Origin of the sequence: Pantoea sp. Seng (genome assembly GCF_009829935.1) — a bacterium.
In the GTDB taxonomy this organism is placed as follows: Bacteria; Pseudomonadota; Gammaproteobacteria; order Enterobacterales; family Enterobacteriaceae; genus Pantoea; species Pantoea communis.
In genome coordinates, this window is the sequence record NZ_SZZV01000020.1 from 1 (window position 1) to 57,671 (window position 57,671).

The 57,671-nt window shown below is 53.9% G+C and carries 51 protein-coding genes and 1 pseudogene; 36 read left to right on the forward strand and 16 right to left on the reverse strand.

Features of this window, described 5'->3' with window-relative positions; genetic code table 11:
- The 11 genes and pseudogenes from FD737_RS18945 to FD737_RS18995 form a co-directional block, all read left to right on the forward strand.
- A pseudogene (locus FD737_RS18945) lies at positions 1-573 on the forward strand (penicillin-binding protein 1C); the annotation flags it as partial.
- 169 nt (positions 574-742) lie between these two features.
- A complete protein-coding gene (gene ndk, locus FD737_RS18950; protein ID WP_007884899.1) occupies positions 743-1,174 on the forward strand; it encodes a nucleoside-diphosphate kinase in 432 nt (143 codons plus the stop codon).
- Positions 1,175-1,361: 187 nt separating this feature from the next.
- Complete coding sequence (locus FD737_RS18955) at positions 1,362-2,531, forward strand: bifunctional tRNA (adenosine(37)-C2)-methyltransferase TrmG/ribosomal RNA large subunit methyltransferase RlmN (RefSeq protein WP_034825665.1); 1,170 nt, start codon at positions 1,362-1,364, stop codon at positions 2,529-2,531.
- A 76-nt stretch (positions 2,532-2,607) separates the two neighbouring features.
- Entirely contained in the window at positions 2,608-3,342 is a 735-nt protein-coding gene (pilW, locus tag FD737_RS18960) for a type IV pilus biogenesis/stability protein PilW (RefSeq protein WP_160834289.1), read from the forward strand.
- Entirely contained in the window at positions 3,332-4,348 is a 1,017-nt protein-coding gene (gene rodZ / locus FD737_RS18965) for a cytoskeleton protein RodZ (protein ID WP_038645413.1), read from the forward strand. Before pilW ends, rodZ begins: the two co-directional genes overlap by 11 nt.
- Positions 4,349-4,386: 38 nt before the next feature.
- Positions 4,387-5,508 (forward strand): flavodoxin-dependent (E)-4-hydroxy-3-methylbut-2-enyl-diphosphate synthase, encoded by a 1,122-nt coding sequence (gene ispG / locus FD737_RS18970; RefSeq protein ID WP_034825671.1) that lies wholly within the window; start codon positions 4,387-4,389, stop codon positions 5,506-5,508.
- A 106-nt stretch (positions 5,509-5,614) separates the two neighbouring features.
- On the forward strand, positions 5,615-6,889 hold the full coding sequence (gene hisS, locus FD737_RS18975; RefSeq protein ID WP_097118606.1) for a histidine--tRNA ligase: 1,275 nt from the start codon (positions 5,615-5,617) through the stop codon (positions 6,887-6,889).
- A gap of 39 nt (positions 6,890-6,928) precedes the next feature.
- Positions 6,929-7,546: a YfgM family protein gene (locus FD737_RS18980; protein ID WP_045814917.1), complete on the forward strand. Its 618-nt coding sequence runs from the start codon at positions 6,929-6,931 to the stop codon at positions 7,544-7,546.
- 19 nt (positions 7,547-7,565) lie between these two features.
- Positions 7,566-8,747 carry an outer membrane protein assembly factor BamB gene (gene bamB, locus FD737_RS18985; protein ID WP_097118605.1) on the forward strand — a complete coding sequence of 394 codons (1,182 nt, stop codon included), beginning with the start codon at positions 7,566-7,568 and terminating at the stop codon, positions 8,745-8,747.
- Positions 8,748-8,924: 177 nt separating this feature from the next.
- Positions 8,925-10,418, forward strand: coding sequence for a ribosome biogenesis GTPase Der (gene der / locus FD737_RS18990; RefSeq protein ID WP_160834290.1), 1,494 nt, complete (start codon positions 8,925-8,927; stop codon positions 10,416-10,418).
- A gap of 417 nt (positions 10,419-10,835) precedes the next feature.
- Positions 10,836-13,274, forward strand: a complete 2,439-nt coding sequence (locus tag FD737_RS18995; RefSeq protein WP_097118604.1) for a glucose/quinate/shikimate family membrane-bound PQQ-dependent dehydrogenase — start codon at positions 10,836-10,838, stop codon at positions 13,272-13,274.
- Between the two features lie 88 nt (positions 13,275-13,362).
- On the opposite strand, the gene FD737_RS19000 is transcribed toward FD737_RS18995, so the two are convergent.
- The 4 genes from FD737_RS19000 to xseA all read right to left on the reverse strand — a co-directional run bounded on the left by FD737_RS19000 (position 13,363) and on the right by xseA (position 16,408).
- The gene (locus FD737_RS19000) at positions 13,363-13,545 is read right to left on the reverse strand and encodes a general stress protein (RefSeq protein ID WP_045814915.1); all 183 of its coding nucleotides are present in this window, start codon (positions 13,543-13,545) and stop codon (positions 13,363-13,365) included.
- Positions 13,546-13,650: 105 nt separating this feature from the next.
- The gene (locus FD737_RS19005; RefSeq protein WP_034825682.1) at positions 13,651-13,977 is read right to left on the reverse strand and encodes a protealysin inhibitor emfourin; all 327 of its coding nucleotides are present in this window, start codon (positions 13,975-13,977) and stop codon (positions 13,651-13,653) included.
- Positions 13,974-14,987, reverse strand: a complete 1,014-nt coding sequence (locus tag FD737_RS19010; RefSeq protein ID WP_160834291.1) for a M4 family metallopeptidase — start codon at positions 14,985-14,987, stop codon at positions 13,974-13,976. The genes FD737_RS19005 and FD737_RS19010 overlap by 4 nt, the downstream gene beginning before the upstream one ends.
- A gap of 47 nt (positions 14,988-15,034) precedes the next feature.
- Positions 15,035-16,408: an exodeoxyribonuclease VII large subunit gene (xseA, locus tag FD737_RS19015; RefSeq protein ID WP_097118602.1), complete on the reverse strand. Its 1,374-nt coding sequence runs from the start codon at positions 16,406-16,408 to the stop codon at positions 15,035-15,037.
- 169 nt (positions 16,409-16,577) lie between these two features.
- Here xseA and guaB point away from each other — a divergent pair, with 169 nt between their 5' ends.
- From guaB to FD737_RS19035, 4 genes are all read left to right on the forward strand, one after another.
- Positions 16,578-18,044 (forward strand): IMP dehydrogenase, encoded by a 1,467-nt coding sequence (gene guaB / locus FD737_RS19020; RefSeq protein WP_034825688.1) that lies wholly within the window; start codon positions 16,578-16,580, stop codon positions 18,042-18,044.
- A gap of 72 nt (positions 18,045-18,116) precedes the next feature.
- The gene (guaA, locus tag FD737_RS19025) at positions 18,117-19,697 is read left to right on the forward strand and encodes a glutamine-hydrolyzing GMP synthase (protein WP_160834292.1); all 1,581 of its coding nucleotides are present in this window, start codon (positions 18,117-18,119) and stop codon (positions 19,695-19,697) included.
- A 231-nt stretch (positions 19,698-19,928) separates the two neighbouring features.
- Entirely contained in the window at positions 19,929-22,994 is a 3,066-nt protein-coding gene (locus tag FD737_RS19030; protein WP_160834293.1) for an NACHT domain-containing NTPase, read from the forward strand.
- A gap of 110 nt (positions 22,995-23,104) precedes the next feature.
- On the forward strand, positions 23,105-23,881 hold the full coding sequence (locus FD737_RS19035; RefSeq protein ID WP_160834294.1) for a DUF3750 domain-containing protein: 777 nt from the start codon (positions 23,105-23,107) through the stop codon (positions 23,879-23,881).
- A 253-nt stretch (positions 23,882-24,134) separates the two neighbouring features.
- Here the strand turns inward: FD737_RS19035 and FD737_RS19040 are convergent, their stop codons facing one another.
- Positions 24,135-24,314 carry a hypothetical protein gene (locus FD737_RS19040; protein ID WP_034825711.1) on the reverse strand — a complete coding sequence of 60 codons (180 nt, stop codon included), beginning with the start codon at positions 24,312-24,314 and terminating at the stop codon, positions 24,135-24,137.
- A 216-nt stretch (positions 24,315-24,530) separates the two neighbouring features.
- Between FD737_RS19040 and FD737_RS23970 the strand changes: the two genes are divergently transcribed.
- Together FD737_RS23970 and FD737_RS19045 are read left to right on the forward strand one after the other, a co-directional pair.
- The gene (locus tag FD737_RS23970; protein WP_071845604.1) at positions 24,531-24,779 is read left to right on the forward strand and encodes a hypothetical protein; all 249 of its coding nucleotides are present in this window, start codon (positions 24,531-24,533) and stop codon (positions 24,777-24,779) included.
- Positions 24,780-24,789: 10 nt separating this feature from the next.
- On the forward strand, positions 24,790-25,284 hold the full coding sequence (locus tag FD737_RS19045) for an AlpA family transcriptional regulator (RefSeq protein WP_160834295.1): 495 nt from the start codon (positions 24,790-24,792) through the stop codon (positions 25,282-25,284).
- A 1-nt stretch (position 25,285) separates the two neighbouring features.
- On the opposite strand, the gene mgtE is transcribed toward FD737_RS19045, so the two are convergent.
- From mgtE to ppk1, 5 genes are all read right to left on the reverse strand, one after another.
- The gene (gene mgtE / locus FD737_RS19050; RefSeq protein ID WP_160834296.1) at positions 25,286-26,719 is read right to left on the reverse strand and encodes a magnesium transporter; all 1,434 of its coding nucleotides are present in this window, start codon (positions 26,717-26,719) and stop codon (positions 25,286-25,288) included.
- A 126-nt stretch (positions 26,720-26,845) separates the two neighbouring features.
- Complete coding sequence (locus tag FD737_RS19055; RefSeq protein WP_034825717.1) at positions 26,846-27,034, reverse strand: YfgG family protein; 189 nt, start codon at positions 27,032-27,034, stop codon at positions 26,846-26,848.
- A 150-nt stretch (positions 27,035-27,184) separates the two neighbouring features.
- Positions 27,185-27,784, reverse strand: a complete 600-nt coding sequence (tehB, locus tag FD737_RS19060) for a tellurite resistance methyltransferase TehB (RefSeq protein WP_160834297.1) — start codon at positions 27,782-27,784, stop codon at positions 27,185-27,187.
- A 27-nt stretch (positions 27,785-27,811) separates the two neighbouring features.
- Positions 27,812-29,335 (reverse strand): exopolyphosphatase, encoded by a 1,524-nt coding sequence (ppx, locus tag FD737_RS19065; RefSeq protein WP_097118593.1) that lies wholly within the window; start codon positions 29,333-29,335, stop codon positions 27,812-27,814.
- 5 nt (positions 29,336-29,340) lie between these two features.
- Positions 29,341-31,401 carry a polyphosphate kinase 1 gene (ppk1, locus tag FD737_RS19070; protein WP_097118592.1) on the reverse strand — a complete coding sequence of 687 codons (2,061 nt, stop codon included), beginning with the start codon at positions 31,399-31,401 and terminating at the stop codon, positions 29,341-29,343.
- A gap of 182 nt (positions 31,402-31,583) precedes the next feature.
- Here ppk1 and FD737_RS19075 point away from each other — a divergent pair, with 182 nt between their 5' ends.
- The 3 genes from FD737_RS19075 to pstB are packed head-to-tail and all read left to right on the forward strand — an operon-like array spanning position 31,584 to position 36,052.
- A complete protein-coding gene (locus tag FD737_RS19075; protein WP_160834298.1) occupies positions 31,584-33,677 on the forward strand; it encodes an ABC transporter permease subunit in 2,094 nt (697 codons plus the stop codon).
- Complete coding sequence (gene pstA / locus FD737_RS19080) at positions 33,674-35,272, forward strand: phosphate ABC transporter permease PstA (RefSeq protein ID WP_160834299.1); 1,599 nt, start codon at positions 33,674-33,676, stop codon at positions 35,270-35,272. Before FD737_RS19075 ends, pstA begins: the two co-directional genes overlap by 4 nt.
- A 12-nt stretch (positions 35,273-35,284) precedes the next feature.
- Positions 35,285-36,052, forward strand: coding sequence for a phosphate ABC transporter ATP-binding protein PstB (gene pstB, locus FD737_RS19085; RefSeq protein ID WP_160834300.1), 768 nt, complete (start codon positions 35,285-35,287; stop codon positions 36,050-36,052).
- Between the two features lie 137 nt (positions 36,053-36,189).
- Here the strand turns inward: pstB and purN are convergent, their stop codons facing one another.
- Both purN and purM read right to left on the reverse strand, forming a co-directional pair.
- Positions 36,190-36,828, reverse strand: coding sequence for a phosphoribosylglycinamide formyltransferase (gene purN / locus FD737_RS19090; protein WP_160834301.1), 639 nt, complete (start codon positions 36,826-36,828; stop codon positions 36,190-36,192).
- Positions 36,825-37,865: a phosphoribosylformylglycinamidine cyclo-ligase gene (gene purM, locus FD737_RS19095; protein ID WP_034825969.1), complete on the reverse strand. Its 1,041-nt coding sequence runs from the start codon at positions 37,863-37,865 to the stop codon at positions 36,825-36,827. Before purM ends, purN begins: the two co-directional genes overlap by 4 nt.
- Before the next feature lie 239 nt (positions 37,866-38,104).
- Here purM and upp point away from each other — a divergent pair, with 239 nt between their 5' ends.
- The 3 genes from upp to hda all read left to right on the forward strand — a co-directional run bounded on the left by upp (position 38,105) and on the right by hda (position 41,052).
- Positions 38,105-38,731 (forward strand): uracil phosphoribosyltransferase, encoded by a 627-nt coding sequence (gene upp / locus FD737_RS19100; RefSeq protein ID WP_034825735.1) that lies wholly within the window; start codon positions 38,105-38,107, stop codon positions 38,729-38,731.
- Between the two features lie 242 nt (positions 38,732-38,973).
- Positions 38,974-40,257 carry a uracil permease gene (uraA, locus tag FD737_RS19105; protein WP_160834302.1) on the forward strand — a complete coding sequence of 428 codons (1,284 nt, stop codon included), beginning with the start codon at positions 38,974-38,976 and terminating at the stop codon, positions 40,255-40,257.
- Positions 40,258-40,350: 93 nt separating this feature from the next.
- Entirely contained in the window at positions 40,351-41,052 is a 702-nt protein-coding gene (hda, locus tag FD737_RS19110; RefSeq protein ID WP_202403671.1) for a DnaA inactivator Hda, read from the forward strand.
- Here hda and arsC read toward each other — a convergent pair.
- Positions 41,049-41,396: an arsenate reductase (glutaredoxin) gene (gene arsC, locus FD737_RS19115; RefSeq protein WP_160834303.1), complete on the reverse strand. Its 348-nt coding sequence runs from the start codon at positions 41,394-41,396 to the stop codon at positions 41,049-41,051. The genes hda and arsC overlap by 4 nt on opposite strands.
- A 5-nt stretch (positions 41,397-41,401) precedes the next feature.
- Entirely contained in the window at positions 41,402-42,865 is a 1,464-nt protein-coding gene (locus FD737_RS19120) for a M48 family metallopeptidase (RefSeq protein WP_058959114.1), read from the reverse strand.
- A 639-nt stretch (positions 42,866-43,504) separates the two neighbouring features.
- Between FD737_RS19120 and FD737_RS19125 the strand changes: the two genes are divergently transcribed.
- The 10 genes from FD737_RS19125 to FD737_RS19170 all read left to right on the forward strand — a co-directional run bounded on the left by FD737_RS19125 (position 43,505) and on the right by FD737_RS19170 (position 53,382).
- Positions 43,505-44,110, forward strand: a complete 606-nt coding sequence (locus FD737_RS19125) for a DsrE family protein (protein WP_058959113.1) — start codon at positions 43,505-43,507, stop codon at positions 44,108-44,110.
- A 34-nt stretch (positions 44,111-44,144) separates the two neighbouring features.
- Positions 44,145-44,753, forward strand: coding sequence for a DsrE family protein (locus tag FD737_RS19130; protein WP_058959112.1), 609 nt, complete (start codon positions 44,145-44,147; stop codon positions 44,751-44,753).
- Positions 44,754-44,879: 126 nt separating this feature from the next.
- Positions 44,880-45,896 (forward strand): substrate-binding domain-containing protein, encoded by a 1,017-nt coding sequence (locus FD737_RS19135; RefSeq protein ID WP_160834304.1) that lies wholly within the window; start codon positions 44,880-44,882, stop codon positions 45,894-45,896.
- Between the two features lie 5 nt (positions 45,897-45,901).
- Positions 45,902-46,924: an ABC transporter substrate-binding protein gene (locus tag FD737_RS19140; protein WP_160834305.1), complete on the forward strand. Its 1,023-nt coding sequence runs from the start codon at positions 45,902-45,904 to the stop codon at positions 46,922-46,924.
- Positions 46,925-46,926: 2 nt separating this feature from the next.
- Positions 46,927-47,784 (forward strand): ABC transporter permease, encoded by an 858-nt coding sequence (locus FD737_RS19145; RefSeq protein WP_058959109.1) that lies wholly within the window; start codon positions 46,927-46,929, stop codon positions 47,782-47,784.
- Positions 47,781-48,593, forward strand: a complete 813-nt coding sequence (locus FD737_RS19150) for an ABC transporter permease (protein ID WP_160834306.1) — start codon at positions 47,781-47,783, stop codon at positions 48,591-48,593. The genes FD737_RS19145 and FD737_RS19150 overlap by 4 nt, the downstream gene beginning before the upstream one ends.
- Complete coding sequence (locus FD737_RS19155; RefSeq protein ID WP_097118584.1) at positions 48,590-49,579, forward strand: ABC transporter ATP-binding protein; 990 nt, start codon at positions 48,590-48,592, stop codon at positions 49,577-49,579. The genes FD737_RS19150 and FD737_RS19155 overlap by 4 nt, the downstream gene beginning before the upstream one ends.
- Before the next feature lie 11 nt (positions 49,580-49,590).
- A complete protein-coding gene (locus FD737_RS19160) occupies positions 49,591-50,421 on the forward strand; it encodes a phosphodiesterase (RefSeq protein WP_160834307.1) in 831 nt (276 codons plus the stop codon).
- A gap of 165 nt (positions 50,422-50,586) precedes the next feature.
- On the forward strand, positions 50,587-52,179 hold the full coding sequence (locus tag FD737_RS19165) for a sensor domain-containing diguanylate cyclase (RefSeq protein ID WP_058959105.1): 1,593 nt from the start codon (positions 50,587-50,589) through the stop codon (positions 52,177-52,179).
- Positions 52,180-52,314: 135 nt separating this feature from the next.
- On the forward strand, positions 52,315-53,382 hold the full coding sequence (locus tag FD737_RS19170; RefSeq protein ID WP_034825758.1) for an AI-2E family transporter: 1,068 nt from the start codon (positions 52,315-52,317) through the stop codon (positions 53,380-53,382).
- 34 nt (positions 53,383-53,416) lie between these two features.
- Here FD737_RS19170 and bcp read toward each other — a convergent pair whose 3' ends face one another.
- Positions 53,417-53,884 (reverse strand): thioredoxin-dependent thiol peroxidase, encoded by a 468-nt coding sequence (bcp, locus tag FD737_RS19175; protein ID WP_034825761.1) that lies wholly within the window; start codon positions 53,882-53,884, stop codon positions 53,417-53,419.
- A gap of 140 nt (positions 53,885-54,024) precedes the next feature.
- On the reverse strand, positions 54,025-54,624 hold the full coding sequence (locus tag FD737_RS19180) for a glycine cleavage system transcriptional repressor (protein ID WP_370523124.1): 600 nt from the start codon (positions 54,622-54,624) through the stop codon (positions 54,025-54,027).
- A gap of 110 nt (positions 54,625-54,734) precedes the next feature.
- Between FD737_RS19180 and dapA the strand changes: the two genes are divergently transcribed.
- The 3 genes from dapA (at position 54,735) to purC (ending at position 57,517) form a co-directional block, all read left to right on the forward strand.
- Positions 54,735-55,613, forward strand: a complete 879-nt coding sequence (gene dapA / locus FD737_RS19185; protein ID WP_097118582.1) for a 4-hydroxy-tetrahydrodipicolinate synthase — start codon at positions 54,735-54,737, stop codon at positions 55,611-55,613.
- 14 nt (positions 55,614-55,627) lie between these two features.
- Positions 55,628-56,659 carry an outer membrane protein assembly factor BamC gene (gene bamC / locus FD737_RS19190; protein ID WP_034825767.1) on the forward strand — a complete coding sequence of 344 codons (1,032 nt, stop codon included), beginning with the start codon at positions 55,628-55,630 and terminating at the stop codon, positions 56,657-56,659.
- A gap of 144 nt (positions 56,660-56,803) precedes the next feature.
- Entirely contained in the window at positions 56,804-57,517 is a 714-nt protein-coding gene (purC, locus tag FD737_RS19195) for a phosphoribosylaminoimidazolesuccinocarboxamide synthase (protein ID WP_034825771.1), read from the forward strand.
- Positions 57,518-57,671 lie beyond the last annotated feature (154 nt).

A 57,671-nucleotide genomic window follows, 5' to 3' on the forward strand; every position in this document is an offset into this window, starting at 1 on the left:
AGCATTTGCTGGCCCGGAGGACAAACTTTGCCGCAGGGCGACGAAAATTGCCGCCAGCGCCGCCAAAGCTGGATACTGAATCAAACCGTGCCGCCGACACTGTTGGCACCCGGTCAGGAAGGGGTGAATGGTTTACGTCAGCGTTATTGGATCAACCCGCAGGGCTTACGCGTGGCGGCAGATTGCCCTAAGGCGCAGAGTCACGAAAGTTTGATGTGGCCACTGCCGCTGGAACCCTGGTTGCCGATGGCGGAACGCCGCCAGCAGCGCCTGCCGCCTGTTGATCCTCGCTGCCCACCCTTAAATCAGGGCAGCGCGCCACCGCTCTTGATCACCGGCGTGATTGAGGGGCAGCGTGTGCAGCCGCTGCCAGGCAAAGTGGTATTGGTGCTGCCGGTGGCCGTTCAGGGCGGAAAGGGGGCGCAGCGCTGGTGGTTTTTGAACGGGCAACCGGTGGAACAGAAGGCAGAACAAAACAGTGCGGCGCTGGTGCTCAGCGAACCGGGCCAGTATCAACTGGTGGTGATGGATGAGGCGGGCCAACTGGCATCCGTCTCATTTATTCGGGGTTAGATATCCGCGCATGCCAGATTCTGCGCGTGTTCGCCCCGACAAAAATCAATTATTTTCGATAATTCCACCAATCGGCAATAGGCAACGCCCGATGATGTCCCTATAATCGGCGCGTTTTCTTACCGGGAGCGAATTCCCGGTTTCTTCAGGATGCTAACTAGAGGTCATCATGGCAATCGAACGTACTTTCTCTATCGTTAAACCAAACGCCGTCGCTAAGAACGTGATTGGTGCTATCTACAACCGTTTCGAAAGCGCAGGCTTCAAAATCGTTGGTGCAAAAATGCTGCACCTGACCAAAGAGCAGGCTGAAGGCTTCTACGCTGAGCACAAAGGCCGTCCATTCTTCGATGGTCTGGTTGAGTTCATGACTTCTGGTCCAGTAGTTGTTTCTGTTCTGGAAGGCGAAAACGCCGTTCAGCGTCACCGTGATCTGATGGGTGCAACCAACCCAGACAACGCACTGGCCGGTACTCTGCGTGCTGACTACGCTGACAGCTTCACTGAGAACGCAACCCACGGTTCTGACTCAGCTGAATCTGCTGCACGCGAAATCGCATACTTCTTCGCAGAGAACGAAGTCTGCCCACGCACTCGCTAAGTGCGTTGCTGCCAATGCGGATAAACGACTTTACACCTTTTCATCATCGGTAAAGTCGTTCCCCTGGCATCATGCAGCAGATGTAGTACAATAATGCGCCCTTGTTGAGCCTGGCTCAGCGAGGGCGTTATTTTTTTCCTATTCTTAACCAGAGCCGTAACGTGTAACAACGAGGCCAGAGAACATTATGTCCGAACAGATTGTGACGCCGTCGTCCGCTTCCCCCGTGGTTGTTTCCCCAAAAAACGAAAAAATTAACCTGCTGGATCTTAACCGTCAGCAGATGCGCGAATTCTTTTTAGAGATGGGTGAAAAGCCGTTCCGCGCCGATCAGGTCATGAAGTGGATGTACCACTACTGCTGCGATGATTTCGAGCAGATGACTGACATCAACAAAGTGCTGCGTGGCAAATTGATGCAGCGCGCTGAAATCCGTGCGCCGGAAGTAGCGGAAGAGATGCGTTCCAGCGATGGCACTATCAAGTGGGCGATTCGCGTGGGCGATCAGCTGGTCGAAACCGTGTATATCCCGGAAGCTGACCGTGCAACGCTGTGTGTCTCTTCACAGGTAGGCTGTGCGCTGGAGTGCAAATTCTGTTCGACTGCGCAGCAGGGCTTCAACCGTAACCTGCGTGTTTCCGAAATCATTGGTCAGGTATGGCGCGCGGCGAAAATTATCGGCGCGGCGAAAATTACCGGCCAGCGTCCGATCACCAACGTGGTGATGATGGGCATGGGCGAGCCGTTGCTCAACCTGAACAACGTGGTGCCAGCAATGGACATCATGCTGGATGATTTCGGTTTTGGTCTGTCAAAACGTCGCGTGACGCTGTCTACCTCGGGTGTCGTGCCGGCACTGGATAAGCTGGGCGATATGATCGACGTGGCACTGGCGATTTCGCTGCACGCACCGAACGATGCGATTCGTGACGAAATTGTGCCGATCAACAAAAAGTACAACATCGAAACCTTCCTCGCGGCGGTTAAACGCTACATTGGGAAATCGAACGCCAATCAGGGCCGCGTGACCATCGAGTACGTGATGCTGGATCACATCAATGACAGCACCGACAACGCGCATGAGCTGGCTGCACTGCTGAAAGAGACGCCGTGCAAGATTAACCTGATCCCATGGAACCCGTTCCCGGGCGCGCCATATGGCCGTAGCTCCAACAGCCGTATCGATCGTTTCTCCAAAGTGCTGATGGATTATGGGTTTACCACTATCGTGCGTAAAACGCGTGGCGACGATATTGATGCGGCTTGTGGTCAGTTAGCAGGTGATGTTATCGACCGTACCAAGCGCACCTTGCGTAAGAAAATGGCCGGTGAAACCATCTCTGTGAAGGCGCTCTGAAACACGGCGCCTGGTGATACCCACCGGGCGTAAGCCGTGCCAGTCTCTCCTCTCAATGTCAGAGGGAGAGACTGAAATGCACAAAGGATTATCGGCAGTGTTGTTGGCGGGCTTTGTTGTAACCGGTTGTGTCAATCCACCGGCCCAGCAAGGCGCTGCGGATATCAGGCTACAGCTAGGGTTGCACTACCTGGCGGTGAAAGATTTTGCTGCAGCACATCGTAATTTATTACGCGCTGAGCGGGCCGCACCGCAAGATTATCGTGTGCCGTTGGCGCTTGCGCGGCTGGCACAGGCGCAGCAGAATAGCGCGCAGACCCATTGGCACTACCAACGCGCCCAGCAGTTAGCGCCAGCGAATGGCTACATCGCTAACAATTACGGTGCGTTTCTTTGCGGTTTAAGGCAGTATGGCGAAGCGCATCAACAGTTTAAGCTGGCGATGGCTGCACAGGAAATCGAAGCTCGTCAGGATGCATTTCTGTTTTCGGGCTATTGTTACCTGCAGGCTGGAGAGAGTGCCTCAGCGCGCGAGTCTTTGAGCAACGCGCTGATTGCCGCACCGGAGCAAGGCAGTCAACTGCTTCTGGAAGTGGAAAGGCGGCTTGAACAGCAGGATCGCATGGCGGTTCCGCTGCTATTAGAAGTGTACCACCAGCGTTTGCCCGTAACGGCAGAGAGCCAGTGGTTACAAATACGTTTCGCCGCGCAACAGGGAAACGCTGCTGACGTTACACGTTATGGCGACCGGTTGGCGCGAAGTTTTCCACAATCGATACAGTACCAGCGTTATTTAGCTAATGAATACTGAAGCCACTCAAGAGAATTCTGCAGTACATTCCACAGGTGAACGCCTGCGTCTGGCCCGTGAGCAGATGGGGCTGACTCAGCAAAATGTCGCTGAACGCCTGTGCCTGAAACTTTCTACCGTACGAGACATTGAAGAGGATAAGTCGCCAGCTGATTTAGCTTCGACGTTCTTGCGCGGTTACATTCGTTCTTATGCTCGTCTGGTGCATGTGCCGGAAGATGACCTGTTGCCGATGATGGCGAAGCAGGCTCCCGTGCGCGCGGCCAAAATTGAGCCAATGCAGAGCTTCTCGTTAGGTAAGCGCCGTAAAAAGCGTGATGGCTGGCTGATGATTTTCACCTGGCTGGTGATTTTTGTGGTCATTGGTCTGACCGGCGCGTGGTGGTGGCAAAACCATAAAGCCTCGCAGGCCGATCTGGTCTCAATGGCTGACCAGAATGGCAGCAGCAGCGATAACAGTCAGTCTATTCCGCTGGGTGAAAACAGCACTGACAGCGCGACTGACAGTGATACCAATGCCGCCGGTACGCCGGTGGATAACGGTGCAGGTGCGGTTGCGACACCGAGTACCAGCAACAACGCGGCTTCGGCTGCCAACACCACTGCGCCTGCGACCAGCAGCGATAACGCCGTGGTTTCACCGAGCCAGGCACCGATCGATAACGCACCGCCAGCAGCCACCTCTCCGGCACCTGCCAACAGTGTACCGGCAGGTCAAATGCCGACCAGCAACGCGGCGGTAAGCCAGCCAGCGGGCGACCCAAATGCGGTGGTGATGAATTTCAAAGCCGACTGCTGGCTGGAAGTCACCGACGCTACTGGCAAGAAGCTGTTCAGCGGATTGCAACGTAGCGGCGGTAAGCTCAGCTTGTCCGGAACGGCTCCGTATCGTCTGAAAATTGGCGCTCCGAGTGCGGTTGATGTGCAATATCAGAATCAGCCCGTTGATTTAAGTCGTTTTATCCGTAATAACCAGGTTGCCCGTCTGACGCTGGGTGCGCAATAACGCGCAGCGCGCTTTCCGGGTAATTGTGGAGAGAGAATATGCATAACGAAGCACCCATTATCCGTCGCAAATCAACACGGATTTACGTCGGCAAGGTGCCGGTTGGTGATGGTGCGCCCATTGCCGTTCAGTCAATGACCAACACCCGCACCACGGATGTGGACGCCACGGTTAACCAGATTCGCCAGCTTGAGCGTGTCGGTGTCGATATCGTGCGCGTCTCTGTTCCGACCATGGATGCGGCGGAAGCGTTCAAACTGATTAAGCAACAGGTCAATGTGCCGCTGGTGGCGGACATTCATTTTGACTATCGTATCGCACTGAAAGTCGCCGAATATGGCGTCGACTGCCTGCGCATCAACCCCGGCAATATCGGCAACAATGAGCGTATCCGCCAGGTCGTGGATTGTGCCCGCCATTACAACATTCCTATCCGTATCGGCGTGAATGCTGGTTCACTGGAAAAAGATCTGCAGGAAAAATACGGTGAGCCAACGCCACAGGCGCTGCTCGAATCCGCGATGCGTCATGTTGATCACCTCGATCGCCTCAACTTTGATCAGTTCAAAGTGAGCGTAAAAGCTTCTGACGTGTTCCTGGCCGTTGAATCTTATCGCCTGCTGGCAAAAGCCATCGATCAGCCACTGCATCTCGGTATTACCGAAGCGGGTGGCGCGCGCGCCGGTTCAGTAAAATCAGCGATCGGCCTGGGCTTGCTGCTGGCGGAAGGGATCGGCGATACGCTGCGCATCTCTCTGGCGGCAGACCCGGTGGAAGAAGTCAAGGTCGGTTACGACATTCTGAAATCGCTGCGCATTCGATCACGCGGTATCAACTTTATTGCCTGCCCAACCTGTTCACGTCAGGAATTTGATGTGATTGGGACGGTGAATGCGTTGGAAGAACGTCTCGAAGACATCATCACGCCAATGGATATCTCGATTATCGGTTGTGTGGTGAACGGTCCTGGCGAAGCCACTGTTTCGACCATGGGCGTGACGGGCGGTAGCCGTAAAAGTGGTTTCTACGAGGACGGTGTGCGTCAGCGCGATCGCCTCGATAACGACAATATGATCGACCAGCTGGAAGCACGTATTCGTGCCAAGGCCAGCATGCTGGATGAAAGCCGCCGCATTAACGTGCAGCAGCTGGAAAAATAAGGGACGGTGCGCGCCCGCCGCGTGCCGGTTTGTGATTGAACCTGTGCGGTTTCATCCTCATAAGGTATGATGCCGGACAGGTTTTTTTGTATTAAGAGATTCTAACGTGGCGAAGAATATTCAAGCGATCCGTGGGATGAACGACTACCTGCCGGCGGATACTGCGATTTGGCAGCGTATTGAGGGCACCCTCAAGCAGGTGCTGGCCAGTTATGGCTTTAGCGAAATCCGTTTGCCGATTGTAGAGCAGACCCCGCTATTTAAACGCGCTATCGGTGAAGTCACCGATGTGGTTGAAAAGGAGATGTATACCTTTGACGACCGCAACGGTGAAAGCCTGACCCTGCGTCCGGAAGGCACCGCGGGCTGCGTGCGCGCCGGTATTGAGCATGGTCTGCTGTACAATCAGGAACAGCGTCTGTGGTACATCGGTCCGATGTTCCGCTACGAACGTCCGCAGAAAGGTCGTTACCGCCAGTTCCATCAGATTGGTGCGGAAGTGTTTGGTCTGCAAGGCCCGGACATCGATGCTGAACTGATTATGATGACCGCACGCTGGTGGAAAGCGTTAGGTATCGCTGAACACGTGAGTCTCGAACTCAACTCTATTGGATCACTGGAAGCGCGCGCGAACTACCGCGACGCACTGGTGGCCTTCCTTGAGCAGCACAAAGATAAACTGGATGAAGATTGCAAACGTCGTATGTACAGCAATCCGCTGCGCGTACTCGACAGCAAAAACCCTGACATCCAACTGTTACTCAACGATGCGCCGACGCTGAATGAATATCTCGATGAAGACTCACGCGCGCACTTCGACGGGCTGTGCAGCCTGCTGGATGACGCGGGTATCGCTTACACCGTGAACCAGCGTCTGGTGCGTGGCCTCGATTACTACAACCGCACCGTGTTTGAGTGGGTGACCAACAGCTTAGGTTCACAGGGCACCGTGTGTGCCGGTGGACGCTACGATGGTCTGGTTGAACAGCTGGGTGGTCGCGCTACGCCAGCGGTCGGTTTTGCCATGGGTCTTGAGCGTTTGGTATTGCTGGTCCAGGCGGTTAATCCAGAATTTGAACCGACGCGCATTGTTGATGTCTATGTTATCGCTTCGGGGCAGGGCGTTCAGTCCGCTGCGATGCAATTGGCGGAAAAACTGCGTGATGCAGATCCGGCGCTGAAGCTGATGACCAACTTCGGTGGTGGTAACTTCAAGAAGCAGTTTGGCCGTGCAGACAAGTGGGGCGCACGCATTGCGCTGGTGCTGGGTGAAGACGAAGTGAAAGCGGGCCAGGTTGTGATTAAAAACCTGAGCACAGGCGATCAGCAAACCGTTGCCCAAAGCGAAGCCGCTGCGACATTGCGCACGCTGCTGCAGTAAACGCAGCACTGCAACAGCCATTTAAAGGAGAGGGATTGCGTGGAAGTTTACAGCAACGAAAACGAACAGGTTGACGCACTGCGTCAGTTCTTTGCGAACAACGGCAAAGCGCTGGCTGTGGGTGTGATCATCGGCATTGCTGCACTGGGTGGCTGGCGTTTCTGGACCAGTCATCAGGATGGTGCGGATAAAGCTGCGTCGGCACAGTATCAACAACTGACCACTGCGATGCAGGCGGATAAGCCGCAAACGCTGGAAGCGGTTGCCGCCTTTGCCAATGAAAATAACAACACTTATGGCGCACTGGCTTCGCTCGATTTAGCGAAACAGTACGTTGAAGCAAATCAGTTAGATAAAGCCATTACGCTGCTTCAGAGCGGGCTGAAAGATACCAAAGATGCCAACCTGCAGGCGGTGATTAACCTGCGTCTGGCACGCATTCAACTGCAGCAAAATCAGGCCGATGCCGCACTTTCAACTCTTAACAATGTTAAGGGTGATGGCTGGACAGCCATTATTGCGGACATTCGTGGCGAAGCACTGCTGAGCAAAGGCGACAAGCAGGGCGCACGTGATGCCTGGAGCAAAGGTGCTGAATCGCAGGCCTCTCCTGCGTTGAAGCAAATGCTGCAGATGAAGATGAATAACTTAAGTTAAGCCAGTCAAGAGAGCGCACATGGAATTACGTAAATACCTGCTGCCAGGGCTGATTTCAGTCACTCTGCTCAGCGGTTGCTCGCTGTTCAGCGGCGAAGAAGATGTAGTAAAAATGGCTCCGCTGCCGAAAGTGGAAAACCAGTTTACGCCACAGACGGCCTGGAGCACCTCGGTGGGTGATGGCGTTGGCGATTTCTATTCCAATCTGCATCCAGCCTGGCAGGACGGTACCGTCTATGCGGCCGACCGCTTTGGCGTAGTGAAAGCCCTGGATGCCAGCAACGGTAAAGAGAAATGGAAAGTCGATCTCTCTGAGAAAACCGGTTTCTTCTCGAAAAACATCTCAGCTCTTCTCTCTGGCGGCATTACCGCTACCAGCGATCGCATTTATATCGGCAGCGAGCGCGGCCAGGTCTTTGCACTGAACAATAACGATGGCAGCATCGCCTGGCAGACGAAAGTCGCCGGTGAAGCGATGTCGCGTCCAGTTGTGAGTGATGGCCTGGTACTGATCCACACCAGCAACGGTATGTTGCAGGGGCTGGACCAGAGTACTGGCGCGATCAAATGGAGCGTCAACCTCGATATGCCTGCGCTGTCACTGCGCGGTGAATCTGCACCGACTGTGGCATTCGGTGGTGCGATTGTCGGTGGTGACAATGGCCGCGTGAGTGCAGTAATCATGAACCAGGGGCAGTTGATTTGGCAGCAGCGTATTTCGCAACCAAGTGGCGCCACAGAGATTGATCGTCTGAGCGATGTGGATACGACGCCGGTTGTGGTTAACGGTGTGATCTATGCGCTGGCTTACAACGGTAATCTGACCGCGCTGGAACTGCGTTCAGGCCAGATTCTGTGGAAACGCGAAATCGGCGGCGTGAAAGACATGGTGGTTGATGCGGGTCGTATTTACCTGGTCGATCAGGATGACCGCGTGATTGCGCTCAATGCCGACGGTGGCGTGGCCATCTGGCGCCAGAGCGATCTGCTGCATCGCAACCTGACTTCACCAGTGCTGTTTAACGGTTATCTGGTGGTTGGCGATAGCGAAGGTTATGTGCACTGGATTAACACCCTTGACGGGCGCTTTGTTGCGCAGCAGAAACTGGACAGCGATGGCTTCCAGACTGACCCGGTGGTTGCCGGTGACAAGCTGCTGATCCAGGCGAAGGGCGGCGAAGTTTACGCCATCACTCGTTAAGATTGGGCTTTGCAGGAACCGGCTTCCTGCTCGCTAATACGGCTCCTGATTCGTCAGGGGCCGTTTCGTTTTTAGTCAGGCATGGTATTCTTAGCGCCTTCAGCCTGACGCCTTCTGGCAAATGTCGTTATAATCACGCCATTCGGGCGATTTATTTTTAAAACTGAGGCAAGTGTTATGGTACCTGTGGTCGCGCTGGTTGGGCGTCCCAATGTGGGAAAATCTACGCTATTTAACCGCTTAACGCGCACTCGTGATGCGCTGGTAGCGGATTTTCCTGGACTGACTCGCGATCGCAAATATGGTCGCGCCGAAGTGGAAGGGCGCGAATTCATTGTTATTGATACCGGCGGTATTGATGGCACCGAGGAAGGCGTCGAAAACCGCATGGCAGAACAATCGCTGCTGGCGATTGAAGAAGCGGATGTGGTGCTGTTCTTGGTGGATGCACGTGCGGGTGTGATGCCGGCCGATCAACAGATCGCCAATCACCTACGTTCGCGCGAAAAAGCCACCTTCCTGGTCGCGAACAAAACTGACGGTCTCGATCCTGATGCTGCCGTGCTGGATTTCTATGCGCTGGGCTTGGGTGACATTCACCCGATTGCGGCCTCGCACGGTCGCGGTGTGAACAACCTGCTTGAAGCTGCGTTGCTGCCATGGATGAAAGAAGCCGTTCCGGAAGTGGCGTTGACGGAAGAAGAAGAAAACGCCGCTTACTGGGCCGCGTTAGAAGAAGAAGAGGACGAGAAGGCGTTGGCGGAGGAGGAAGAAGAAAACTTCGACCCGACCACCTTGCCGATCAAGCTGGCTATCGTTGGCCGTCCTAACGTCGGCAAGTCAACGCTGACTAACCGCATCCTGGGTGAAGACCGCGTTGTGGTCTTCGATATGCCGGGCACCACGCGTGACAGCATCTACATTCCAATGGAACGTGATGAGCGCGAGTATGTGTTGATTGATACCGCCGGTGTGCGTAAACGCGGAAAAATCACCGAAACCGTAGAAAAATTCTCTGTCATCAAAACGCTGCAGGCCATTGAAGATGCCAACGTGGTGATGCTGGTGATTGATGCACGTGAAGGCATTTCCGATCAGGATCTGTCACTGCTCGGCTTTATCCTGAACAGCGGTCGCTCATTGGTGATCGTGGTCAACAAGTGGGATGGCATGACCCAGGAAGCGCGTGACGAAGTGAAAGAGATGCTGGACTTCCGTCTGGGCTTTATCGATTTCGCGCGCATTCACTTTATCTCGGCGCTGCACGGCAGTGGCGTAGGTAACCTGTTCGAATCCGTGACCGAAGCTTACGACTGCTCAACCAAACGTGTCGGCACCGCGATGCTGACGCGCATCATGACCATGGCTTCTGACGACCATCAGCCGCCGCTGGTGCGTGGTCGCCGCGTGAAGTTGAAGTATGCCCATGCTGGTGGTTATAACCCGCCGATCGTGGTGATTCACGGTAATCAGGTGAAGGATCTGCCAGATTCCTACAAACGTTACCTGATGAACTACTTCCGTCGCTCACTCAACGTGATGGGCACACCGATTCGCATTCAGTTTAAAGAAGGCGACAACCCGTACGCGGGCAAACGTAACCTGCTGACACCGACGCAGCAGCGCAAACGCCAGCGACTGATGTCGCATCTGAAAAAGAATAAGCGTTAAAGTGAAGAGGGCCCAAACGGGCCTTTTTTTTCGCCCTGATGCCGCACGATAAGCTCATCATCCCTGACATATCGCCTTAACATCAAAAATTACACTTTGATTCAGCCTCATATTTATTAATAACTTATGACTGGTTTTGTAGCAAAAATGCTATTACGCAGTAACTCCTTCGTTATGGATGTTCACTTTCTAATGAACCAGGTGGTACAATCCTGCCGCCTTGTAGCGAGAATCACTCTCACCTGCGATGTGTCCTTGCTCACAAGCGCCGAATGACGGGCATTGCACCCGTACCAATAGATATAAAATAAAGCGTAACGGTTTGGTTCCTGTCCCCCATCGTTGGCAGGAGCATTGCTACTGGCTACAGCTTGTTAGCCGGCACCAGCGCGTTATTTTTTCAGGAGAGTTTTTGTTATGGCAGAAAATTCCGCTCGTCCCTGCAAAGGGTTGAGTATCTGGTCTGTATTGTTCGGGCTGGTCCTGCTGGCTGTCGGTCTGTTCTTCGCGATCGGCGGTGGCAAGTTGGTCGCTCTGGGCGGCAGCTGGTACTTCCTCATTTCCGGTATTGTGATGTTGCTGTCGGCGGTTCAGTTCTTCCGTCGCAAATCATCCGCCGTGACCTTATTCATTCTGGTCTTCGTTGGCACCCTGATTTGGGCGCTGTTTGATGCGGGCTTCCACTTCTGGCAGCTGGTTTCACGCCTGATGGTGCCTGCAGGCCTGATGCTGCTGGCGTTCCTGACCTGGCCAGCGCTGCGTAAGCGTGAAGGCAAAAGCTCTCTGGCGAAAGTTTCCTATGTCCTTTCAGCAGTTATCGCTGTTGGCATGGTGGCAACTTTCGTGCAGATGTTCCAGCCGCACCCAACCGTCGCTTTCGAAGGCAAACAGCTGCCGCTGATTCCGGTGGACAAGTCTAAACCACAGCAGGACTGGAGCAGCTACGGCCGCACGCCTGAAGGTGACCGTTTCGCGGCGATCGACCAGATCACCCGTGACAACGTAAAAGACCTGCAGGTTGCATGGACCTTCCACACTGGCGATACCCCGATCAGCCCAACCGGTAACGGCGCGGAAGATCAGGAAACGCCACTGCAGGTAGGCAACACCCTGTACCTTTGCACCCCGCACAACAACGTGATTGCGGTTGCAGCGGATACTGGCAAGCAGATCTGGAAGCGTGAAATCAACGCACAGGCAGAAGTGTGGAACCGCTGCCGTGGTCTGGCGTATTTCGATGCGACCAAACCCGTACAGCAGCCAACACAGCCTGGCTCAACGCCGGTTCCTGCGCCAGCTCTGGCGGCAGGTGATACCTGTCAGCGTCGTATTCTAATGAACACCATTGATGCGCGTCTGATTGCCATCAATGCTGACAACGGTGAATTCTGTGAAGACTTCGGCGACCACGGTGTGGTTGACCTGAAAAAAGGTCTGGGTAAAGCGCCCGATCCACAGTATCAGCTGACGTCTGCACCACAGCTGGCCGGCACCACCGTAGTGGTGGGTGGTCGTGTGGCAGATAACGTCCAGACCGATATGCCTGGCGGCGTACTGCGCGGCTTTGACGTTATCACCGGTCAGATGCGTTGGGCGTTTGACCCAGGTAACGATGACCCGAATGCCATCCTGATGCCGGGCAAAGACTACACCCGTAGTACCCCGAACTCATGGGCACCGATGTCATACGACCCGGCGATGAACACTGTGTTCCTGCCAATGGGTAGCTCGTCTGTGGATTTGTGGGGTGCGAATCGTACCAAACTGGATCACACCTACGGCGCATCAATTCTGGCGCTGGATGCGACTACCGGCAAGCAAAAATGGGTTTATCAGACCGTACATAACGATCTGTGGGACTTCGACCTCCCAATGCAGCCGAGCCTGGTTGACTTCCCGATGAAGGATGGCACCACCAAGCCTGCGGTAGTGATCGGTGCAAAAACCGGTATGATTTGGGTGTTGGATCGCCTGACCGGCAAGCCTTTGACGAAAGTTGAAGAGCAGCCGATGCCGCAGGGCCATATCCCGAACGAGCAGTACACCAAAACACAGCCGCACTCAGTGGAAATGCCTAACATCGGCAACCAGAAGCTGACCGAGTCTGACATGTGGGGCGCGACGCCGTTCGACCAATTGGTGTGCCGTATTGCCTTTAAAGGCATGCGTTACGATGGACTGTTCACTGTTCCGGACACTGACAAATCACTCAGCTTCCCAGGTTCACTGGGTGGTATGAACTGGGGCAGCATCTCGTTTGACCCGAACAACCAGTACATGTTTGTTAACGACATGCGTCTGGGCCTGTGGGTACAGATGATTCCTCAGGACACCACTAAGTCTGCTGCCAGCAACGGCGGTGAAGCGATCAACACCGGTATGGGCGCAGTTCCGCTGAAAGGTACCCCTTACGCTGTTAACAAAAACCGCTTCATGTCTCCACTGGGTATTCCGTGCCAGGCACCACCCTTTGGTACGCTGTCAGCTATCGACATGAAAACCCGTCAGATCGTATGGCAGGTGCCAGTCGGTACCGTGCAGGATACCGGTCCATTCGGTATCAAGATGCGCGCACAAATGCCAATCGGTATGCCAACGCTGGGTGGCACCTTGGCAACTCAGGGTGGCCTGGTGTTCATCGCCGGTACGCAGGATTACTATCTGCGCGCCTTCGATAGCTCAACCGGTAAAGAAGTATGGAAAGCTCGTCTGCCAGTCGGCAGCCAGGGTGGCCCAATCAGCTACGTTTCGCCGAAAAATGGCAAACAGTACATCCTGATCTCCGCAGGTGGTGCACGTCAGTCACCAGACCGTGGTGATTACGTGATTGCTTACGCGTTGCCAGACAGCAAGTAAGTCTCAGTAAGAAGAAAGGCCGACATCATAATGTCGGCCTTTTTTTATTAACCATCCGTGGCGCACTTCACTCCTTAAGGTACCTTATTCACTGCTGCTTGGAGGGGCGACGGCTTTTTTGACCTCCTTTTCTTCCAGCTTCCCTGGCTCTCTCAGGATCGTTTCTGAAATTGCCCCCACTGACTTTGCCGCCAGCACTGCCGGCTTCCCTGGCACGCTCCGGGTCCTCTGCAAAGTTCCCAGCACCGCCTCGTTGCTTTTTTTGTGTCATAGCAGAGACCTCATCTAAGGGTGTTTTCTTCGACGTGGACTAGCTAGCCACATTAATGATTATAGTCAGTAAGTTACAGGTTGCCTTGGGAGATCTCCGAGTTCTTCACTGACCGTCGCGCCAGAGAGCCTCTAATTCTGGCGATGCCACAGTTTCTGGAATTAAAATCACGATGGATCCCGCCTCTTGATGGGTGGCATAGGTGATTTGAATGCGAAAATAGCGCTGATCGCCGCTGCCAAGATTCGCCGCCTGATCTTCCGGTTCCCCTAACGGTAATGCCTGCTCCAGCACGTTACACACCCGCTGTTTTTGTGGCTCCGGAAGTTGAGCCAGCGCAAAGCGGCGCTCGCCTCGCAGATTGGGGATAAAAGCAATGCCGCCTTCACGCGCCAGTTCGATAATGGCGTCATCAGTCAGTTGAATATTCACGTTACGCCTACCTGTTGCCAGGCGGATTGAATTGCTTCCGCCACCGAGCGATTGAATCGCTTGCCGCCATGCTCGACGGTGAAACGCGCAAAGGTGCTGAAATCGGCATCCTGCGGCAGTGTTTTGTCACAGAGGGTGTCGTACCAGGCGTGGCCCGCTAACTCCCAGGCAAAGCCGCCTAGTGCTTTAGCGGCGAGGTAAAACGCACGGTTAGGAATGCCAGAATTGAGGTGAACACCGCCGTTGTCATCCCGCGTTTCGATGTAGTGATCCATATCCGCCGGTTGCGGGTCTTTGCCGAGTTTCGGATCGTCGTAGGCCGTGCCAGGTGCGGACATGGATCGCAGTCCACGGCCTTTAATCCCGGATGCTAACAAGCCCTCACCAATCAACCAGTCAGCCTGATCGGCCGTTTGCTGCAGGTGGAACTGTTTCACCAGCGAGCCGAACACATCAGACATCGATTCATTCAATGCACCAGACTGCTGGAAATAAACCAGCCCGGCCTCGTTCTCGGTCACGCCGTGGGTGAGTTCATGCGCGACCACATCAAGCGCAATGGTAAAGCGGTTAAAAATCTCGCCATCGCCGTCACCAAACACCATCTGCTGACCGTTCCAGAAGGCGTTCTGATACTCCTTGCCGTAATGCACGGTGCCATCCAGCTTCAGGCCCTGGTTATCCAGTGAGTTGCGCTTGAAGATTTGCCAGTAGAAATCGTAGGTGATGCCGAGATAATTCCAGGCCTCCTCGGCAGCGACATCACCATTGCCTGGCTGACCTTCATCGCGGATTAAGGTGCCGGGTAGATTCTGTGTGTTCTTCGCATCAAAGATGGCACGCAACACGCTGCCAGGCTGGGCGGTGGCCGCGCTGGCCGATTTATGATTGTGTTCAGTCATCAGTTGCTGAACATGGGTGAGGGTGCGGCGAGCAGACTCCTGAGGCGCACCCGAACAATGGTCAATGATGTTGCGAAGAATATACGGAGGAATAACGCTGTAGGTCATAGTAACTCCTGGCCGTGAGTGAACATGCCAGAAGTATAGTTTTTCAGCTAGGAGCGTGCTTTACGGCTACGCGATTTCTGCGGTTCAAGGGCGGTCACCTGGCTTTCCACCCAGCCATCATCCAGACGGGTGCGCAGCAAATCGCCTTTATGCAATTGCTGGGTTTTCTTCACCAGCTGGCCTTGCGTATCCGTTGTCACACTAAAACCACGCGCCAGTGTGGCAAGCGGACTGACGCCCTCCAGTTGTGCAGCCAGATTACCAAATCGCTGACGATTGTGATTCAGCTGCTTCTCCATGCCCTGTTGCAGGCGATACTGCCACTGCTGCATCTGCTGCTGCGCACGCAGAATGCGCCCTTGAGGCTGCTGCTGATTGAGGCGCTGTAACACGCGATCCTGCTGGCGATTAGCCACGCGCAGACGTTGATCCATTGCCTCGCCGAGGCGACGTTGCAACTGGAACAGTGTGGTTTGCTGGCGTGCCAGACGCAGCTGTGGATGTTGCTGCTGCAAACGATGTTGTATGCGGGTAAAACGGCGTTGCTGCTCTGCAAAGTAGAAATCCATCGCCATTTCCATTCGCTGCTGCTGTGACTGCAAACGGCGCAGCAGTTCGATCTGATTGCGGCTCACGATTTCTGCCGCCGCAGATGGGGTAGGGGCGCGCAGATCGGCGACAAAGTCGGCGATGGTGACGTCTGTCTCGTGGCCGACGGCACTGACGATGGGCAGGCGACTGGCAAAAATAGCACGCGCCACGCGCTCATCGTTAAAGCTCCACAAATCCTCCAGCGAGCCGCCGCCACGGCCGACAATCAGCACGTCACACTCATCACGCTGGTTCGCCAGTTCAATGGCACGCACAATCGCAGCCGGTGCATCCACACCTTGCACCGGCGTGGGATAGATAATTACCGGCAACGAGGGATCGCGGCGATGCAGTACGCGCAGCACATCATGCAACGCGGCACCGGTGGCAGAGGTGATCACACCGACCTGGCGCGCCGGATCGGGCAGCGGCTGTTTGAACTGCTGATCGAACAGCCCTTCGGCCGCCAGTCGCGCTTTCAATTGCTCAAACTGCTGCTGCAGCAGACCTTCACCCGCTGGATGCATGCTTTCGATAATCAGCTGATAGTCGCCACGCGGTTCATACAGCGTAATGCTGGCGCGCACCAAAACCTGCTGACCATGCTGAGGACGGAAGGTGACACGGCGGTTGCTATTACGGAACATCGCGCAGCGGACTTGTGCGCCATCATCCTTTAAGGTGAAGTACCAGTGACCGGAAGAGGGCTGGCTAAAATTTGAGATCTCAGCGCTGAGCCACACCAGGCCCATCTCATTTTCCAGCAGTTGGCGCACCGTGGTATTCAGGCGGCTGACAGTAAAAATATTGGCGGTTGGCGGTAGCGACATGTGATGTAGATCAAATTTTAAATCAGAGGGTTAATCAACCGATACTACATTGCTCACCCGAAGGATCAAGACTTTTTCCTAAAAAACACTGGAGGCAATCGATTTCGGCCTGTATAATGCCGCGGCAATATTTTATCTGTTTTAATCGCCCCCAGGTGGAGATATTGCAATGCTAAGAATCACTAAAGAAGCCCTCACTTTTGACGACGTTCTGCTCGTTCCAGCTCACTCCACTGTCTTACCGAACACCGCTGATCTCAGCACCCAACTGACGAAAAACATCCGTCTGAACATCCCTATGCTGTCTGCTGCTATGGACACGGTGACCGAAGCCGGTCTGGCAATTGCACTGGCGCAGGAAGGCGGTCTGGGCTTTATCCACAAAAACATGTCGATTGAGCGCCAGGCGGATGAAGTTCGCAAAGTGAAAAAACACGAAAGTGGCGTAGTGACCGATCCGCAAACTGTTCTGCCAACCACCACGCTGGCGGCAGTGCAAGAGCTGACCGAGCGCAACGGCTTTGCGGGTTATCCGGTTGTGAACACCGACAACGAACTGGTCGGTATCATTACCGGTCGTGACGTGCGTTTTGTGACGGACCTGAGCCTGCCAGTTTCCGCAGTGATGACACCGAAAGAGCGTCTGGTCACCGTTAAAGAGGGTGAAGCGCGCGACATCGTACTGCAGAAAATGCACGAAAAACGTGTTGAGAAAGCGCTGGTTGTGGATGACAGCTTCCACCTGCTGGGCATGATTACCGTTAAAGATTTCCAGAAAGCAGAGCGTAAACCTAACGCCTGTAAAGATGCGGAAGGCCGTCTGCGTGTGGGTGCTGCGGTTGGTGCGGGCGCCGGTAACGAAGAGCGTGTTGACGCGCTGGTTGCTGCGGGCGTTGACGTTCTGCTGATCGACTCTTCTCACGGTCACTCTGAAGGCGTTTTGCAACGTATCCGTGAAACCCGTGCGAAGTATCCAGACCTGGACATCATCGGTGGCAACGTGGCGACCGGTGCAGGTGCATTGGCACTGGCCGAAGCGGGCGTGAGCGCGGTGAAAGTGGGTATCGGCCCTGGTTCAATCTGCACCACGCGTATCGTGACTGGCGTAGGTGTACCACAGATCACCGCTGTTTCTGATGCGGTTGCTGCGCTGGAAGGCACCGGTATCCCGGTTGTGGCTGATGGTGGTATCCGTTTCTCAGGTGACATCGCCAAAGCGATCGCCGCAGGCGCGGCCGCTGTGATGGTCGGTTCTATGCTGGCGGGTACTGAAGAATCTCCAGGCGAAATCGAGCTGTATCAGGGCCGTTCGTTCAAATCTTACCGTGGTATGGGTTCACTGGGCGCGATGTCTAAAGGCTCATCTGACCGTTACTTCCAGACCGATAACGCGGCTGACAAACTGGTGCCAGAAGGTATCGAAGGCCGCGTCGCTTATAAAGGCCGTCTGAAAGAGATCGTGCACCAGCAAATGGGCGGTCTGCGCTCTTGCATGGGCCTGACCGGTTGCCCAACCATCAACGATCTGCGTACTAAAGCCGAGTTCGTGCGCATCAGTGGCGCAGGTATCAACGAAAGCCACGTGCATGATGTGACCATCACCAAAGAGTCACCGAACTACCGCATGGGTTCATAATCCCGTAAGATTCAACGCCCGGCACCTGCCGGGCGCTTTTATTATTAAGTCCATCCCAATGGAAACGCCTCAATGACGACTGAAAATATTCATAAACATCGCATTTTGATCCTCGATTTTGGTTCTCAGTATACGCAGCTGGTCGCGCGCCGCGTGCGTGAGCTGGGCGTCTACTGCGAACTCTGGGCGTGGGATGTCACCGAAGAGCAGATTCGTAGCTTCAATCCGAACGGCATCATCCTGTCAGGTGGCCCGGAAAGCACCACTGAGCTGAACAGCCCACGTGCACCAGAATACGTGTTCAATGCTGGCGTACCGGTGCTGGGCGTGTGCTACGGCATGCAGACCATGGCAATGCAGCTGGGCGGCAAGGTTGAAGGCTCCAACGAGCGTGAGTTCGGATATGCGCAGGTTGAAGTGCTGACCCAGAGCGCGCTGGTCCGTGACATCGAAGATGCCATCAGCGCAGCCGGCAAACCGTTGCTGGACGTGTGGATGAGCCACGGTGACAAAGTGACCGCTATCCCGGCTGGCTTTGAAACCGTTGCCAGCACCGAAACCTGTCCGTTTGCCATCATGGCCAACGAAGAGAAGAAATTCTACGGCGTGCAGTTCCACCCAGAAGTGACGCATACCCGTCAGGGCCTGCGCATGCTGGAGCGTTTCATCCGTGATATCTGCGGCTGTGAAGCACTGTGGACGCCAGCCAAGATCATCGAAGATGCGGTTGAGCGTATTCGTGAGCAGGTTGGCGAAGATAAAGTGATCCTTGGCCTGTCAGGTGGTGTGGATTCCTCTGTCACCGCGATGCTGCTGCACCGCGCTATCGGCGATCGTCTGACCTGTGTGTTTGTGGACAACGGCCTGCTGCGTCTGAACGAAGCCGAGCAGGTGATGGACATGTTTGGCGATCACTTCGGTCTGAATATCGTTCACGTTGCCGCTGAACACCGTTTCCTCGATGCACTGGCGGGCGAGAATGATCCCGAAGCCAAACGTAAGATCATCGGCCGCGTGTTTGTTGAAGTGTTCGACGAAGAAGCGCTGAAGTTGACTGACGTGAAATGGCTGGCACAGGGCACCATCTATCCAGACGTGATCGAGTCTGCTGCTTCTGCTACCGGCAAGGCACACGTGATCAAATCGCATCACAACGTGGGCGGTCTGCCGAAAGAGATGAAGATGGGCCTGGTTGAGCCGCTGAAAGAGCTGTTCAAAGATGAAGTGCGTAAGATCGGCCTGGAACTGGGCCTGCCATACGCCATGCTGTATCGCCATCCGTTCCCGGGTCCAGGTTTGGGCGTGCGTGTACTGGGCGAAGTGAAGAAAGAGTATTGCGACCTGCTGCGTCGTGCCGATGCAATCTTCATCGAAGAATTGCATAAAGCTGACCTGTACAACAAAGTCAGCCAGGCCTTCACCGTGTTCCTGCCAGTGCGCTCTGTCGGCGTAATGGGCGACGGTCGTAAATATGATTGGGTTGTGTCACTGCGTGCAGTAGAAACCATCGACTTCATGACCGCGCACTGGGCGCACCTGCCGTACGATTTCCTCGGCCGTGTTTCCAACCGCATCATCAACGAAGTGAACGGCATTTCTCGCGTGGTTTACGATATCTCAGGTAAGCCACCGGCCACGATTGAGTGGGAATAATGCAGTAGTGTTATTTCGCCATAATGCCCCGGCCTAGGCCGGGGCATTTTTTTTGTAAATTAGCCGACCTCACTTAAGTGGGTAATCGACTGATGAAATAACATCATCATATAAATCATCATTTTTCTTTTTTTCAGAAATCGGCATTGATAACATTGGTGTGACGGGATGCGATTTCATCATATTTCATTATAAAACTAATGCTATTTTACTAATGGGTAAGGACACATAATGTCTGGGAATCAACGGTTTGTTTTGTTTATGTTGGTCTTTTCTGTGGTAGCAGTGAGTTCTTCACTGTTTATATCAGGATTTTATTCTCTTATTCTTGCTGTCTTTATTATGTTGATGGTCTTTTTGCTTCGACCCCTGGTCATGCCAGCAGGCTACGGCGCCAATAAAATTCGCATGGTATGTCTTACTGGTGCTTTTGCGCTGGTTGCTTCTTGGGGGGGATGGGTTGGTTATGCAAATGTAATTATAAAATATTTGCTCAGTCTTCCACAATTCGAAGGCGCCCCATCATGGTTAAAATCATTATCCTTAGGGAATCAACCTTCCCCAGCATTACTCATATTTATTTTTGGTGTTATTTTTGTTGTTAATTACTTTATGCGTGATAAATCAATTAGCGGGGGCCATCCAGTCCCGCTAAAAGACGATTTTCCTGAGGAAAGCTATAAAGCGAAGCAGGAAGCATTTTGTGCAGCATTACTGCAAGATATAATAACGATTGACCGTGCGACAAACTGGAGTCCGGCGTATTACACTGAACTTCAAGCTGAGGTAGAAGTTTCTTCATCTTCTGGGGTTTATTCGCGAAGAAGAATAATAAACCTCCAGGATGCAATCAGAAAAGATCGAAAAACTCAGTCTTTTTTAATCTTAGGTACGCCGGGTTCAGGCAAAAGCGTTGCGTTAAGAAAGTTAGCCAAGGATATGCTCTCTGAATCGAAAAAGACCAATAGAATACCAATTTACATTAACTTGAGAGAGTGGGTTTCTGAAAAATTAAATAATGAAGAACGAGTGAGTTTTGACCTAAAAGATCTTGAGTCATTTGTGATTGAAAATGTGAAAAATCGTGGAGATGTCTTCACTGAAGAGTTTGTTGATCACTATTTTAGAAAGCTTTGGCGTTCCGGTCGATTATTTTTCATCTTTGATTCGTTTGATGAAATTTCAGAGTTGCTTGATGCGGATGAAAACTCGGATGTGATTAACTCTTTGTCGAGTGTAATTTCCCGATTTATCTCAACCCATCCTCTGTCCAGAGGGGTGCTATCTTCCAGGATTTTTAGAAGGCCTACTGACGCATTTTTAGCGCAAAAAACACTTGAAATCAGACCTCTTTCTGAGACAGGTATTGTTGAAGCATTAAGCCGCTTCCCAAAATTCAGTCAAGGAGTTAAAGGGGTTCTGTTCCGCGATCGCCCCGATTTAATTCCACTGGCCAGAAATCCTTTTGTAATGGCTCTATTAGGATCATGGATTGAAATAAATAATGCACTACCTGCAAATCAAGCCCAGATTTTTAAAGACTATATATTGAATCGATTAGAACTGTGTAAAAATAGATTGGATAAGGCTGGGTTGAAGATTGATGATGTGATTTCGGTATCAACTGATATAGCTTGGTTTGTTTTTTCATCATCTAATTTCGGCTTGGAAGCTCCAATAAAAGTCATTAGCGAACATTTCAAGTCTGATAAAGTAGATGCGGTTCTTAATATTTTGGATTATGCCAGAATTGCAAGAGTAACTTCAGGTGAGGAAAATTCATTTGCGTTCGTTCATCGCAGGTTTTTAGAGTATTTTGTTACGTTAAGACTTTTGAGCAAACCCGATGAGATTCCCGTTTCTCACATACCCACAGACTCTCGTGGTCGAGATGCTTTAGTCTTATATGCACAGTTATGTGATAAGCTTGAAGCACAAAGAATTGCAGACTTATGTTGGCATGATATTAAAGCCAGTTTTTCTGATGCTAGTTTAAGGTTGAGAGCCATTCACTGCTTGCGATTTTTAATCGACGCTTTCAGTTCCCGAAGAGAAGTCATCAAACCTTTCGAAAATGATCTTAATGATTTTGTTATGGATCATATTACGCACGGTGAAAGTATTATTCTGGCGAAAATATGTCTGGAATCAACTGGCCTGCTTTCAGAATCCAAAGCCACGCCTATTTTGTCAAAAGCTATCGTAGGAAATGATATTTGGCTCCAGGAAACGGCATTCCGGTCATGTCGTCATTTACCCAAAATGGAAGCGGGCCTGGAAAATGAAATTAAGAATTATGTAATGAGCATACCAGATTTAAATTATTGGTTTGGGCGTAAGAATACTTTGCTGAGCTTATCACTTTCTGATTCATTGCGAGGGGTATACAATGCAGCTAAAGTGAGAATTTTTAATATTAAGCTGTCATTTTTTTCTTTTATTCTCGCGTTAATCCTCTCCCCTATCCCAATAGTCACCGGTGTGGCTTATGCAATAGGCATAGCTTTGATGTCTGTTATATTCCCCAGGAAGTCACTTTTAAACAAACGTCGTCTACTTGCGGTGCAATCCGGTCATGAAAAAAATAGAATGTATTTTCTAGATTCACTAGGGCGGAGTGTTTCATCAGATATAGTCGTTATAAGTCGGTATATGATGGCTCTGTCGTTGTTTGTTTTTGGTATAATGTCGTATGTGAAAGCTGATAATGAATCGTTCATGAGTGTTTTATGTGCAATTGATATTTGTCATCAAAGTAATTTATATGTACTTGTAATAAATATTGTTCTTGGTTTTTTAATTTTGGATTGGTTGCAAGTAATGAATACCACAAGGTTATTCTTAACCGCAATGTTTGGTTTTAAAAGATTCCTTCTTTTCTCTTTGTTTTTATCAACGGCTGTTTTTTTTGCTTGCCTCTTTATTTGGGCTGTGAAGTTTCTTGTTAGATATAATGGATTTATACAAGTATTAAAGGTCGTGGTTATATTGGCTGTTTTAATTGTAATGGCTAGGTTCTTAATCCAATCCGTTAAAATAATGAAAATGCATCTTAAAGATGTATTGGTGTTACGTAAGTTACAAATACCAAAAAATGTGACACGCAGAGAAATCGCCGAAATGTTTATGGGCCATCTAACCATTTATGGCCAACTAAAATTTGTCAGCAAGTTAGAAGAAGCCAGAGTATCAATATCGGGAGAGTGGCCTTCAGAATTCAAACTTTCAATAGGATTGGGAGACGGAATCACAGCACTGGCCAGATTGGAAGAGCGCTGGCTTAAACTGGATAGATAAATCTCGGAGCATTTAGCGCAAGTCGTCAATTACAGCATAGTTGGTGAATACAAACTCACCTGTCACAGGGCATGATGGCAGGTGAATTGCTACTCATCAGGATGCCGTCGATGCTGCCTTTGAAAGCCTTTTTTCTGTCGTTTCTCTGTATTGTGCTGCTCTCTCTGGCTGCAAGCCTGGCTCAGGCCACACTCACGGGTGAATTGACCACTGAACGTGGCGGATGGGCCACCGCGCGGCGGGATTCGGCTGGGTTAGCGCCGGACCCACATCAATATGCCAATCTGGCCATCGTGCAGGTCTATGCCGCGCCCACATATGGCTGGAAGGGCGCTGTCGCGGTGCATCCGTGGATTATTTTCAAACGCGCGGGTGAGACCGAGTACAACCGTTACGAAGTGATCAGCTGGGGCAGTGGCGACAAGGTGCGTCGCAACGCAAACCTGCCGGACGGATACTGGTACGGCGCGAAACCGCGTTTACTGGTGGAGCATCGCGGCAAGGAAGCAGAAGCAATGATTCCGCAGATCGAAGCGGCGATAAAATCTTACCCATGGCCAACGACCTATCACGCGTGGCCGGGACCGAACAGCAACACCTTTATGGCACACATTGGCCGTGAAGTGCCTGCGTTGAAGCTGGATTTGCCTGCTAATGCACTAGGCAAAGATTATCGCTCTCTGCTTCATCCCATTGGATTACCACCGTCGGGGCGCGGATTACAGGTGTCCTTGCTGGGTGTGTTAGGCGTTACCCTGGGTGCGGAAGAAGGGCTGGAAGTGAATGTGTTGGGATTGAATCTGGGGCTGGACTTCACGCCATTAAAACTGCGCTTGCCGTTTATTGGCGGTATTGGGCAAGATAATCTGCAAAAGGACAATCCGTGATTGTCTGCGTTCACGTCGTGCAATAAATTGCGTAATGCCATTCACTTAAGCCAGCGAGTGCGTCTCTAACCTGGTACGCATGAATGCGCACCTTATGAAAACCGCACCAAACAATGTAAGGGCGTCATTAACCGCACCGAGCAGCGTAGCGCGTCATTCATGGCGAGCAAAACCAGGCATTACACAATAAATTACGCCGCTATGGCAGGGCGCACTGACCAGTAGCGGCGCTATTTATCGCGTAACGGAAGAATCAGCACACGCCGAAATCGCCTTCTTCGTGATACAAATTCACGCTATCTGCTCTGACTTCGATCTCACGTTTGATGGGATCGTCAATACGTGCACACCATAGCAACTCCCCTTCAACCCGTGTGACCTGCATCTTTGGGCCACCGGTCTTCGACTGCACAAAATCATCAACTTTAAACATGCTGTTTCTCCCTCAGGTCAGTGATAGCGCTAAGTGTATATGCGCTTGAACTCAGGTGCGCTCGATTTTGTGCGCTGGTATCCAACCTCAAATTAAATCCGGGATCACAGGACACTTGTTGTTCTCTCACGCCTTAAATGCTGATGACATAGCATCTGAAAACTGAAGGTGGTTGTCAGTTGACAACCTAATGTTTAAAGTATAAGGTGGCATGCAATGTCAGAAAGGAAGCGACACCCGCACAAAGAGATTGAAAGCGTTTTACGTTATGCAGAAGTTCAGGGATGGAAAATTGTGCAGGGTGGGCATCATGCGTGGGGAAAAATGTATTGCCCGGAGAATTCAGCAGAGTGTCGATGCGGTGATTTCTGTATTACCTGCATTTGGAGCACGCCTAAGAGCCCTGAAAATCATGCCAGGATGTTAAAGCGAGTGGTGGATAACTGCTCAAGAGTGAAACGATAAGGATGTAAAAATGGAATTTGAATTCACGTTACGTTTTCAGTTGAGTGACGCTGTTTCTGATGACGAAGCCCTGGAGCGACTCGGTGCTGCCGGTTGCACTGATGCGCTGGTGGGTACTGGCGTAGCCGGTAAATTGAGTCTGATGTACTGCCGGGAAGCGGAGAGTGCGCAGCAAGCGATTCGCGATGCTTTAGCCGAAGTCATTCAGGCTTTACCCGATGCCGAACTGATTGAAGCGGCCCCCGATCTGGTCGGCCTTACGGATATCGCCGAGTTGATCGGCGTATCGCGCCAAAATATGCGGAAGTTAATGCTCACTCACAGCCCGCAGTTTCCACGTCCAATTCATGATGGTAAAACCGCGCTGTGGCACCTTATCGATGTGGTCGAGTGGTTAAATCAACGCGGTTCATCCCGCGTAACACCGGGCATCAGCGAACTGGCGCACGCAACGTTGCAACTCAATTTGCAGCAAGCGCTGCAACGTTACGCGCACTGTCTTTGATTTAATGGTGCAGCAAAAACACCGTTGCCAGACCGAGGAAAATAAAGAAACCGCCGGTGTCGGTGATAGCGGTGATCAGCACGCTGGAGCCTACTGCCGGGTCGCGTTTCATCTTGGTCATGATCAACGGAATCAGTACGCCCATGAGCGCCGCCAGCAGCAGGTTAAGCACCATCGCCAGCATCATCACGCCACCGAGTTGCATATTGTCGTACATCAACCAGGTGATGCTGCCCATGATTCCGCCCCAGAATAGCCCGTTAATCAGGGCAACGCCGAGTTCACGTACCACCAGAAAGGAGAAGTTACCGGGTTCCACCTGATGTAGCGCCAGTGCACGCACAATCATGGTGATGGTTTGGTTACCGGTGTTACCGCCAATCCCGGCGACGATAGGCATCAGCGCCGCCAGCGCCACCAGTTGAGAAATGGTCTCTTCAAACAGGCCAATTACGCGAGAAGCGATAAATGCGGTACACAGATTGATGGCGAGCCACGCCCAGCGTTTACCCACCGCTTTGCGCACCGGCGCGAACACGTCCTCACCCTGGCTGATACCGCCCATCTTACGAATGTTACTTTCGTTCTCTTCGTTAACCAGATCGATCACGTCTTCCACGGTGATACGGCCAATCAGCTTACCTTTCGCATCAATAACGGCGGCAGAGATCAAGTTATAACGCTCAAAGGCACTGGCTGCATCTTCGGCTTTGTCGTCGAGCTGAAAGGTGGTCGGGCGCGCATTCATCACGTCAGAAACCAGCGTCTTTGGCTTGTTGAGTAAAATGTCGGTGAGTGTTAACTCACCCAGCAACTGATTCTGTTCGTCAGTAATAAAGATTTTATCGGTACCATCCGGCATGCTTTTGCGCTTGCGCAGAAAGCGCTGCACGGTGGCGAGGGTCACGTCAGATCGGACGGTCAGAATATTGAAATCCATCACCTGGCCCACGCGGTCGCGATCAAGCTCGATCACTTCCAGCAGGCGTGCACGCAAGTTTGGCTCCAGCGTGGTGAGTAAACGTCCGGTTAAATCACGCGGCAGATAGCGAGCCAGATATACCTGATCGTCGATGTCCAGCGGCTCAATAGCGTGCAGAATCTCGCGATCAGTCATACCTTCCGTCAGGCTGGCCCAGACGGTTTCAGAGGCTTCGACCAGCACGCGACCGCGCTGTTCGGAGGGCACAAGGCGCCATAATGCCAGACGCTCTTGTTCAGGTAGCGCTTCGAGGATATCCGCTAAGTCAGCTGCGTGCAGTTGATGCAACTCTTCTTCCAGCTGATGGCGCCAGTCGGTGATCTCCCGCAGCTCAGCGGCATTGAGATCGATAGATTTATCCAGCAGCACATCAACGAGATCGTCCTCGCTGAGGAGCAGGTGCAAGATGCGCTGACGGATTTCAGTTAATTGTTGTGCATACGGAGCAGACATAACGCGTCCCTTGTGTCTGTAAAGTCAGGTCAAAGTGTAGCGCGTTGCGGGTAATCAGGGCGCATTAAGCAGCATTGTCACAATCGGGCAATGTGAAGCGGCAAGCAACGATGACCCGCAACTTCCTTAGCGCGAATCGCTGGTGCTCAGTGTGGTGACCGGCTCAGGTGCGGCTTTTTTTTGCTGATGATGCTCAATCGCACCGGGGATGATGAAAATCAGACGGCCAACCAAAATGAAGAAACTGATCAGCAAAATAATGCGAGTCATGGTACCGGTTTTGGGACGTCTTCGTGCTGGGATGGCGCTGTTCACGCGGGGTGGTTCCTGTAAATGCCCGGCTGGGCGATGGCAACATTTAGTCACAGTTAGATCGTTAGGTCAATTGCTGTGTGAAAAATGAGCAGTAATGGTTAAGGGTGCGTTGATCAAAATCAGATGGGGCCGCATTTCGCGGCCTCGTCATCAATAGCTGGCTTTTTGCGCCAGTAGCGTGGCGAAACGGTATTTGATGCGATCGCCGTTTTCATCACGACGATGCAGTTCACCGATTTCCTCGTTGTACTTCACGATGTGCCAGTCGCGATAGTAATGGCTCAGCTCGCCGGATTTGAACGTAAACGGGAAGTTCTGCGAGTTGGGATAATCATCCGTGCTCATCGCCGCCACAATCAGGTTATAGCCATATTTCAGCGTACTGGCCTGCATATCGGCAATCAGCTGTGGGATGGATTCCGGTTGCAGGAACATCATCACCACTGTTGATAGCACGAACTGATAGCCACCGTTGAACCGCACCTGGTTGAGATCGCACAGTTCCGTGCGAATGTTCTCCAGATTCTTTTCCTGAATAATGCTATTCAGACGCTCAAGGCTAGCGGGATTGCTGTCCCAGGCCGTCACGTCAAAACCATGCTGATTCAGGAACAGACTGTTACGGCCCTGGCCGCAGCCGAGGTCTAACGCTTTGCCCACTGCCAGTTTTGGCAATGCAGCCAGCACTTCGGAGTGGGTCGGTGTCAGACCGTATTTTTCCGCGAAATAGTTATCGGGACGTGTTGTCATAGTGATACAGCGGGCCAGCAGCCCGCATTACTCCTCTTCCAGCGTCAGTTTCCAGCCGGTGACATCATTCCAGTAGGCTTGCTCACGCTCCAGATCCAGCTGTACCAGCGTATTCTGGCTCAGATAGCCACGCGGGAAAGTCAGCGTCCAGTTGCTGTCATCCGCCTTGAGCTTGAGCGAGTCCGGCTTGGTGGTGGCCTGGCGCTGATTATTCAGCAGCGTACCCAGACGTAACAGGAACACCATCGGCAGGAACTGTTTCTTTTTGAACAAGGTGAAACGTGGCATCTCATCCTGCTTCACCGCTTTACGGTGGTAGCGTACCAGCATGGCCAACAGCATCTGTTGATCCTGATTAAAACCAGGCATGTTGGAGTTCTGCAGGATGTAAGCTGAATGGCGCTGCATGCCGCTGTGATTGATGGTCAATCCGACTTCATGCAGCAGCGCAGCCCATTTCAGCAGCGCGGAGAGCTGTGGATTCGCCAGCTTGGGATTTTGATCCAGCCACTGCAGATAAAGCTGCTCGGTGGTTTCCAGCACGCGGCGTGCCTGATCGCTATCGATAGCGTAGTGGTTAGCCAGACTTTGCGCGGTGCGGCTGCGGATATCCTGATGGCGGAAGCGACCTTCCATCTCATACAGCACACCTTCACGCAGCGCGCCGTCAGACAGGCGCAGTTCGCGAATTGCCAGCGCATCAAATACGCCACACAGAATCGCTAACCCTGGCACAAACACCGCTTTACGCTCTTCCGACAAGCCCGGCAGGCTCAACGCATTAAACGACTTGTGCTTCAGCACCTCAGAGACCAGCATCTCCAGCGTTTCCGGCGTGATCAGCTTCTCTTTCTCACCCATTGCCATCAACACTTCGCAGGCTGCTTTGATCGAGCCTGAAGCGCCGAGCGCATACTGCCAGCCGTGCAGACGATACTGCCAGGCCATGGTTTCAAGCTTCTGCGCTGCGGACAAACGCGCGCGACGGAAGTGTTCAGGCGAAATTTCCCCTTTCGGGAAATAGAGATTGGCAAAGCTGACACAACCCATGCGGCGGCTTTCCACCAGCTGCGGTTCAAAATCCTCACCGATCACCAGCTCGGTTGAACCGCCGCCGATATCGATCACCAGCTTGCGGCCTTTTTCCGGCTGCGTATGCTCCACGCCCATGAAGATCAGACGGGCTTCTTCATTGCCAGAGATGATCTCGATCGGATAGGGGATCACCTCTGCGGCGCGCTGCAGGAACTCTTCGGCATTGGTGGCGATACGCAGCGTGTGCGTACCGACGATAGTGACGTTTGCCGGGCTGAACCCCTGTAAACGCTCCGCAAACAGCGCCAGGCAGCTCAGGCCACGCTCCATCGCCTCATCGCTCAGGCGATTTTGCGCATCTAACCCATCGGCCAGATGCACGCGCTGTTTCAAACGCCCCAACACTTGCATGGCGCCATCGACCACACGGGCAATGACCATGTGGAAACTGTTTGAGCCCAGATCGATGGCAGCAAATTCCTGCGGTTTCGGCGTACTTTTATGGGAAATTGGCATAGGCGTTATTCGGGTTGTTCCAGTTTCTTGATGTAATCGTAAATCGCCAGCTGCGAGCGCACCTTCTTGCGATTGCCGCGCGGAACATAACGGTTACTCAGTTCTTTGTCCACGATGCGCGCTTTCACGGTATCACTCAACAGAATGGCAATGATATCCAGAATGCGCTGCTTCACGCGGGGATCAAGGATCGCCACGGCCACCTCAATACGGTGATCGATATTACGCGTCATCCAGTCTGCGGAAGAGAGATAAACCTTTTTCTCGCCGTCGCTCTCAAAAATATAGACGCGGTCATGCTCAAGATAACGGTCAACGATGCTGGTAATACGAATATTTTCGCTGATGCCCGGTAAATCAGGGATCAGAGAACACATTCCTCGCACCAGTAAATTGATCTTCACGCCCGCAGATGACGCGGCATAGAGGCGATCCACCAGGCCGTTATCGACGAGGTTGTTGATTTTCAGTGTAATGCCCGCCGGTTTTTTCTGCTGGGCATTGGCGATCTCGGCATCGATCAACTTATACAGCATGTCGCGCGAGTTCTGCGGCGACACCAGTAAGTGTTCGAACGTCACCGGACGATACGGGTTCTCAATAAAGTTGAACACGCGGCGCACTTCATTGGTGATGCGCGCATCGGCGGTCAGCAATGAATAGTCAGTATAAATGCGTGCGGTTTTTTCGTTGAAGTTACCGGTGCCGATATGCGCATAACGCACAATCTCATCGCCTTCACGACGTGAAATCAGGAACAGTTTGGCGTGAATTTTCAGACCCGGCGCGGAGAAGATCACGTGCACGCCCGCTTCGGTCAGGCGTTTTGCCCAACGAATATTGGCTTCTTCATCAAAACGCGCCTGCAGCTCCACCACCACTGTCACTTTTTTACCGTTGTACGCCGCGTGGATCATCGCATCCATGATGCGTGAGTTTTTAGCGACACGATAAATGTTGATCTTAATCGCCAGCACGCTTGGGTCGAACGATGCCTGACGCAACAGCTCCAACACGTGCTCAAAGGTGTGATACGGATAGTAGAGCAGCACATCGCGATTACGGATGGCATCGAAACCGTTACGGAAGCCATCAAAGCCGATGTGACGGATTTGCGGCAGCGGACGGTTTTCCAGATTGGCTTTGCCGACGTTCGGGAAGCCAATAAAGTCTTTAAAGTTGTGGTAACGGCCGCCCGGCACAATCGAATCGTAGTTCGAAATCGACAGCTTATGGCGCAGCATTTCCACCATCGCATCCGGCATATCACGCTGATACACAAAGCGCACCGGTTCTGCGTTAAGGCGCTGCTTCAGGCTGGAGGACATCAGTTCCAGCAGGCTTGATTCCATCTCGGTAACGAGGTCATATTCAGCATCGCGCGTCATCTTCATCGAATAAGCATTCAGCGCATCGTAATCGAAGAAGCCTTTGAAGATCTCATCCAGGCAATAGCGCAGGATGTTATCCAGCAGAATCATCGGCTTGCGACGACGCGGTGATTCAGCGGGTAAATTGACGAAACGTGGGACCTTGTCAGACGGGATTTCCAGCAGCGCGTAACGAATATCGTCGCCGCGAATAATCTCAACCGCCAGATAGGTGTAGTCGTCTTTGAGGAACTCAATCAGATCGGTGTCGTGGTTAATCAGAATCGGCGTGACGTGCTGGCGTAATTGATGTTTGAAGTAATAGCGCAGCCACTCTTGCTGATTCGGCGACAGCTGGCGTTCGTTAATCAGAAAGATCTGATTACGTGCCATCTCCAGCAGCAGGTCGTTGTACAGTGCATCGAATTCCTGATCCGATTTCTGCACCCGCAGCTGAATTTTTTTCAGGATATGACGAAGGGTCGTCGGCGTGCCCTGTTCCTCACCAATCAGAATGCGACGTTTCAGATCGGCGAAGCGCACTTTGTAGAACTCTTCGAGATTGTTGGAATAGATTCCCAGGAAGCGCATGCGCTCGATTAGCGGGTTCGTTTTGTCCGCTGCTTCCTGTAATACACGTTCGTTGAAGCTTAACCAGCTTATTTCTTTTTCTATATACAGCTTTTCCTGACCCATTCTGACTCCGTGAGGCTGTTGCTGGACGGATTGTCCGGCGGGAAAATCGCAAAAATGCGCCTCCGCTCAGTGTCCGTCACCATTATGGCGAGAGTATGGCAAGCTTGTCCAACGCCAAAGGTTGTCTTATCAATCAGCTACGGGCAACATAGCGACGTGTTTTCACCTGTAACCTGGCCTGCATGAGCATAAATCGTATCCCTGTCCATTTCAGCGACCGCCGTCGCCGTGCTGTCGATCAGTTTGTTCGTCGCGTGGTGACAGGCTGCGGCGTGGGCATTTTGCTGCTGATGCTGCTGCTATTCTTCTGGCTGATCTGGGTGGTGTTACCCCTTTTCAGCGCGCCGGGCATGCAAGCCACCACCAATATGCAGCTTTGGGATAAAGCCCAGGTACTGGCGATGGGCAGCGATGGGCATCTCGGCTGGCGCATCAGCCGCAACGAGGCGCGCTTTATTCCACTCGATGGGCAGCCCGCCGCTGAGGCGCTGGTGCTGCAACAGCACCCTGATGCGGCGGTCAACAGCAGCAATAGCAATAGCGTATTGCTCAATATGCAGGGCGCACTGCTGCTGATGCAACCGCTGATCCACGAAAATCACGGTCAATGGTTCTTCCCGTTTGGCGATCGTCCGCTGCATCTGGCGCAAGGCGCGGTCACCACCATGGCGCTCACCTCGCTAAGCGATCACCAATGGCGGATTGCCGCCCAAACGCCGGCAGGCATCAGCGTAATGACGCTGGAGAACCAGCAAACCGTTAATCAGATTTTGCTGCCACAGCAGCAAGCCGAGCATTTGCTGTTATCCCCCGATGGCACATTGCTGTACGCCAGCGAAGGGCGTTTGCTGCGTGTATGGCAAATCACGCCAGAAGGCGCTCAGCTGCGCGAAACGCAGACCCTTAACCAGCGTCCGCAAAGCCTGCATATCCTCACCGGGGGGCGCACGCTGCTGATTCAGGATGCCCAGGGGGTCAAGCAATGGTTTGCCATCGCAGGCGATAAAGGGCCGCGGTTGCAGGAAATTCATACCTTTGATCACAGCCAGGATGCGCTGAAGGTTGTGCCTGAGGCGCAGCGTCGTGTGTTTGCCACCTTTAATGCTGCGGGGGAAATCAAACTGTTCGCCAGTAAGCAGCAGGGGCCGATTTTGACGCGTCAGCTGGCACCGGGCATCCAGGCGCTGGCCTTTTCACCCCGCGGTGATGCGCTGATTGTGGAGCGGGAAGGTCAGTGGCAACAGTTTGCGCTGGATAATCCGTGGCCCGATTTCACCTGGCGCAATCTGTGGCAAAAAATCTGGTACGAGAACTATCCGCAGCCGGATTGGGTATGGCAATCCACTGCGGCTGGCGACAGCTATCAGGCCAAATTCAGTCTGATACCGATGGTGCTGGGTACACTCAAAGCCGCCTCGCTGGCGCTGCTGTTTGCCACGCCGCTGGCTCTGGCGGCGGCAATGTACACCGCATGGTTTATGTCTCCGGGATTACGCCGCTGGGTGAAGCCGGGCATTGAAATGATGGGCGCGTTGCCAAGCGTGGTGATTGGCTTGATTGCCGGCGTCTGGCTGGCACCGCACGTGAGTACTGCGCTGGTCGGCGTGTTGCTGCTACCGCTGGTGCTGGCGGTGACTTTATTGCTGTGCGGCGTGCTCAGTCCGCATTTGCCAGCGCGTTGGCGACGCCCAGGTTTCGAGGTGATTCTGCTGCTGCCGGTATTGCTGGCCGTCACACTCCTGACGCTGTGGCTGCCCACGCAGTTGTGGCCGAATATCGGCGAGCGGTTGGCGCATTATGAACAACGCAACTTATTGGTCGCGGCGCTGGCGATGGGCTTTGCATTGGTGCCGTTGATTTTCACCTTATCAGAAGATGCTTTATTCAGCGTGCCGGGCGCGCTGGGGCAAGGTTCGCTGGCGCTGGGCGCTACGCCGTGGCAAACCTTGACGCGCGTGGTATTGCCGGGCGCTTCGGCGGGGATATTTGCCGCTTTGATGATTGGCTTTGGCCGCGCAGTAGGGGAAACCATGATTGTGCTGATGGCCACCGGCAACACGCCGGTCAGCGAAGGTGGCTTGTTTGCCGGATTACGTGCACTTTCGGCTAACATCGCCATTGAGATGCCGGAAGCGGCAGCGGGCAGTGCGCATTACCGAATTCTGTTCCTGAGTGCGCTGTTGTTACTGATATTCACTTTAGTGATCAACACCGTTGCGGAGTTGATTCGTCAGCGTCTGCGCCAGCGCTACAGCCAGCATGAGGGACAGGGATGAAAGCGATGCGTCAAAACGATCGCTGGCGCTGGCTGACTGCCGGTGCGGTGGCCGTGTGCTTACTGGCGTTTACCTTGCTGATTGGCCTGCTGGGGTGGCAGGGCATGCGCGCCTTCTGGCCGCAGCCAGTGGATCAATATCTGTTCCAGCCGCCGGAAGGTTCGGCGGTGATGGTGCTGGGCGAAACGCTGCACAAACAGCCGCAGGGCGAGCAGTGGCGCTATGTGGTGAAAACGGGCAATCGCGATTTTGCCGCACCGGATTTCCGTGTGCTGTATAGCCAGGGCGCGGCGAAAACGCGTCGCCCGGCAGATGCGGTGGTTTTACAGCGCCGCAGCGGCGGCAACGCTTACGGTTGGCTGATTGAACTGCGGGAAGACAATGAAGTGCTGACCGCGCGCGATCGTGATGCGCTGCTGCATCAGCGGTTGGCGCAAGTCCATGAGCAGCTACGTCAGGCCAGCCATATTCGTCGTGTGCAAATGGCGCGCCTCAATGCACAGCTGGAAAGCCTGCAGCAGCAAGCTGATGAGCAACGTCAGCGCGGCACGTTCACCCTGCAGGATCAATCGGAATTCGATGCCAACAGCGTGGCGCTGCAACGGCGCTTTAGCGCACTAGCGCAACAACTGACCCATCTGCAACATGAGAGCGAACGCGACACGTTGGTGCTGCGCGATGTGCAGGGGCAGGATCATATCATTCCGCTGGCGCAGGTGGTGGATGCCTGGTATCCGAATGCGATGTCGTTTAGGCAGAAAGTACAGCACTTCTTCAGTCAAATCTGGCAGTTTGTCAGCGATTCCCCGACATCAGGCGGCGGCGAGAGCGGGGCGTTCCCGGCGATTTTTGGCACCGTGCTGATGGTGTTGCTGATGTCGATCATCGTGATGCCGCTGGGGGTGGTGGCGGCGGTGTGGCTGCACGAATATGCCGGACGTCATGCGTTAACGCGGCTGGTGCGCATCGCGGTGGTGAATCTCGCCGGTGTGCCGTCGATTGTGTATGGCGTGTTTGGTCTGGGCTTCTTTGTCTGGTTGATCGGCGGCACGATTGATCAGCTGTTTTTCTCGCGCGCGTTGCCGAATCCGACCTATGGCACGCCGGGCCTGCTATGGGCGGCGTTGACGCTGGCGCTGCTGACATTACCCGTGGTGATTGTCGCCACCGAAGAGGGGCTGTCACGCATCCCGGATAATCTGCGTCAGGGCTCGCTGGCGCTGGGTGCCACTCAGGCGGAAACGCTGTGGCGCGTGGTGTTACCGCTGGCGGTCCCGGCTATGCTCACCGGCCTGATTCTGGCTGTAGCGCGTGCAGCAGGGGAAACCGCCCCGCTGATGCTGGTGGGTGTGGTGAAAATGGCCCCGGAGTTACCGGTGGATGCGGTGTTCCCCTATTTGCACCTCGACCGCAAATTTATGCACCTCGGTTTTCAGATTTACGATTTGGCCTTCCAGAGCCCGAATATCGACGCTGACCGACCGCTGGTTTACGCCACCGCCTTGCTGCTGGTGGTGATCATCCTGTCGCTCAATCTGTTGGCGATGGCGCTGCGGCATCGGCTGCGCGAGCGTTACCGCCTCATGACGCACTAGAAAGGTTTTTAGATGACGCCCGATTACGACATCGCGTTAACCGTTAACCAACTGTCGCTGTGGTACGGTGAACGCCAGGCGCTGAACAATATCGATCTGTACATCCCGAAAAACCGCATCACAGCGCTGATTGGTCCGTCCGGTTGTGGCAAGTCAACGCTGCTGCGCTGCTTTAATCGCATGAACGATGTGATTGAACGCTGCCGCATTGAAGGTGAAATTCTGCTCGATCAGCATGCGGTGATGCAGGCGAATCAGGATCTGCCTGCGTTGCGTCGCCGGATTGGCATGGTATTTCAGCGCCCGAATCCATTCCCGAAATCGATCTACGAGAACGTGGTGTACGGTTTGCGGCTGCAAGGGGTGCGCGATCGTCGCGTGCTGAACGAAGCTTGTGAACGTGCACTGCGTGCAGCGGCACTGTGGAGTGAAGTGAAAGATCAGCTGGCACAGAATGCGTTGACGCTCTCCAGCGGTCAGCAGCAGCGTCTGGTGATTGCGCGTGCCATTGCCATTGAGCCGGAAGTATTGCTGCTGGATGAGCCGACGTCGGCGCTCGATCCGATTTCCACGCTAGTGATCGAAGAGTTGATGACCACGTTAAAGCAGCATTTCACGCTGGTGCTGGTGACGCACAACATGCAGCAGGCGGCGCGCGTGTCAGATTACACGGCGTTTATGCATAACGGACAACTGGTGGAGTTTGATGAAACCGACCGCATCTTCACCTCGCCAAAAGCGCGCAAAACCGAAGATTACATTACGGGTAGATTTGGTTAAGGGATAAGCAAGTTGCTCTACGTTTTCAGGGCGCAGAAAGGCAACAGGTTTTAGCAGCCCCAGGCGCTGACATCAGCCAGTGACTGGGGTGAATTAAGCGGGGCAACGTGTCTGCACGCGGCTGAATAAGGTGAAAATCAGTCGTGTGCGTAACCCTGAGGTGGCAACGGTTGCCCATCCAGCCAGGCTTTTCCATCACGCATCTGCAAACGACCATCGACAAACCAGCCGATCACCAGCGGATAAATCGCATGCTCCTGATGCTGTACACGTGAGGTGATCTCTTCTTCATCATCTTCAGCAAATACCGGAACGCGCGCCTGCAAAATCACCGGTCCGCCATCCAGTTCGTCAGTAACAAAGTGCACCGACGTGCCGTGTTCCTCATCGCCATTCTCTAGCGCCTGACGATGGGTATGCAGTCCGGGATATTTCGGCAGCAGCGACGGATGGATGTTCACCAACCGGTCGTGATAATGCGCGACAAACGCCTGACTGAGAATGCGCATGTAACCGGCCAGCACCACCAAATCCGGCGCATAAGCATCGATTTCCTGCATCAGTTGGCGGTCAAACGCATCGCGGTCGGCAAAGTCACTGGCGGCGAGGCTATGGCCCGGCACGCTGGCTTCCTGCGCACGCGTCAAACCAAATGCCGAGGCTTTATTACTGAAAACGGCAGCGACGCTGCCGTTAATACGCCCGCTTGCGCAGGCGTCGAGGATGGACTGAAGATTGCTTCCGTTACCGGAGATCAGTACAACCAGTTTTTTCATGGATTAATAACCACTCGCTCTTCTGAGTCAGAGGCTTTAATCACGCCGATTTTCCACGCCTGTTCGCCAGCGTCGGTCATCAGCTGTACCGCTTTATCGGCATCGGCCGGGCTCAGCGCGATGATCATGCCCACGCCGCAGTTAAAGGTACGATACATTTCATGACGGCTGACGTTACCGGCCTGCTGTAACCAGCTGAACACGGACGGCCACTGCCAGCTCTTCTCGTCAATCACCGCCTGAGTATTGTCTGGCAACACGCGTGGGATGTTCTCCCAGAAGCCGCCACCGGTCAGGTGAGAAATCGCGTGCACATCCACCTGCTCGATCAGGCTAAGGATGTTTTTCACGTAGATACGAGTCGGTGCCAGCAGGTGATCGGCCAGTGGTTTGCCATCCAGCTGTTTGGTTTCTGGATCAGTCTGGCTGACTTCCAGAATCTTACGCACCAGCGAATAACCGTTCGAATGCGGGCCGCTTGAACCCAGTGCGATCAGCACGTCGCCGTCCTGCACTTTCGAACCGTCAATGATTTCTGATTTTTCCACCACGCCGACGCAGAAACCGGCCACGTCGTAGTCTTCACCGTGGTACATGCCTGGCATCTCAGCGGTTTCACCGCCGACCAGCGCACAACCTGACTGCAGGCAACCTTCAGCGATACCGGTGATCACCGCTGAAGCGGTATCCACGTCCAGTTTGCCGGTTGCGTAGTAGTCGAGGAAGAACAGCGGCTCAGCGCCTTGTACAATCAGGTCGTTCACACACATCGCAACCAGATCGATGCCGATGCTGTCATGACGTTTGAGATCCATCGCCAGACGCAGCTTGGTGCCGACGCCATCGGTTCCGGAGACCAGCACAGGCTCGCGGTATTTCTGCGGCAGCGCACAGAGCGCGCCAAAGCCACCCAGCCCACCCATCACTTCCGGGCGGCGAGTTTTCTTTACTACGCCTTTAATACGGTCAACCAGATCGTTACCAGCATCGATATCAACACCGGCGTCTTTGTAGCTGAGAGAGGTTTTGTCGGTCACTGCGGAATCCCCACGCGAATTGCGGTTGGTGGCAAAAATTAAGCGCGCTAATTCTATCAGCGCAGGCAAACGTTTGCGAGTGCCATCTCACGCCGCTTTGCACAGTGCTGATTTTTCACCAATCCTTAAGATCACGCGAATCGCGCTAAGCCATTGACCAATGACAAGTGGCGCAGTGGCAAAAAGGCGGTATAATCCGGCGATTTTTTTTAGCTCAACTCAATTCCGGGAGAACAATCATGAAGATCGTGGAAGTCAAACACCCGCTGGTCAAACATAAACTGGGCCTGATGCGTGAGCATGATATCAGCACCAAACGCTTCCGCGAGCTGGCCTCAGAAGTCGGCAGCCTGCTGACTTATGAAGCCACTGCCGATCTGGCCACGGAGCGCGTCACCATTGAAGGCTGGAACGGCCCGGTCGACGTCGATCAAATCAAAGGCAAAAAAATCACCGTGGTGCCGATTCTGCGTGCGGGCCTCGGCATGATGGAAGGTGTGCTGGAGCACGTGCCAAGCGCGCGCATCAGTGTCGTCGGTGTCTATCGTGATGAAGAGACGCTGGAGCCGGTGCCGTACTTCCAGAAACTGGTGTCCAATATCGAAGAGCGTTTAGCACTGGTCGTTGACCCGATGCTGGCAACCGGTGGTTCGATGATCGCCACTATCGACCTGCTGAAAAAAGCGGGCTGCAACAGCATCAAAGTGCTGGTGTTGGTGGCGGCACCAGAAGGGATTGCGGCGCTGGAGAAAGCGCATCCAGACGTTGAGCTCTACACCGCGTCAATCGATCAGGGATTGAACGAGAAGGGCTATATCATTCCAGGTCTCGGCGATGCCGGCGATAAGATCTTCGGAACGAAATAAATAAAGCATCCAGCCGGCCAGAGAGTCGGCTTTTTTTTGGCAAAAACACAACAACTCATGTAATGCCCTTTAGTTCAGTGCCGCATAAACACCAGCACCTTTGGTAGCGGCGCGATTTATCGCGCTCTTTTTCCCGACATGGCACTTAGCGTGTTGGAATATTGCGTAATGAATTGCGCGGCTCCCTGATGGCGCGGCCTGAACAAACAGCATTCATAACGACTAATGGGGATAGAGAGATAATGACAAGACGCGCGATCGGGGTAGACGAACGTCCACCGCTGCTGCAAACCATTCCACTCAGCTTACAACACCTGTTCGCCATGTTTGGCGCCACGGTGCTGGTGCCGATTCTGTTCCACATCAACCCGGCCACCGTATTGCTGTTTAACGGCGTTGGTACGCTGCTGTATCTGTTTATCTGTAAAGGAAAAATCCCGGCGTATCTGGGTTCGAGCTTTGCCTTTATTTCACCGGTGCTGCTGCTGTTGCCGCTGGGTTATGAAGTGGCGCTGGGCGGCTTTATTCTTTGCGGTTTCCTGTTCTGTGTAGTGGCGCTGATCGTCAAAAAAGCCGGTACCGGCTGGCTGGATGTGATGTTCCCACCGGCCGCGATGGGCGCAATCGTTGCGGTGATCGGTCTGGAACTGGCGGGCGTGGCAGCCAATATGGCCGGTCTGTTGCCAGCCGATGGCACCTCGCCAGACAGCAAAACCATCATCATTTCGATGGTGACACTGGCGGTCACGGTGTTTGGTTCGGTGCTGTTCCGCGGTTTCCTCGCCATTATCCCGATTCTGATCGGCGTACTGGCTGGCTACGCGCTCTCCTCCTTTATGGGCATCGTAAACTGGCAATCGGTGGCTGATGCGCCGTGGTTTGCACTGCCAACCTTCTACACGCCGCGCTTCGAATGGGCCGCGATGTTGACCATCCTGCCTGCGGCGCTGGTGGTGATCGCTGAGCACGTTGGCCACTTAGTCGTTACCGCCAATATCGTGAAAAAAGATCTGATTCGCGATCCCGGCCTGCATCGCTCGATGTTTGCTAACGGCTTGTCCACCATGATCTCCGGTTTCTTCGGTTCCACGCCAAACACCACTTACGGTGAGAACATCGGCGTGATGGCGATTACCCGTGTATACAGCACCTGGGTGATTGGCGGGGCGGCGATCTTCGCGATTCTGCTCTCTTGCGTAGGTAAACTGGCGGCCGCAATTCAGGCAATCCCGGTGCCGGTCATGGGGGGCGTTTCTCTGCTGTTGTACGGAGTGATCGGGGCTTCCGGTATTCGCGTATTGATTGAATCTAAAGTGGATTACAACAAAGCGCAGAATCTGATCCTGACCTCGGTGATCCTGATCATCGGCGTCAGCGGCGCGAAAGTGCATATCGGCGCTGCAGAACTGAAAGGCATGGCGCTGGCCACCATCGTTGGCGTCGCGTTGGCACTGATTTTCCGCGTAATCAGTCTGTTACGGCCCGAGGAAGTGGTACTGGATGCCGAAGAAAAGCGCGAAAGTTAATGCGCTTTGCCGGGCAGGGAAGCCTGGTTCATCTCTTGCAAGGATCGTGATAAACTTGCGCCGTTTTCTGCCTGCTCATCCGTTGAGGTACTTCTGAACACGCCGGCACAGCTTTCACTGCCACTCTATTTACCCGATGATGAAACCTTTGCCAGTTTCTGGCCGGGGGAAAATCCGTCTCTGTTGGCGGCGCTGCAAGGCGCACTCTCTCAGCAACACGGCAGCTATCTCTATTTTTGGTCACGTGAAGGCGGCGGCCGTAGTCACTTACTGCATGCAGCCTGTGCTGAGATGTCGGCCCGTGGTGAAGCGGTGGGATATGTTCCGCTGGATAAACGCACCTGGTTTGTGCCGGAAGTGTTGGACGGCATGGAGAACCTGGCACTGGTCTGCATTGATAATATCGAATGCATTGCCGGTGATGCCGAGTGGGAGATGGCGATCTTCGATCTCTATAACCGTATTCTGGAAATCGGCAAAACGCGTTTGCTGATCACCGGCGATCGTCCACCGCGTCAGCTCAATCTTGGCCTGCCGGACTTAGCTTCCCGTCTCGACTGGGGACAAATCTATCGTTTGCAGCCATTGTCAGATGAAGACAAACTCCAGGCGATGCAAATGCGAGCAGGGCTGCGTGGTTTTGAGTTACCGGAAGATGTCGGGCGCTTCCTGCTGAAACGCCTCGACCGCGAAATGCGCACGCTGTTTGATACGCTTGATCGGTTAGATCGCGCCTCTATTAGCGCACAGCGCAAGCTCACCATTCCTTTTGTCAAAGAAGCGCTGGGGCTTTAAACAATCTCCAGCACCGCTTCCGGTGGACGGCCAATTCGTGCCTGATCACCGTTGATCACGATGGGGCGTTCGATCAGTTTCGGATGCTCAACCATCGCCTGCAGCAGTTGATCTTCACTCAACTGGCTGTCTGCCAGATTTAACTCTTTATAAAGATCTTCTTTGCGGCGCATCAGATCGCGCGCACTACTCATGCCTAACTGTTGCAGCATTTTTTTTAGCGCCTGCACGTCAGGCGGTGTTTCAAGATACAGCACCACATCAGTTTCAATGCCTTTATCCTGCAACAGCGCCAGGGTTTCGCGGCTCTTGCTGCAACGCGGGTTGTGATAAATGCTCACCATTATTTTTATCCTTTCTGATACTGACGGAACCGCTTTTGCAGTTCGCGGAACTGATCGATGCGAGCATCGTAACGTGCCTGTTTCAGGCTGCCGAGCGGCACCTGGGCGCTGGCACTGCTCAGGGTGGTGATCGCCTGATCGAGCTTGCCATTGAGTGCTAATCCTTCCGCTCGTGCCGACAACTCCTCATCCCGTAATCCTTGTGCTGCCGAGGCTTGTGCCAGTAAATCCCAGGCATTGACGTCATCGGGATGGGCAAAGGTATAACGATTGAGGATGCGCGTGGCGTTAGCGGGCTGTTTCGCCTCGACATAAGCGTTAGCGAGGTTGAGCTGCAGCACCGGATTGGTGCTGCTGCCTTTGGCACTGGTTAGCATGTTGATCGCCTGCTGCGGCTGGTTCAGACCGATGTCGATATCCGTCATGATATCCAGCAACCAGACGTTATCCGGCTGTTTCGCCAGCATCGGGGTGATGATTTTTTTCGCACTGTCGAAGCTTTTCGCCTGCAGGAACTGCACTGCTTTACCGTATTGCGATGCCATTTGCTCACGTGAGTTGCCTTTGGCGTATTCATTTAACAGCTCATCGGTCAGCTGATTACGGCCAGTAGCGTACATACCCAACGAGCGCACTTTCGCCATGTAGAAGCCTTCCGATGACTGCACCACCACCGGGCGCATCTGGTTGGCACGGTTACGCGCATCGGCCAAACGGCTATCCGGTAAGGGGTGCGTCAGTAAAATTTCCGGTGGTTTGGAGGAGAAGCGGCTTTGATCGGCGAGCTTCTGCAGGAAAGCTGGCATCGCCTGCGGATCGAAACCTGCACGTTGCAGCACCTGAATCCCGATGCGGTCAGCCTCTTGTTCATTGGCCTGAGTGAAGCTGATCATACCCTGTTGCGTACCCGCCAACGTACCGGTTAACGCCGCCATCCCGGCTTGTGGGCTGGCAATGGCGAGCAGAATCGACCCCAACGCGCCCACCCAGGTGAGTGGCGCATTACGCTTCTGCTCTTCCATGGCACGTGCCAGATGGCGTTGAGTGACGTGAGAAATTTCGTGCGCCATCACCGACGCCAGTTGGCTTTCATTGTCGGTGTAGCGGAACAATGATGAATGCAGCACTACGTTGCCGCCGAAAAAGGCGAAAGCGTTCAGTTCGTCATTCTGGATGAGAAAGAAGTGAAACGGCGTGCGCACCGAATTGGCATGCGCCACCAGGCGCTGCCCTAACTCATTGATGTATTGATTTAATAGCGGATCGTTAATCAGCGGCGCACTGGCGCGCAGTTGGCGCACGTAGAAGTCGCCAATTTGTAATTCCTGATTAATGGATAGCGTTGAACCCGCTGTGGTTCCCATATCGGGCAGATTATCACTCACGTCCGCGTGCACGGAGAGTGCGGGCGTCAGCAGCAGCGTAGGAATAAGGGCCGCCAGCACTGATTTTTTCAACCGGTTAAACATGCCTTGATCCTGTAAAAGTCACCTGCAATTGGACAGGTAAGTCGTTCAAATGTTCTGCGCGTACTTTCCTTTGACGCAGCGCTTCTATCTTAACCAGCGCGTGGTAACAAGCAAATGAAGAAGCGACACAGACTTAAAATGAAAAAATGGCTACAGCGGGCGCTGATTGCAGCAAAAAATTGAATAGTCCGCCACGACCAGGTTAGCGCTTTTACAGGTTCAGAAGTTAAAGTTACGTAAAGTTGCTCAAAATAATTGAATCTGGCATGAACTTTTCCAGGTTTACTCTGAAAAACAAACGTCAAAACAGTGAACTGGCCTGTTTTATCCATCAGTTATTTTAATGGTGATTTTTTATAGGGTCGCCGAAATTTTAGTTAAGTATGGTCATATTTTCAGCTCCCCTGGCTTGATAAAAACTAAATAGCTGACAGTCGATTCAAGCCAGTTATTTTTTTAGGCATCTCTTCAGCTCAATCGAAAGCATTATTCAATTAGCCTGACTAATTATTATTTCCGCAATGAAAATCCTGGATAGGCCAAAACTACAGGACTTTTGCCCTGCTCACGCTGTGATATAGATAAGGCACTTTATTCAAACGGACTGTGAATTAGCGCAGTGCATGCCGGAGAATTTTTATGCGTTCTGTTGTCTCTTACGCCCTGATTGCGATCGTGGGTGGGTTTGTTGGCGCCACCGTCAGCAAAAGTGATGATATTTATCAGCGAGTGGTGAGCCATTTTTCTGCCGAGCCAACCGATCCTGAAGGTTTCTGGAGCACGCCTGCTGTCGATGGTTACGGCAAAATCCATTACGAATCTGATGCCGCCTTTAAACCGGTAGTCGGGCTGAGCAACAAAGTGGTGTTTCAAATCACCAAAAGCGAAGGGGACATGAAGCGGCCTAATCTTGGGCTGGAGCGCGTCGCCCGCGTAGTTAACCTCTACATCGCATCAGGCGTGCCTGCCGATCAGCTGCACTTTGTTGTCTCTGTGACCGGTGATGCCACGCCTGCCATGCTGGATAACGCGCATTTCCAGCAATTTTATAAAGCTGACAACCCCAATCTGGCGCTGATCGGCGAACTCAACAAATTAGGCGTCAAAGTGTCGGTGTGCGATCAGTCAGTGGCGTTCCATCACTTCCCGAAAGAGTGGATCGATCAATCGGTTATTCATGCGTTGTCCAGTCCGACCACGGTGTCGACGCTGGAAAATCAGGGTTATGCCTTCCTGCAAATGTAATTGGGCTTAGGGTCTTCTATCGAGGAGAAGTGAAATGCGTCCAGCGTCCTATATTGTTATCGCCGCACTGGCGGGTTTCGTGGGCGGTAATGTGTTACAGCTTCCAGAGCTGGTGGATAAGGTCAGCAGCAAGTTTGCTGACAACAAAAGCGAGCCAGCGGACTTCTGGAGCACGCCAGCCATCGCGGGCTACGGCAAAATCCATTTTGTGAATACGCCGGATTACAATCCCGCGAATACGCCAGGCCTGAGCAATAAGGTCGTTTTTCAGATCAACCGCACGGAAGGGGATGTCCGTCAACCTAACCTCGGACTGGAACGCGTGGCGCGTGTCACCAACCTTTATTACGCTGCCGGAGTGCCGCTAAATCAGCTGAATTTCGTGGTGTCAATCAACAGCGATGCCGTGCCTGCCGCGCTGAATAACGAACAATTCCGCAAAGCTTACGGCACAGATAACCCGAACCTGAAATTGATCGATGAGTTGAAGCAGGCGGGAGTGAAGGTCACGATCTGCGATCAATCGGTGGCGTTCCATCAGCTACAGCGTGACTGGATCGATACGCGCGTCACTCATACGCTCTCCAGTGGCACCACAGTTGCCTCGCTGCAAAACGAAGGTTACGCCTTCCTGATGTTGTAATTCCTGCCTGACAGCAGTTCGCGCTGCTGTCATTTTTTCGTCATCTCCCCGCGATGTTGCTGTCACAGTTCGCCGCTACTTTAAGCGCCAATGAGATCGATCTCATTGCTCATTCACGAGGCGAACATGTCCGATTTAATCAGTGTGGCAAAGCTGGCTGGCGTTTCTCGCGCTACCGCCGCACGCGCATTTTCTGATCCCCATCTGTTGCGGCCTGACACGCTGGAAAAGGTGTTGGCGGCATCAGAGCAACTCGGATTTCGCCCCAATCACATTGCACGTCAGCTGCGTACGCAAAGTTCTACCACGCTGGGTGTGCTGTTGCCTTCACTGCTCAACCCGATCTTCTCACGCCAGTTACAGGCGATGGAACGTCAGGCGCGTGCGGCTGGATACGGTTTGCTGGTGGCAACCAGTGATTATCAGCCAGAGCGTGAAGCGGCGATCGTCGAACACATGCTGCGCCAGCGCGTGGCGGGCCTGGTGCTGACCGTGGCCGATGCGGATAACAGCGCGGTTCTGACCACGCTGCATGAAGCCAGCATGCCGTTTGTCCTGGCGCACAACGTGCCTCAGCAGAGTCACTGGCCAGCGATTTGCGTGGATAACCAGCAGGCGATGCGGGAAGCCACCGAACATTTGCTAAGTCTGGGCCATCGTCATATCGGCATGGTCGCCGGGCCGATGCTGCAATCGGATCGCGCTCGCCTGCGTTATCAGGGCTACTGCGATGCGATGCAGGCCGCAGGGCTGAATGCGCTGCCGGTGATTGAAATGGCCAGCCATACCCATTCTGATTTCGCGCTGCTGCAACCGCAGTTGCAGGGCGCAGCACCGCTGACAGCGGTGATTTGTACAAATGATTTGCTCGCCATCAGCCTGATTGGTGCCGCGGCGCGTGCCGGTGTACGCATCCCGCAGCAACTTTCGGTGATGGGTTTTGACGGCATCGATATTGGCGAGCAGATTGCGCCGTCACTGGCGAGCGTCTCTCAGCCAGCCGACATGCTCGGTGCCTGTGCCATCGATATGTTGTTACAACAAGCCAGCCGCGGCACCCGCGTACTGGCCCACCGGTTGCGGAGCGGTGAAAGCATCGCCGCACCCGCCACCGTTTTGACTGCCTCCACCAGGGAACCATAACCACCATGAAATTCCATAAAAAAATGAAAATTCTTTCAGGAGCGATCGCGCTGACCGCCGGTTCGCTGTTCAGTATGATGACGCAGGCCGCCGAAACCGCGATCTGCTACAACTGTCCGCCCGAATGGGCTGACTGGGGTACACAGCTCAAAGCCATTGCCAAAGACACCGGCATCACCGTGCCACAAGACAACAAAAACTCCGGCCAGGCGCTGGCGCAAATGGTGGCGGAGAAGGGCAATCCGGTGGCAGATGTGGTGTATTACGGCGTCAGTTTCGGCATCCAGGCCGACAGCGCGGGCGTCATCACCGATTATAAACCGCAGCACTGGGACGACATCCCAGCCGGAATGAAAGATCCGAACGGTAAATGGGTCGCGCTGCACTCGGGCACCATGGGCTTTATGGTCAACGTGGATGCGCTCGGCGGCGCGCCAGTGCCACAATCCTGGGATGACCTGCTAAAACCTGAGTACAAAGGGATGGTGGGCTACCTTGATCCGGCCAGTGCCTTTGTCGGTTATGTGGCGGCGGTGGCCGTTAACCAGGCGAAAGGCGGCAACATGCAGGACTTCACGCCAGCGCTGAACTGGTTCAGGAAACTGCAGGCCAACCAGCCAATCGTACCGAAGCAGACGGCCTATGCGCGTCTGATTTCAGGCGAAATCCCGATTCTGCTCGACTACGACTTCAACGCCTATCGCGCCAAATATAAAGATCACGCCAACGTTGCGTTTGTGATCCCGAAAGAGGGCACGGTGACGGTTCCTTACGTCATCAGTCTGGTGAAGAACGCGCCACACGAAGCTAATGGCAAGAAAGTGATCGACTATGTGCTGTCGGACAAAGGTCAGGCGATTTGGGCCAATGCCTTCCTGCGCCCGGTGCGTACTTCTGCAATGTCACCCGAAGCGAAGAAATTCTTCCTGCCGGATAGCGATTATGCACGCGCCCAAACGGTCGACTATCAGCAGATGGCCGATGCGCAGAAAGCGTTCTCTGCTAAGTACCTGAGCGAGATTCACTAATCATGTCGATCTCCGACACCCTGGCGGCTTCACGCCGCCAGGCTCGCAGCTTGCCGGGCAGCAAATGGTTATGGCTGACGCTGCCCGCGCTGCTGTTCTTCAGTGCATTTTGGCTGCTGCCGTTTGCGCGCCTGCTGCAAATCGGTATGCAGAACGATCGCACCACCCAGCACAGTGGCTACTGGACGGTAATCACTCAGCCGAATTACCTGCTGAGTTTGCTGAATACCGTATTACTGTCGCTGGCGGTGACATTGGTTACGCTGGTGATTGCTGCCATCGTAGGCTGTTTTCTGGCGCGTCAGCGTTTTGCTGGGCGTGGCACGTTATTAGCCTTATTGACCTTCCCGCTGGCCTTTCCCGGCGTGGTAGTGGGTTTTCTGGTGGTGATGCTCGCGGGCCGTCAGGGCTTGCTGGCGCAAATCAGCATGAGCCTGGTGCACGAGCGCTGGACGCTGGCCTATTCACTCACCGGATTGTTTATCGGCTATCTCTATTTCTCGCTGCCGCGCGCCATCGTTACGCTCGTCGCGGCCAGTGAAAAGCTTGATCGCTCGCTGGAAGAGGCAGCGCGATCACTTGGCGCCAGTCAGTGGCGTATTACCTGGGACGTGATCGTGCCCGGCCTGCAGCCGGCATTGCTCTCTACCGGCGCACTCTGTTTCGCCACCAGCATGGGCGCGTTTGGCACTGCTTTTACGCTCGGCACCGATTTGGCGGTGTTACCGCTGACCATTTATGGCGAATTCACTAACTACGCTAACTTTGCTACGGCGGCGGCGCTGTCGGTGGTGATGGGCGCGGTTGCCTGGCTGGCGCTGATGTTAGCGCGCCGCCTGGCACACAAGGGGGCCGCATGAATCGTCGCGGATTGTTTAGCCTGCAGCTGCTGGTCACCACGCTCACCGCGCTGTTTATGATTGTGCCGGTGGTGCTGTCGATGCTGGCGGGTGTCACCAATAACTACTTTATCGGCCTGCGCAGCGGGTTGACCCTGAAATGGGTGGCGCAAGTGTGGGAGATGTACGCTGATACCTTCTGGCTGTCGTTGCTGATAGCGCTGTTCTGCTTGTTGGTCACTCTGGTGATTGGCGTACCCGCCGCGTGGGGCTTGTTGAAAGCGCCCGGCCGCTGGGCAGCACGTATTGAAGAGTGCCTGATGTTGCCCGTGGCGCTGCCCGGCTTAGCCACCGCGCTCGGCATCATTCTGCTTTACGGCCAGTTTTCCGGCCTGCGTGACAGCTGGGTGCTTATTCTGATTGGTCACGTGCTGTTCACGCTGCCGTTTATGATGCGACCGGTGCTGGCGGTGATGCAGGCGATCGATATGCCGCGTCTGGAAGAAGCTTCCGCCAGCCTCGGTGCCAGCCTGTGGCAGCGCTTCTTTACCGTGGTGGTACCCAACTGCCGCAACGGCATTCTGGCGGGCGCCTTTATGGTGATCACCCTGTCGGTGGGGGAGTTCAACATCACCTGGATGCTGCATACGCCGCTGACCAAAACCCTGCCGGTCGGCCTCGCGGACAGTTACGCTTCAATGCGACTGGAAGTGGGTTCCGCTTATACGCTGATTTTCATTCTGATGATTTTGCCGCTACTGCTGATGCTGAATGCGGTGAATCACTGGCTTAACCGCGCGGTATCGCGCCAAAACAAGGAGGCGGCATGAATCCTGCGGCCGTTACCGTGACGCTGCGCGGTTGTTCACGTCACTTCAATCACCAACTGGCATTGCATCCGCTCGATCTGACCGTGAATCCCGGGGAAACCCTGGTGTTGCTCGGGCCTTCTGGCTGCGGAAAAACCACCACCTTGCGCATCATCAGCGGGCTTGAGCGCTGTGATGCGGGCGGCGAGGTGTGGTTCGACGATCGTAACGTTACCGCGTTGCCGATTGAGAAACGCAATGTTGGCATGGTGTTCCAGAACTATGCGCTGTTTCCCAATCTTAACGTCGCTGAGAACGTGGCTTACGGCTTGAAAGTGCAGGGCGTGGCGCGTGCCGAGCGTGAAGCGCGCGTGCAGGAGATGCTGGAACTGGTGGATCTCAGCGCGCTGTCACAGCGCAGCATTGATAAGTTATCCGGTGGACAGAAACAGCGTGTGGCACTGGCGCGTGCGCTGGCAGCCAGACCCAAAGTGCTGCTGTTTGATGAGCCGCTGGCGGCGCTGGATGCACGTCTGCGCGATCGCCTGCGTCTGGAAATCGGCACCTTATTGAAGAAGCTGGCGATCACCGCCGTGTACGTCACGCACGATCAGCAAGAGGCGATGGCGCTCGGCGATCGCATTGCAGTGATGGAGCAGGGGCGTCTGGTGCAGATCGATACGCCACAAAATATCTATCAGCACCCCGCTTCAAAGTTTGTCGCCGATTTCGTCGGGGCGATTAACTGCGTGGATGTCGATGCGCGTGGCAATGCACAGCGCTTCTGCCGCCCGGAAGATGTACTGCTCGCCAGCGACAATCGCTATGCGCGTCAGGGCTTTATCCTTGCCAGCACCTTTTTAGGCGCATCGCAGCGGCTGATGATCGATATCGGTCTGGCCATGCCGATTCAGGTCGACCGCCATGCGCGTGAAGCCTGGCATGCCGGACAACCGGTGAGCTGGACGCTGGCGCAGGACGCCGCCCTGCAATTTTCTGCATCCTGAGGAAGAAATTCGTGTCTGAAGCATTGACGCTGATTGCGCAAATAAGTGATTTACATATCAAGGCGAACGGTCGCCTGTCGTATAAAAAAGTGGACACCCAGGCGGCGCTGCTGCGGGTTATCGAGACATTGAATCGTTTGACGCCGCGCCCGGACATGGTGGTGATCACCGGCGATCTGGTGGATTTCGGCAACGCAGAAGAGTATCAAACGCTGCGAACGGCGCTGCGACGTTTGCAGCTGCCTTACATGCTGATGGCGGGCAATCACGACGATCGCCAGCAGTTACGCGCTGCGTTTCCGGATCACCACTATCTGCAACGTGGTGAAACCCTCAACTGGCAGGCACGGGTGAAAGGGGTGCAGCTGCTGGCACTGGATTCCAGCGTGCCGCAGCAGCCGTGGGGCTACGTGGACCAAGCGCAGCTGGCCTGGCTGGAAGAGCAGCTGGTGCGCGAACCGCAATTGCCTACCCTGGTGATGTTGCACCATCCACCGCTGGTTTCCGGTATCGGTCATATGGATAAGCAACCGCTGCGTAATCCCGACGCGCTGGCGGCGATTATCCGCCAGCATCCGCAGGTGGAACGCGTGCTGAGCGGTCATTTGCACCGTTCGGTACAGGCGCGCTTTGCCGGAACGCTGGCCTGCGTGGCGCCGGGCGTCTCGCATCAGGTTGCCTTTGATTTATCTGAAAATGGTCCGGCAAATTTCGTGCTGGAACCGCCGGGTTTCCTGTTGCATCGCTGGCATCCACAGCAGGGCATGACCACGCACCTCTGTGCCATCGGCGATTATCCGGGCCCGTGGCCGTTCTATGATGCGAATGGTCTGATCGATTAGCGCCAACGTTTGCTGAATAATTACGCGTGTCTGACAGGATGGTTCGTGCTCAATCTGGTTTGCAGGTGTACAATTGGCGGTTCCCTCACCAGGGGTAGCTAGTCCAACTATAACTATATTGTCAGGCACGCGAATGATGAATTTTCACACCAGGGCGGTTGCGTCATGCTGATGCGCATCCGGCCAAAAACTGACCTGCGTACGCTGATCGCGTTGCTGGCGATCACCAGTATCGTCATTACGCTCGCCAATACCTTGTACGCCACCTGGCGTGTGCAGCGTATGGTGCTGATCGAGAGCACGCTCGAAGCCAATCGCGCTTATGCCACCAAACTGGCTGCCACCACGGAAGTCTTTTTCCAGCTGGCACAGTCGCAGCTGCACTACAGCGCGACGCAGTTGGGCAAGGATTTTGATAATCCAGAACTGGCGCAGCAGGAAGTGAATCGTCTGCGTGAGCAAACCAATAGTTTCAACTCCGTTGCGGTGGTCGACACCAATGGGATAGTGAAAGCGATTTCGCCTGAGTCACTGATGCTCAAAGGCATGCAGCTCACCAGCCAGGCTTCGCGGGAAGCGCTGGCACAGCGCCAACCGATGGTGAGCAAACCCACCATCTCTGCTGCCAACAATCTGATTGTGTTTGTCTCCTGGCCGATCTGGAGCAACGAAGGACGCTACCTCGGCTATGTGGGCGGCACTATCTATCTGAAGAAGAAAAGTATCCTCAATGCCTTACTCGGTGAGCAGTTCTACCGGGATGGCACGCGCGTGTATGTATTGGATCGCAACAATCAGGTGCTTTATCACCAGAACAGCCAGCTGATTGGTAAAACCGCGCCAGAGATCGTCAGCGAGCGTCAACGCAATGAGAGCACTAATGGCGAGGTGCAGGTCAAAGAAGAAGACACGCCGAAACTGGCGGGTTACGCCATTGTGCCGACCACCGGCTGGATGGTGGTGGCGCTCAAACCAACCGACGTCACCCTGCAACCGCTCTCGGGTTTGCTGCTGAAAGTGCTGAAAAACTCGGTGCCGTTTGCGTTGCTGACCTTACTGATGGCGGTGATCTTCGCCCGTCTGATTGCCTTGCCGCTGTGGCAACTGGCGCGTAAAGCCAGTCAGATGGACACCCAGGGCGTCTCGGGTGAAATTGGCGGTATTCGTGCCTGGTACTTCGAAGCCGCACAGGTGAAACGCGCCTTGCTCACCGGGATCGGACTGGTACAGGACAAAATCGGTCGGCTGAAATCGGAAGTACAAACCGATCCGATGACCAGTTTGCTTAACCGCCGTGGCCTGAGTGCGGTGCTGGATTACTTCGAAACCATGCGTCAGCCTTTTGCGGTGCTGGCGCTGGATATCGACCATTTCAAGCGGGTGAATGACAACTTCGGCCATGATGTGGGTGACGAAGTGATCAAACAGGTGGCGCGTACCCTGCGTAACAGTGCGCGCCAGACCGACGTGGTGTGCCGTAATGGCGGCGAGGAATTTTTGATGCTGTTGCCAGCCACCTCGACGGAAGAAGCGCGGGTGATTGCCGAGCGCGTGCGTACCAGCATCGCCGAGAGCTGGATTGACCATGTTGGGCATATCACGCTTTCAGTGGGCATCGCACATTGGGAGGCCGATAATCAGCCGCAAGATGTGAGCTTGAAACAGGCGGATGCCGCACTCTATCAGGCGAAAAATGCCGGACGTAACTGCGTGATGATTGCCGGGCAGGATGCGCTGGTGAGCAGTATTACCCGCTAATCTTCACATAGCCGCTGCTAACGTTGGCTCTCTCATTCCGCACCAAACTTGGCCCGGCACAGGTTCATCTGAACCGGGCATCGACTGCAAATTTCTGTACAATCGTCATCCCGTTTTTGGCGTCAAGGAAGTGAAATGCTGGCTCTGCTTTTCCAATGGTACAAACGTCGCTTTAGCGATCCGCAGGCGATTGGCCTGCTGGTAATCCTGTTGATGGCGTTCTGTATCCTGTTTTTCTTCAGTGGATTATTAGCACCGTTGCTGGTCGCGCTGGTGCTGGCTTATCTGCTGGAGTGGCCAACCGTTCGATTACAGCGCCTGGGATGCAGCCGCACCTGCGCCACCAGCATGGTGCTGATTGTTTTTGCCGGTATTTTGCTGGTGATGGTGCTGATTGTTGCGCCAGTGGCCTGGCAGCAGGGCATCAATTTGCTGCGTGACCTGCCGAATATGCTCAACAAGCTCTACGTCTATGCCGCCGGGTTGCCGAAGCGTTTTCCGGCGCTGGTGGATGCGGGCATCATCGATATCATCGTGGAGAATCTGCGTAGCCGCCTGACCGGGTTGGGGGAGTCATTGGTGAAGTACTCGCTGGCCTCGCTAGTCGGGCTGATGACGTTGATGATCTATCTGGTGCTGGTGCCGCTGATGGTGTTCTTCCTGCTGAAAGATAAAGAGCAGATGCTCAATGCTGTGCGTCGCGTGCTGCCGCGCAATCGCGGGTTGGCGGGCGTGGTGTGGCAGGAGATGAATCAGCAAATCACCAACTACATTCGTGGCAAAGTGCTGGAGATGGTCGCGGTAGGGTTTGTCACCTGGATTGCCTTCCTGGTCTTAGGGCTCAACTATGCGTTGCTGCTGGCGGTGCTGGTTGGGATTTCCGTGCTAATTCCCTACATCGGCGCGATGGTGGTCACCATTCCGGTGATTGGCGTCGGCCTGTTCCAGTGGGGCTTAGGCACCGATTTCTGGACGATGTTTATCGTTTATCTGGTGGTGCAGGCGCTGGATGGCAATGTGCTGGTGCCGATTTTGTTTTCAGAGGCCGTCAACCTGCATCCGCTGGTGATCATTCTTTCGGTGGTGATTTTTGGTGGTATGTGGGGCTTTTGGGGCGTGTTCTTTGCCATCCCGCTGGCCACGTTAATCAAGGCCGTGGTGCGCGCCTGGCCGGAAACCACGCTGGAGCATCAGCAGGGGTAAATAAAACGGGTGCACATTGTGCACCCGTTTTGTCTTATGCCGACTTCAGATAATCCAGCACGATGTCGTGGTGGTTCGACGTTTTGAAGTCGTCGAAGACTTTCTCAACTTTGCCGTTGCCGTCGATCAGGAAACTGATGCGGTGGATACCGTCATAGGTTTTACCCATAAAGGTTTTCTCACCCCAGACACCGAATTCCTGGCAGACCTGGTGGTCTTCATCAGATAGAAGGGTGAAGTTCAGCACCTCTTTTTCGGCGAAACGTGACAGCTTTTCAGGCTTATCGGTGCTGATGCCCAGCACTTCCACGCCCACGGTTTTCAACGCATCCATGTTGTCGCGCAGACCACAGGCCTGAACGGTGCAACCCGGCGTCATGGCCTTCGGGTAGAAATAGACCAGAACGCGCTGTCCCTGGAAGTCGGCCAAATTTACTTGTTCGCCGTCCTGATCGGGCAAGCTAAATTTCGGTGCGGTATCACCGGCTTTCAGTGGATTCATCACAACTCTCCATTTTTTTCTTCATGCTGTGGGTAATACACCCTCGCGGCAAAAAGCACCAGCGGGTGCCACCCTCTGGGTTATTTCACTACACGGTATGCCGCAGGGCAGAGTGTGTGGAGAAATAATCCGGCGTTAGCTTACAGGGTGTTGTTGGCATCGTCGGTGACACTATAAAGACGAATTGAGCCTTGTGCATGCAGTTCTTCACACAGATTGTTGAAGGCCTGTTCAAACGGTGCGCTGGCCTGATTATCCGGGCTGTGTGCCGTCATCTGAATATACAGTGTCGGTGGGACACCTTCCTGTGCCGGGGTAATACGCGACACCAATTCGGCAATGTTCATCTGATGTTTATCGAACAGATCGGTAAAGCGCTCAATGAGATGAGGAGAATCTGGCACTTCCACCTGCACCCATACCGTGGCAGGCATCGGTGGGGTGACGCGCGCATTAGTGCGCTTCATCACAATCAACAGTTCCAGCTCAGCCCCTTTCATCGGTAGCGTGGATTCAATCAGGGTTATCGCGTTCCAGCTCCCCGAAAGCAACATGATGAAGGTGAACTCATCGCCCAGCATCGCCAGACGACTGTCTTCAATATTACAGCCGCAGCTACTGACGTGGCGAGTGATGGTATTGACGATACCCGGACGATCAACGCCCAATGCGGTGATCACCAGATGGTGAGGCTGTGACTGCGACAAAATGGCATTTCCTGTACGTTCGCTAATAACCATAAGGTAAACATAAAAAAAACTGCTGACAAGGGTAGGAATGGCTTGGCTCGCTTGCTTTTCTTTCGAGGTAAAACGTAACATGAGGCACTTGTTTGTCGAGGGGATAGCCCATGTTCACCGGAAGTATTGTTGCGCTCATTACGCCAATGAATGAAAAAGGTAATGTCTGCCGCGAGAGTTTGAAAAAACTGATTGATTATCATGTTGCCAGCGGCACCGCGGCGATTGTTTCTGTTGGCACCACCGGCGAATCCGCTACCCTCAGCCATGAAGAACATGGCGATGTGGTGATGCAGACCCTGGAGCTGGCGGATGGCCGTATCCCGGTGATTGCCGGTACCGGCGCCAATGCCACTGCTGAAGGTATCTCTCTCACGAAGCGCTTTACCGGCACCGGTGTGGTGGGTTGTCTGACCGTGACGCCTTACTACAACCGTCCAACTCAGGAAGGTCTGTTCCAGCACTTCAAAGCGATTGCCGAAAGCACCGATCTGCCACAGATGCTGTATAACGTACCATCACGTACGGGCTGCGACATGCTGCCAGAAACCGTGGCTCGCCTGGCCGGAATTAAAAATATTATCGGAATCAAAGAGGCCACCGGGAACTTATCGCGTATTTCTCAGATCCAAGAGCTGGTTAATGATGAGTTCATTATTGTCAGCGGCGATGACGCGACAGCTTTGGACTCCATGCAACTGGGCGGCAAAGGCGTAATCTCGGTTACAGCCAACATTGCAGCGCGTGAAATGGTTGAACTCTGTGCGCTGGCGCAACAGGGTAATTTTGCCGAAGCGCGTCGCCTGAATCAGCGTCTGATGCACCTGCACCAGACGCTTTTCTGTGAACCCAATCCAATCCCGGTTAAATGGGCAGCGAAACAGCTAGGATTAATCGCGGATGACACGCTGCGCTTGCCGATGACGCCACTGACCGAAGCCGGTCAGGCGAAAACGGCTCAGGCGCTGATTAAAGCGGGTCTGCGATAAATTAGGGAGAATCAATGAGTTATTCAGTTAAGCGCTCGACGCTGGCAACCGTGGTGGGCTTGTCCACCCTGATGCTGCTAACAGCTTGTTCCAGCGATCAGCGTTATAAGCGCCAGGTCAGCGGTGATGAATCTTACCTGCAGGCGCCTGAACTGCATGATTTAAAAGCCCCGGCGGGGATGATTCTGCCTCTGCAGAATGGCGATTACGATGTGCCGCACACTGTTGCGAAGGGTGCAGTAGGTAAAGAACTGGATATTCGTCCTCCGGCTCAACCTCTGGCGCTGCTGAACGGCACGCGTGCACAGTTCACTGGTAATACCGGTGTGCTGGCGGTTGAGAGCAGCCGTGGCTCGATCTGGTCACAGGTGGTGAATGTGATCCAGTCCTACAAGTTCCCGATTGCACAGCGTGATGATGCTGGGCAGCAGCTGACCACCGATTGGGTGCAGTGGAACCGTGCGGATGAAGACAATCAGTATCGTGGTCGTTATCAGATCAGCGTTCAGAACCAGAGCTATCAGCAGGTGCTGACGGTTCGTCTGCTGGAACTGCAGCAGAAAGGTGAAACGGTGACGGCTCCGGCACAGATCCAACGCTACACCGGCCAGATGCTGAACGACATCAGCACCGGTCTGGATAAGATTGATACCGCCAGCGCCGATGCCGCTGCAGGCCGTGCGACCGGGCAGATTGATGTCCAGAGCGGCGCAGATGATACCGGTCTGCCACTGCTGGTGCTGCGTTCACCGTTTAACGTCACCTGGCAGCGTCTGCCAGCGGCGCTGAAGCGTGTGGGCATGGAAGTCACCGATGACAACCGCTCGCAGGGTAGTCTGAAAGTGACCTACAAGCAGCCGGGCAGCAGCGCGTTTGACGCGATTGGTGCGAAAGATCCTGAGCTGCCTAACGGCGATTACAAATTGCAGGTTGGCGATCTGGATAACCGCAGCAGTCTGCAGTTCATTGATCCTAAGGGCCATGTGCTCACTCAGGCGCAGAATGACGCGCTGGTGGCGGTGTTCCAGGGTGCACTGAACAAATAAATTGCCAAAGGGCCGGAGATTCTCCGGCCTTTTTGTTTTGGATTTGGCATAATGGCGCCCGGCGAAGTAAACGATTGCGTCAGGCAGTCATCGCGCGGTGAAACACCGCTGAACACGGGTTCTTTCATGTTTGGAGTTAATGAGATGCAAAAGCGAGCTGAGTTGTATCGCGGTAAAGCGAAAACCGTATACAGCACCGATAATCCGGATCTGCTGGTACTTGAATTCCGCAACGATACGTCAGCAGGAGACGGTGCACGAATCGAGCAATTTGATCGCAAAGGAATGGTGAACAACAAGTTCAACCATTTCATTATGACCAAATTGCAGGAAGCGGGCATTCCGACCCAGATGGAAGCGCTGCTGTCGGATAACGAAGCGCTGGTCAAAAAGCTGGAGATGGTGCCGGTGGAGTGCGTAGTGCGCAACCGTGCGGCAGGATCGCTGGTAAAACGTCTGGGCGTGGAAGAGGGCATGTTGCTCAATCCACCGCTGTTTGATCTCTTCCTGAAAGATGACGCCAAACACGACCCGATGGTCAACGAATCCTACTGCGAGACCTTTGGCTGGGTCAGCAAGGCCAATCTGGCGCGTATGCAGGAACTGACTTTCAAAGCCAACGACGTACTGAGCAAACTGTTTGATGACGCCGGTCTGATCCTGGTCGACTTCAAGCTGGAGTTTGGTCTGTTCAATGGTGAAGTGACGTTGGGCGATGAATTTTCGCCAGACGGCGCGCGTCTGTGGGACAAAGAAACCATGGACAAAATGGACAAAGACCGTTTCCGTCAGAGCCTCGGCGGTCTGATCGAAGCCTATGAAGAAGTGGCGCACCGTCTGGGTGTGAAACTGGATTAAGTCTTCAGCGATGCCTTTTCGGTGCGCATTCCAGCGCACGATAATCAGGGGGTCGTCATAAGTGAAAGGTCGTCATCGTTGGCGGCCTTTTCTGTTTCTACCCTGCCTGCACGTTGTTTAATACGCCTCCTTTCTCTCAATCTCGCGACGCTAA

Coding starts and splice junctions, on each gene's coding strand:
- bamB (WP_097118605.1), top strand. CDS start 7,566: ATGGAATTACGTAAATACCTGCTGCCAGGGCTGATTTCAGTCACTCTG.
- guaA (WP_160834292.1), top strand. CDS start 18,117: ATGACGACTGAAAATATTCATAAACATCGCATTTTGATCCTCGATTTT.
- ndk (WP_007884899.1), top strand. CDS start 743: ATGGCAATCGAACGTACTTTCTCTATCGTTAAACCAAACGCCGTCGCT.
- ppx (WP_097118593.1), bottom strand. CDS start 29,335: ATGCCAATTTCCCATAAAAGTACGCCGAAACCGCAGGAATTTGCTGCC.
- FD737_RS19075 (WP_160834298.1), top strand. CDS start 31,584: ATGAGCATAAATCGTATCCCTGTCCATTTCAGCGACCGCCGTCGCCGT.
- FD737_RS19135 (WP_160834304.1), top strand. CDS start 44,880: ATGTCCGATTTAATCAGTGTGGCAAAGCTGGCTGGCGTTTCTCGCGCT.
- FD737_RS19125 (WP_058959113.1), top strand. CDS start 43,505: ATGCGTTCTGTTGTCTCTTACGCCCTGATTGCGATCGTGGGTGGGTTT.
- FD737_RS19120 (WP_058959114.1), bottom strand. CDS start 42,865: ATGTTTAACCGGTTGAAAAAATCAGTGCTGGCGGCCCTTATTCCTACG.
- pstB (WP_160834300.1), top strand. CDS start 35,285: ATGACGCCCGATTACGACATCGCGTTAACCGTTAACCAACTGTCGCTG.
- uraA (WP_160834302.1), top strand. CDS start 38,974: ATGACAAGACGCGCGATCGGGGTAGACGAACGTCCACCGCTGCTGCAA.
- mgtE (WP_160834296.1), bottom strand. CDS start 26,719: ATGTCTGCTCCGTATGCACAACAATTAACTGAAATCCGTCAGCGCATC.
- FD737_RS19035 (WP_160834294.1), top strand. CDS start 23,105: ATGCTGCCTTTGAAAGCCTTTTTTCTGTCGTTTCTCTGTATTGTGCTG.
- FD737_RS19040 (WP_034825711.1), bottom strand. CDS start 24,314: ATGTTTAAAGTTGATGATTTTGTGCAGTCGAAGACCGGTGGCCCAAAG.
- FD737_RS19145 (WP_058959109.1), top strand. CDS start 46,927: ATGTCGATCTCCGACACCCTGGCGGCTTCACGCCGCCAGGCTCGCAGC.
- FD737_RS23970 (WP_071845604.1), top strand. CDS start 24,531: ATGTCAGAAAGGAAGCGACACCCGCACAAAGAGATTGAAAGCGTTTTA.
- xseA (WP_097118602.1), bottom strand. CDS start 16,408: ATGTCGCTACCGCCAACCGCCAATATTTTTACTGTCAGCCGCCTGAAT.
- FD737_RS19165 (WP_058959105.1), top strand. CDS start 50,587: ATGCTGATGCGCATCCGGCCAAAAACTGACCTGCGTACGCTGATCGCG.
- arsC (WP_160834303.1), bottom strand. CDS start 41,396: ATGGTGAGCATTTATCACAACCCGCGTTGCAGCAAGAGCCGCGAAACC.
- pilW (WP_160834289.1), top strand. CDS start 2,608: ATGCACAAAGGATTATCGGCAGTGTTGTTGGCGGGCTTTGTTGTAACC.
- FD737_RS19045 (WP_160834295.1), top strand. CDS start 24,790: ATGGAATTTGAATTCACGTTACGTTTTCAGTTGAGTGACGCTGTTTCT.
- bcp (WP_034825761.1), bottom strand. CDS start 53,884: ATGAATCCACTGAAAGCCGGTGATACCGCACCGAAATTTAGCTTGCCC.
- FD737_RS18955 (WP_034825665.1), top strand. CDS start 1,362: ATGTCCGAACAGATTGTGACGCCGTCGTCCGCTTCCCCCGTGGTTGTT.
- rodZ (WP_038645413.1), top strand. CDS start 3,332: ATGAATACTGAAGCCACTCAAGAGAATTCTGCAGTACATTCCACAGGT.
- FD737_RS19150 (WP_160834306.1), top strand. CDS start 47,781: ATGAATCGTCGCGGATTGTTTAGCCTGCAGCTGCTGGTCACCACGCTC.
- purN (WP_160834301.1), bottom strand. CDS start 36,828: ATGAAAAAACTGGTTGTACTGATCTCCGGTAACGGAAGCAATCTTCAG.
- FD737_RS19130 (WP_058959112.1), top strand. CDS start 44,145: ATGCGTCCAGCGTCCTATATTGTTATCGCCGCACTGGCGGGTTTCGTG.
- upp (WP_034825735.1), top strand. CDS start 38,105: ATGAAGATCGTGGAAGTCAAACACCCGCTGGTCAAACATAAACTGGGC.
- FD737_RS19180 (WP_370523124.1), bottom strand. CDS start 54,624: ATGGTTATTAGCGAACGTACAGGAAATGCCATTTTGTCGCAGTCACAG.
- pstA (WP_160834299.1), top strand. CDS start 33,674: ATGAAAGCGATGCGTCAAAACGATCGCTGGCGCTGGCTGACTGCCGGT.
- FD737_RS19010 (WP_160834291.1), bottom strand. CDS start 14,987: ATGACCTACAGCGTTATTCCTCCGTATATTCTTCGCAACATCATTGAC.
- bamC (WP_034825767.1), top strand. CDS start 55,628: ATGAGTTATTCAGTTAAGCGCTCGACGCTGGCAACCGTGGTGGGCTTG.
- ppk1 (WP_097118592.1), bottom strand. CDS start 31,401: ATGGGTCAGGAAAAGCTGTATATAGAAAAAGAAATAAGCTGGTTAAGC.
- guaB (WP_034825688.1), top strand. CDS start 16,578: ATGCTAAGAATCACTAAAGAAGCCCTCACTTTTGACGACGTTCTGCTC.
- FD737_RS19155 (WP_097118584.1), top strand. CDS start 48,590: ATGAATCCTGCGGCCGTTACCGTGACGCTGCGCGGTTGTTCACGTCAC.
- purC (WP_034825771.1), top strand. CDS start 56,804: ATGCAAAAGCGAGCTGAGTTGTATCGCGGTAAAGCGAAAACCGTATAC.
- FD737_RS19030 (WP_160834293.1), top strand. CDS start 19,929: ATGTCTGGGAATCAACGGTTTGTTTTGTTTATGTTGGTCTTTTCTGTG.
- der (WP_160834290.1), top strand. CDS start 8,925: ATGGTACCTGTGGTCGCGCTGGTTGGGCGTCCCAATGTGGGAAAATCT.
- ispG (WP_034825671.1), top strand. CDS start 4,387: ATGCATAACGAAGCACCCATTATCCGTCGCAAATCAACACGGATTTAC.
- FD737_RS18995 (WP_097118604.1), top strand. CDS start 10,836: ATGGCAGAAAATTCCGCTCGTCCCTGCAAAGGGTTGAGTATCTGGTCT.
- tehB (WP_160834297.1), bottom strand. CDS start 27,784: ATGACAACACGTCCCGATAACTATTTCGCGGAAAAATACGGTCTGACA.
- FD737_RS19170 (WP_034825758.1), top strand. CDS start 52,315: ATGCTGGCTCTGCTTTTCCAATGGTACAAACGTCGCTTTAGCGATCCG.
- dapA (WP_097118582.1), top strand. CDS start 54,735: ATGTTCACCGGAAGTATTGTTGCGCTCATTACGCCAATGAATGAAAAA.
- FD737_RS19140 (WP_160834305.1), top strand. CDS start 45,902: ATGAAATTCCATAAAAAAATGAAAATTCTTTCAGGAGCGATCGCGCTG.
- FD737_RS19000 (WP_045814915.1), bottom strand. CDS start 13,545: ATGACACAAAAAAAGCAACGAGGCGGTGCTGGGAACTTTGCAGAGGAC.